The following is a 56,579-nucleotide window of genomic DNA, read 5'->3' on the forward strand; positions in this document are numbered from 1 at the left end:
CGATGGCTGAGGTCTCCGCGTCGGACGCGCCTACCGAAGGCACGAAATATGGGAGCGGCTCAAGCACCGGTGCGCCCGACTACCCACACGGAACGAGAAGGGACCATAATTTTTCGGCAAAATGGGTGAGGAAACACCGGTGAAAAGGACACGTCTCCAGAAGGCGCAGATTATTGGCGCCTTGCGGCAGCACGCTGCGGCCCGTCGATTTCAAAAATCAGACAGCTGGAACTATTCGAGGAAAATGCAGGACACCGGGCGCATCTCAGACGCGTGCCATCCTGAAACGCAGACATCACGGCTACGGAAGTGAGACGCGGGCTAGCAGATGCGCTCAGCCGGTTAAAAGCAGGCTTATTTGCCCAAGCAGACATCGATTGACCCAAGCGCAAACCAGCCGCTTTTCCCGTTATTTCCGCGATGCTCACACGTCATTTCACCTCAATGACGTGACGCGCCAGAACCTCTTGATTGGCAACGTCGAGGAAGCGGAGCTCGTAGCTCCCCGGCGCGTCCGGCAGGGTCATGGCAATCGGCGCGTCGCCTTCAATTCTGACGGCCGTAATCCAAGTGAAGATCGCCTGATTGGCCTTGGCCAACGTGATGCGCTGATCGCCGCTTTCGCGCGCTGTGGTCCAGCTCACGTCAATGGTTGCCCCGGCCGAAGCATTTTCCGGCGCCTCGATGGCGGCGCCGTTTTGCAGGGCGGCGTCCTCTGCGAGAACCTCGATCGCGTGGCGGGCCAAGGTGCGGCGCCCCTCATCCAGGACGTAGCGGATTTCGTATAGACCCGCGTCGTCCGGGGCGCGCAATTCATCTTCGGTGCTCTCCTGCACACGGAAGTATCCCTCGTGCTGGCCTTCTTCCGTACCCATGGGAACAATCGTGACAAAATCGCGGCCCGCCACTGCGCCGGTCCAACTGACCTTGATCGCGTCGCCCGCACGGATCTTGTCCGGCGCAGTAACTGTCACCTCCGGCTCCGTCACCTCAATGGGCTGCGAGGCCAGCGTGCGGCGGCCCTCATCCAGCACATAGCGCACCTCGTAGAGGCCCGTTTCAGCTGGCGCGCGCAACGCGTCCTCGCTCTTGTCACCCACGCGGACATAGTTGCCATGGTCGCCCTCATCCGTGCCCACAGGCACGATGGTGACGAAATCCCGACCCGACACCGTTCCGGTCCAGGAGACATCAAAGACCGACCCGGCAAGCGCCGTATCCGGCGCGGTGACCGTCACCTCCGGCTCGATCACTTCGATGGGCCGCGAGGCCAGCGTGCGGCGGCCCTCGTCCAGCACATAGCGCACCTCGTAGAGGCCCGTTTCGGCCGGTGCCCGCAACGCGTCCTCGCTTTTGTCACCCACGCGGACATAGTTGCCATGGTCGCCCTCATCCGTGCCCACCGGCACGATGGTGACGAAATCCCGACCCGACACCGTTCCGGTCCAGGAGACATCGAAGGCCGACCCGGCAAGCGCCGTGTCCGGCGCGGTGACCGTCACCTCCGGCTCGGTTACCTCGATGGGCTGCGAGGCCAGCGTGCGGCGGCCCTCATCCAGCACATAGCGCACCTCGTAGAGGCCCGTTTCGGCCGGTGCCCGCAACGCGTCCTCGCTTTTGTCACCCACGCGGACATAGTTGCCATGGTCGCCCTCATCCGTGCCCACCGGCACGATGGTGACGAAATCCCGACCCGACACCGTTCCGGTCCAGGAGACATCGAAGGCCGACCCGGCAAGCGCCGTGTCCGGCGCGGTGACCGTCACCTCCGGCTCGGTTACCTCGATGGGCTGCGAGGCCAGCGTGCGGCGGCCCTCATCCAGCACATAGCGCACCTCGTAGAGGCCCGTTTCGGCCGGTGCCCGCAACGCGTCCTCGCTTTTGTCACCCACGCGGACATAGTTGCCATGGTCGCCCTCATCCGTGCCCACCGGCACGATGGTGACGAAATCCCGACCCGACACCGTTCCGGTCCAGGAGACATCGAAGGCCGACCCGGCAAGCGCCGTGTCCGGCGCGGTGACCGTCACCTCCGGCTCGGTTACCTCGATGGGCTGCGAGGCCAGCGTGCGGCGGCCCTCATCCAGCACATAGCGCACCTCGTAGAGGCCCGTTTCGGCCGGTGCCCGCAACGCGTCCTCGCTTTTGTCACCCACGCGGACATAGTTGCCATGGTCGCCCTCATCCGTGCCCACCGGCACGATGGTGACGAAATCCCGACCCGACACCGTTCCGGTCCAGGAGACATCGAAGGCCGACCCGGCAAGCGCCGTGTCCGGCGCGGTAACCGTCACGTCATACTGCTGCTCCGGTTCTGGCTCTGGCTCCGGTTCTGGCTCGGACTGCACGACTGCAGAGCCGACGGCCGTCAGCGCATCGCCCAGCTCGTCCGCGTTGTCCGCCGAAATGTAACGGCCGCCGGTGCGCTCGGCGATGCACGACAGCGCGCTGGCATCTGCATCGCCAAGCCCAAAGCCGACCACATGGGCGGTGAACCCGATCCCACGCGCCTCCAGCGTTTCGGCCAGAGCACAGAGATCACGTTCGCAACTCTCCAGACCATCCGAGATCAGGATCACCGTGGCCGGCGTATCCGTGTAGGACAATGACGTCGCGGCCTCTTCGACCGCGCTGGTCAACGGGGTCTTGCCGGTCGGGGTGATCGCCCCGATCCGCTCAAGAATCCGGCCACGGGTATCCGGACCGGGCGTAACAAGCGTTTCGATGTCGGAACAATCGCCGCGGTTTCGATGTCCATAGGCCATCAAACCCACCTGCCTGCTGTCAGTCCAATCCCCCAGCAGGTTTTCCATGACGCCGCGTGCGATCTCGATCTTGGCTGTGCCGTCGATCTGGCCCCACATGGAGTTCGAGCCATCGAAGACGATCATGACGTTCTCATCAGCAGTCTCATCAGCGGTTGCCGTCCCGGGAACGGCGCAGGCCAAGCCCCCAGCCAACGCCATGGCGATTGTTTGCACGACAGTCTTTTTCATTTCCTCACCCTTCGCTTGTCATACACCGCCCTGAGCGCGGCTTGCCCCCCGTCTCGCGCCTCAGGGCGCTATTCCGTTGCTGAGAGGGCCTGTAACGGCTCCATTGGCCTCGAGCGCCGTGGCGGCACCGGTCATCCAGTCTGAAGGGCCAAGGCGCCCTGCCCTACGCTTTGGCCCTCGGCTTGGCCCAGGAGTATGAAGGCATCCATGATACGATGCCTGCCACCCGGCCCTGGCAACCGAATTCGGCCCCTCGTCAGGAGCGCATCCCACGACCTGCCAGGTATCCAGCCCGTGGCCATCCCTCTGTGCCAGCAATGCTAGCCGAGCCAAGGACGAGGGCGATGCGATCACGGATTTCACAATGATTAAAGCCATCAGCAAGCCTTATGCGTTTGATTTCTCGAGTAGGGTTTGGCGGTGTTTGGCACCCTCCAAGGTTCGGACTCCTCACTCGATGTAGATCCCAGTTTGCCGGCTGAAACTGATCGGCATCTGGACTGTGTCGCGGGCATCCGCCCCAAGTCAAGGCATGGGCGCAATTATTCTTTACGCAACGTCAATGATCCAGCGCAGAATTCACTCGGTGCTCAGGCGGGCCCGGTTTACTCCGGCCGAAGTTCATAGAGGTTGCGTTCGGGCGCGAGGAGGAGCAATCGCGCGGGCTCAGGCTCAATCAGACGACGCTGAGCCTCGAAGGGGGAATGGACTTCTATCTGTTGGCGCCTCTGGCGGCGTCAGACGCGTCATCGTCTGTGCGGGACTGGATGCTCAAAGCGGCGCACAAAGGAAGCATAGCCGGTCTGTCGCAGTCAGTGGCGACCCAGCTCGCCGCACAGATATAGTGTCAGCTTCGTCCCGCATCCTGTGAATTTCGCCGTGGTCGTCGCCTTTTTATCTGCTTTCATAAGGTCACCAGACGCAGTAGGCATCCCAATCTTTGAAGATTTGGGACAAGTCATGGCGCAAAATGCCACCATTTATAAAGTCGAGCTATCAGTCTCTGACATGGATCGTCACTACTATGAGACCCATAAACTGACCCTTGCGAAGCACCCCTCAGAGACGAATGAACGGCTTATGGTGCGCATTGTCGCTTTTGCACTGAATGCCCATGAGCATTTGGAAATGACGAAGGGCCTTTCAACGGATGACGAGCCCGACATATGGCAGAAAAGCCTGAGCGGCGAGCTTGATGTGTGGGTGGCCCTGGGGCTTCCCAGCGAGAAGGTGTTGCGTCAATCCTGTGCAAAAGCCGACAAGGTGATTGTCTATCCTTACGGAGGCAAGGTTGCCGAAATGTGGTGGGACAAGGTCAAAAACAACACCACCCGGTTTGACAATCTTCAGGTGATTAATTTTTCCGAGAAAGACACAGGCGAACTGGCAAAATTGGTAAGCCGTGCGATGAAGCTTCAGGTCAATATTCAGGATGGCGAAGTGATGGTCGGTGTCGGTGACAGCATTGTTTACGTAACCCCGCTAAAATGGAAAAGTGCTGCATAATCAAAGCGCGGGCCTTGGGTCGAAATTGCTCGAAGGCCCAGTTGTCTCCGCAGGTCTGCTTCCACGGCAAGCGCCCGACATTCTCGCCTGTGCAAACCCGCGTCATAGAACGCCATGATCGAGCAAGGCTTCTGCTACGCGGCGATACGCGGCCCGGTTTGCAGCACGGCGGTAGTCGATGCCGGGCCCGCGCGTCTGATCGGTCGCGGCCTCGTCGCGGACGGTTTTATGAACCCGCACCATGATATCCCGCAAGGTATCGTCCACTTCGCTGGCGGAAAGGGGCCGGAATGTTGCGTTCTGCGACATTTCCAACCCAGAGACGGCAACGCCGCCGGCATTGGCGATTTTGCCCGGCGCATAGCGCATGCTGCTGTCACGGACGAGTTTCTGGGCATCACTCGTCAGGGGCATGTTTGCCCCCTCTGCCAGAAAGCCGCATCCAGCGGCCACGATAGCGCGTGCGTCGCCTTCGCCCACCTCATTCTGTGTTGCGCAGGGAAGCGCCACATCGCATTCGATCCCCCATGGCGTGCCGCCCGGATGGTACTTGAGCCCCAGATCCTTCGGCGGCTCGGAAATCGTTTCCTTCATCGCCTTGCGTGCTTCGATCCAGTCCAGAGCGGCATTGGTCATGCCATCCGGCGCCTCCAAAAGGCCGCTCGTGTCAGACAGGCTGACCACCCGCGCGCCCAAGGCGCAAGCCTTTCGCGCCGCGTGCATCGCAACGTTGCCCATTCCGGAAATGACGATACGCTTTCCCTGCACATCCTCGCCTGCCGCGTCCAGCATGGCACACAAGAAATAGATCAACCCATAGCCTGTCGCTTCAACTCGGAGCTGGCTGCCACCGATGCACAGGGATTTGCCAGTGATCACACCTGCGAAATCGAGGTTGTGCTTTTTCCAAGCCGAAAAGAGGTGCCCGATCTCTCGCGTGCCGACGCCGATATCGCCGGCCGGGATGTCCCGCGAGGGTCCGATGTGGTATTGTAGCTCGGCCATGAAAGCGTGACAAAAACGCATGATCTCGCGCTCGGTGTGGTCCTTCGGCTCAAAATCCGAACCGCCCTTGGCCCCGCCAAGATTGAGGCCTGTCAGCGCATTCTTGAAGGTCTGCTCGAAACCCAAGAATTTCAGCACCGAGGGCGTCACCGTCGAAGCGAAGCGAAGGCCACCCTTGTATGGCCCGACAGCATTTGAGTGCTGCACGCGCCATCCACGATTGATTTGTACGTTTCCAGCGTCATCAGGCCAAGTGATCCGAAATTGAATCATGCGATCAGGCTCCGCCAAACGCGCAAGGATCTTGGCTGCCGCATAATCGGCATTCGCTTTCTCGACAGTGATGACGTCCCGCGCAATCTCTTCCACGGCCTGTAAAAACAGATCTTCACCGGGATTCTTTTCCCGGATTTCGGCCATGAATGTTTCGGTCAATACCTCGCTGCGGTCGGTCATGTTTCCCTCTTCAGACTGTATCGCGGTTTGATTTAGGCCTTTGTCCTGAAGAGCCAAGCACTGCGATGTTCCGAGACAGCGGGTCTTGAACCCGGTCGGTTTTGCCTGGCTTGGGGCTCCACATGCGGGAACAAATTGGCGCATGTGGAGTTTCTGCTACTCACAAGCGCGCGAAGGGACACGAGTTGATGCCTCAACCCGATACTGCACCTGTTGTTGCCATTACCGGAGCGGCTGGCGCGATCGGATCCGAACTCGCCAAGCGCCTGCAAGGCGATTTCACCGTGGTGGGGCTGGACCTCGAGGGTGCCGAAGACCCCTTTGAGATTTTCGCCTGTGACATCACCGACAAGACTTCGGTCGAGGATGCCATGGCGCAATTTCGCGAAGTGCATGGCGAAAAGATTGCGGCGTTCGTCCATCTGGCCGCATATTTCGACTTTTCGGGAAAGGAAAACGAACTTTACCAGACAGTAAATGTGGATGGCACGCGGCATATCCTGCAAAGCTTACAAAACTTCAAGGTCGAGCGTTTCATCTATTCGTCGACGATGCTGGTTCACCAGGCCGCGCGCCCCGGCGAGCGAATTGATGAAACGTCGCCTATTGCGCCTGGATGGGCCTATCCGCAGTCCAAGGCGGATGCGGAATCCGCAATATCCCAAGAACGCGGCAATATCCCCACGCTCATCTTGCGGCTGGCCGGCCTCTACGACGAGGACACGGCGGTGCCGACACTGTCGCATCAAATCGCGCGGATCCATTCCAGCGGCATGAAGAGCCATCTTCACGCGGGCGATCCCGATGCCGGGCAAGCGTTCATTCATCTTGATGACATGATGCGGCTGTTTCGCGCTGCCATCGACCGGCGCGCCGACTTGGAACAGAACGAGGTCATCCTTGCCGGCGAAGAAGAAGCAGTCAGCTATAAACGGCTTCAGGACGCCATCGGCGAAGAGATCCATGGCCGCGAGGAATGGGCGACACTGACGCTGCCGAAACCTGTTGCGCGGTTGGGGGCCAAGGCCGAGGTCATGGCCGAGCCGGTCGTGCCCGATGATCTGGACAAGGGCGAAAAACCTTTTCTGAGACCCTTCATGATTGACCAGTCGTCGGACCACTTTGCGCTGGACATCGGGCGCGCCCGACATCTGCTGGACTGGGAGCCGGAGCACTTCATCCTCGATAGCCTGCCCGAGATGATTGATCGATTGAAGGCTGATCCGGTCGCTTGGTATCAGCGCAATGGCGTGACGGCCCCGCGGGAACTGGAGGCCTCGCACGAGGTCACAGGCGATCCTCAGGCGCTGCGCGAGCGCCATCTCTCCCGCACCCACTCCGAGCATCTGGAGAACCGCTGGGTCTACCTGCTTTGCGCCGCCCTTGGCAGCTGGCTTTTGGTATCCCCTCCGATTTTCGGCTACAGTTCGGGGTGGCTGATCGGCCTCAGCGTCCTCTGCGGCGTCTTGATCATGGCGCTTGGCGTGTTGGCAGTGGGCTTTCAGGCACAGCTTGCCAGATGGCTGCTTGCCGGGGTCGGCGTGATCGTCATGGCGTCACCGGTCCTGCTTTGGGCCTCGACGATGGGAAGCTACATCAACAATTTTCTCGTGGGCTCTCTGGTCACCGGCCTCGCCTTGGGATTGAAGCCGACACCGGGTGTGTCCGAAGCCGCCGCCGAAACCGGCCCTGACAAACCGCCCGGCTGGACCTTCAACCCCTCCGCATGGCTGCAACGCGTGCCTGTCATCCTGCTGGCCTTTGTCGGTCTCTACGTGTCGCTTTACCTGTGCGCCTACCAACTGGGACTGATCGACAGTGTGTGGGAGCCATTCTTCGAAGGCAGCGCCAGTGATCCGAAGAACGGCACCGAGGAGATCATAACATCCGCCGTGTCCGAAGCCTGGCCCGTGCCGGATGCCGGGCTTGGCGCGATCACCTACATGCTCGAGATTATCGTCGGGCTCATCGGGTCGGTTCGCCGCTGGCGCACCATGCCATGGCTGGTCCTGCTGTTCGGCATCATGATTGTCCCGCTGGGCGCGGTTTCGATCACATTCATCATCATTCAGCCCCTTGTCATTGGAACATGGTCGACACTGGCCTTGATCGCGGCGGTCGCAATGCTGATCCAGATCCCCTATTCGCTGGACGAGTTGGTGGCGAGCATCGAGTATCTCTGGCGCCGCTGGAAAAAAGGCGATCCGATCCTGTGGGTCTTCTTCCGTGGTGGCACGGATGAGGGCGATGAGGAAAAGACGCCCGATGAATTCCGACGCCCGATCGCTGAAATCCTCATGGACATCTGGCAGGGAGGCGTCAGCCTGCCTTGGAACTTGGCGCTTTGCCTGCTGATTGGAGTATGGTTGATGTTCACCCGCCTGACACTGGGCACAGAAGGTGCGCTGGCCAATGCAGACCATTTGATCGGGGCGCTCGCGGTGACGGTTACGGTGATCGCCACCGCCGACATAGGCCGGATCGTTCGGTTTCTCAACGTGCCGTTGGGACTGGCCGCCTGCCTGACGCCGCTCATTCTGGGTGGAAACGTCATGCAGATTCTGCTGGGTATCGTAAGCGGGCTGGCATTGATAGCGCTCTGCATTCCACGCGGTCAGCTACGGCAGAGCTACGGCAAATCAGAGCGCATCGTAATCTGAGATCGGGCAATTGCCCCCAAACCTGCACCAAAGAAGAAAGGAAGACGGTGATACCTTGCCGAGCGCACATATCGGCCCCTCAAGATAAACCTCAGATCGACAGGGCATGGCGTCGACTTTCTGGGTCGCCAAGGTTGCGAAAGTCCGCTCAGCCCCACTTCAAAGCTGGACGCGCACAGCGCCCCGCAAACGATGGCAGGGTTTCTGAACATGCGGCGATATGATGACGCCCAAACCATCGTCCGCCAGATCGTGGACCGCACGCAAGGCGAGATCCGGCTGGCACTTCCATTGGGACTGGGCAAACCCGTCAGCCTGCTCAACGCACTCGTGCAGGCGGCCTGCGATGACAGAAACATATCGCTCAAGATCTTTACCGCCCTGACGCTGGAGCGTCCCACCCCGGCCTCGGAGGTCGAGCGACGGTTTATGGAGCCTGCAATGGACCGGCTCTTTGGCGCCTACCCCGAAATTCTCTACGCTCGGTTGATACGCGACGGGGACCTGCCCGCGAACATCGAGGTCTCAGAATTTTTCATGCTGGCCGGGCGCTGGCTGGGCGTGGAGGCGGCACAGCAAGCCTATATCTCGGCCAATTACACCCACGCGCGCGATGTTCTGATGCGCCTGAAGCCCAACGTTCTGATGCAACTGGTGGCCGAGGAAGAGGGGCACTTCAGCCTATCGTCCAACACTGATATTTCAGCCGATCTCTTCCGTTTTCGCGCGCGTGGCGACGCCAATTTTATCGCCGTGTTCGAAACCAATCCTCGAATGCCCTTCATGGAGGGGCCGGGGGCCACACTAAGCGCGGAGGAGGTCGAGATGGTTCTCGACCCGCCCGAGCCATTCGAGCTGTTCTCGAGTCCGCGCCCGCCCCTGAAACTGACAGACCATGCCATCGGCCTGCACGTCGCGCGCCTCATCGTCGATGGTGGAACGCTGCAGATCGGGATCGGTGCCGCAGGCGATAGCGTGGCCCATGCGCTTTTGCTGCGGCATCGCGGCGAGGCGGCCACCATCCAGGCCGACTGCCCGTTTCACATCGCCCATGATGCTGGAGGGAGCTTTAATACCGGGCTCTATGCCGTCACCGAAATGCTGGTCGGTGGGTTGATGGAATTGTTCGATGCGGGCGTCGTCCGGCGCGAGGTGGACGGCATAGCCATACACGCAGGCTTCTTTGTCGAGACACGAGACATCTACGCCAAACTGCGCAGCTTACCTGCCGAGCAGCGCACCAGGATTGCAATGATGCCAGTCAGTTTCACCAATGCGCTCTACGGTGACGAAGAGGGCAAGCGCGCGGCGCGCAAGGATGCACGTTTCGTGAACAGCGCCATGAAGGTGTCGGCGTTGGGCGACGTGATGTCTGACTGTCTGGGGGATGGTCAGGTCGTCAGCGGGGTTGGCGGCCAGTTCAATTTCGTCGAGCAGGCATTTGCCCTTGAGGGAGGGCGGTCGATCATTACCCTCCCCGCGACCCGCATGAGTCGCGGCAAGCTCGAGAGCAACATCCTGTGGGATCTGCCCGCAGTGACCGTTCCGCGCCATATGCGTGATATCGTGGTGACAGAATACGGCATCGCCGATCTACGCGGCCTCTCTGACGCGCAGGTCATCATCGCACTGCTGAATATAGCCGACAGCAGATTTCAGGATGAACTGATGGAGAAGGCCAAGGCAGCAGGCAAATTGCCGAAGAGCCATGCGATAGCCAAAGCCTACAGCCAGAACCTGCCGGAATTGGTCGCGCAGTGGCTGAAGCCGCATCGTGCGAAGCTGCCTGATTTTCCGTTCGGCACTGATTTTGACGAAATCGAACAGATCCTTTTGCCCGCCTTGAGCGAGATCAATAACCAATCAGCCACGCTATCCGGCAAGGCAAGGCTGCTGGCCGCGTCACTGACAAAGCCGCCACATCCTCGCGAAGACGAGGCCCTGACACGTATGGGCTATGATCGAAGTCGCGGACTAACGGCGCGTATCTTGCGCGGGGGCCTCAGGCGCGTTGCTCTTGAAAGATAGCGCAGGGCTTGGCGCCGTTGGTCTTTGCCCTTTCGATCAGAGCCGCAAGACCAAAGCGCCAAGTGAATAGAGGTCACGGCGTTGGGCTATGACTTCGATTCAGTCATCCAGAACGAACGTCACGACGAGATTGACCTTGAAGTCAGTAATCTGGCCGTTTTCGATCATTACGTTCTGGTCTTTCACCCACGCGCTTGTCATTCCGCGAAGCGTTTTTGACGCACGCTCGATACCGCGCTTGGTCGCATCATCGAAGCTGTCCGGTGAGGTGGCAGAAATTTCTGTAACACGTGCAATTGACATGTTGCTCTCCTTTCTGGTTGTTTCCCATGGAGAACAAAAGACCGACTTAAATGTTCCGTTCTGCGCAAAAAATGAAGTCAGCAGACCTGACAAAGCGCGGGCGTTGATTATCACTGAGAACTGGCTTGGCAACGACAGCATCGGCAGGTGACCACAATGCCCTTGATGGAAACACAAGCCCCTCGCTGGTCCGGTATCTCAGCATATCGTGCCTGCCTGGCGTGTCTTGATTTCAAACCAAGATGTCGGCAGTTTCGCGGCTGATACCTTTGCGGATGAAGATGATACGGCTGGCCTGGCTAGATGCCAGAGCCGAGAGGAAGGAGTTAAGCCATGCATGCGGTGTTTTTCGAGGTGCGCCCTCACCCCGGCCATCTCAAACACTATTTCGAGCATGTCGACCGGTTACGCCCCGTGCTCGCGCACCATACCGGCCTTGCGTTTCTGGACCGCTATGCCTCGCTTGAAGATGCCGATCTGCTGCTATCGCACCAGCTGTGGGACAGTGAGGAGGCGATCGTCGGCTGGCGCGCCGACGCCACACACCGCAGGTCGCAAGCGGCGGGGCGGAAAGTTCACTTCGCCGATTATCGCATCCGCGTAGGTGAAAGAGTCATCCATTGGCAGTCAGGCACCCGCGAAACACTCGCCCGTTCAGAGACGGGCTCGGACGGGATACATGTCGTGGCGCTATACGGCACGGAGCGACTGGACGCTCCGGGTTTTTCGTCTTTCGAAAGCGTGAATCAACACGGCAAATTCATTGCACTCGCCACATTCGATGGGCTTTCAGCAGCCAAAACGGCGCTGAAAGCTCAGGCGGGGATGTCAGGACTGGACGAAGCGGCGGCTTACAGTATCCGCCGCGATTACGGTCAGTTCGAACGTGCGCAGGCGCCAGGACAAACGAATTCAGAATAAACCAGCCATGTGGACGTCATTCATCCAGAGCGGAGGATGCCAGCGCCCGGCGTGACCGACACGTCGACCCGAGGTTCGCCGCCAGGACTGGTGTTCTGGTTCGCGGGTCGAGGTGTCTAGAGGCCGAGGGCTGAGGTCAGAGCGTCAGTAAATCGCGATCGAGCGTTCGAGACCTTCGAGGGCCCAGCCGCGATACATGCCCTCGCAGTTGAAGGGCGCGGCGACGCGCCCAGCCGCATCGACCGCAACCAATCCGCCAGAGCCGTTCAGGGTTGCAAGCTCTTCCCGGACGACATGGTCGGCGGCCTCGGTCAGCGTCTCGCCGGCAAGGCGCATCCGGGCGTCGATCTCGTGCGCGACGCAAAGGCGGATGAAGGCTTCGCCGTCCCCGGTGGCCGAGACGGCGCAGGTGCGATCGTCGGCGAAGGTTCCGGCCCCGATCAGGGGGCTGTCGCCAACTCTGCCAGGGCGTTTGGCGGTCATGCCTCCGGTCGACGTCGCTGCGGCCAGCCCGCCCGCACGGTCTCGCGCCACAGCGCCCACCGTGCCGTGGCGGCGCGCCGGGTCGTCGTCCAGCGTGCCGGCCGCCTCCATACGCAATGTCTCCTGCAAGGCATCATAACGCTCTTGGGTAAAGAAGTAGTCGGCAGGCATTTCCTCGATCCCGGCCTCGCGGCCCACACCAAGCGCGCCTTCGCCGATCATCAGCACATGTTCGGTCCGCTCCATGACACAGCGGGCCAGCTTGACCGGATTGCGGGGGCCCAAGACCCCGGCCACGCAGCCCGCGCGCCGGTCGCGTCCGTTCATGATCGCGGCATCCATCTCGTGACTGCCGTCATGCGTAAAGACGGCACCGCGACCCGCGTTGAACAGCGGCTCATCTTCCAGAACGCATACGGCCGCGGTGACCGCATCCATGGCGGTTCCATCCGCTGCCAGAACGGCCTCTCCGGCGCTCAAGGCTCGGTCGAGCGCCGCGCGCAGCTCGGCTTCACGCGCAGGGGTCATGCGGTCGGACGGGATGACACCGGCGCCGCCGTGGATTGCCAGAGTATAGCCGATGGAAGCCTCCTGCGGTTTTTATCCCGGCCAGTCCCCGAGAAACCAAGGTAAACGGGTGCCAGAATGTCATATCTAGTGGCAGGACAACACCATTACGTCAATATGCTGATGGGGGTATCGGCTTTACATCGCTTGGTGATAGACTTGGGCGCAATTGGGCAGGACAACAAATCAGGATTGTGGGTTGAAGATGAACATTCAAGTGAACGTGGCATCGCGCGGCCCTCTGATCGCGATCGGCGGCGCAGAGGACAAGTCGCGGGAGGCGGCCATCCTGAAGCGGGTCGTGGCCTTTTCGGGCAAGAAGGCACCCGTGGTCGGCGTCATTACCACGGCGAGTGCAATTCCTCAGGAAGTGTTCGACGGCTACGAGGAGGTGTTCTCCAACCTCGGCGCCGCAGAGGTGCTGGACGTCCGGATACGTAGCCGGAGCGATGCTGCGAACCCGGACCTGATCGCCATGATCGAGCGGGCCGACGTCATCTTCATCTCGGGCGGTGACCAGATGCGGCTGACCAATATCCTTGGTGCATCGCCATTTCTGAAAGCGTTGCGTGCGCGGCACGCCGAGGGCGCCGTCGTCGCGGGCACAAGCGCGGGCGCGGCGTGCCAATCGTCCACCATGGTCTACGGCGGCGCCGCCACCGACAGCCTGCGCAAGGGGGCCGTCAAGATGGCGGCAGGATTCGGCTTTATCGACGGTGTGATCATCGACACCCATTTCCTCGAACGCGGCCGTTTTTCCCGGCTGCTGGAAGTGGGTGCCACGAACCCTGAGTTCCTCGGCGTCGGAATCGGCGAAGATGCGGCGGTTTTATTCGATGGGAACAAAATCCTTGCTTTTGGCCCCGGTCACGTCATCCTTGTAGATAGTTCGAATATAACTCATTCGAACGTTTTTGAGCTTAATGATGGCGAGGCCGTCACGGTCCACGACGTCAAGATGCACGCGCTTGTCGAAGGCTATGGATACAGCCTGAGTGACCGGCGCGTCCTCGGGCCGGATGAGCTCGGGGCGAACAGTCTGGAGCCAAAGATTGCGTATACTTGAACACCGCGCCCTGCGCGGCCCCAACTACTACAGTCGGTATCAGGCCATCTACATGCGGCTCGATATCGAAGGTCTCGAAGAGCGGCCCAGCGACGAGGTGCCGGAACTTGCAGAGAAGCTGCAGGCGCTTCTCCCCGATATCTACGAGCATCGCTGCTCGGTCGGAGAGCCGGGGGGATTCCTCCAAAGGGTGCGCAGAGGGACATATGCCGGCCACATGGTCGAGCATGTGGCCATCGAATTGCAGAACCAGGTTGGATTCTCGGTCGGCTACGGCAAGACCGTCGACAGCTATGACAAGGGTATCTACAACGTGGTCTATCGCTACCGCGACGAGGCCACAGGCATCGCGGCGGGCGTGGCCGCGGTGGAGATCGTGCAGAAGCTCTATGATGGCGAGCATGTCGAGCTTCAGCCGCATATCGACCACCTGAAGAAGGTGCGCGACGTCAACGCGCTTGGCCCCTCCACCGGCGCGATCGTGGACGCGGCCAGAGCGCGCAACATCCCCTTCTACAATCTGACAGAGGGCACCAGCTACACGCAGCTTGGCCACGGCGTGAAGCAGCGCCGCTTTCAGGCGACGGTCACCGACGCATCGGGCATCATCGGCCACTCCATCGCTGACGACAAGGATTGGACGAAGCAGATCCTGGGCGAGGCCGGCGTCGCGGTGCCGAAAGGCCAGATCTGCTACACCTTCGAAGATGCGCAGAATGCCGCCGAATGGATCGGCTGGCCGGTCGTGACCAAGCCGCTCTCGGGCAATCATGGTCGCGGCGTGACCACCGACATCGCTACCATGGAAGATCTGCGCTCGGGCTATGACGCGGCGGTGGCCCGGTTGCGCGAGGGCACGGACGGCGTCATCGTCGAAAGCTACATCAAGGGCGACGATCACCGGATGCTCGTGATCGGCGGCAAGCTGGTCGCCGCTGCCCGCCGCCGTCCGGCCCACGTCATCGGTGACGGCAAGAGCACAATTCAGGCTCTTATTGACCAAGAGAACGCCGATCCGCGCCGCGGCGTCGGCCACGAGAACCTGCTGACCCAGATCCATGTCGACGAACAGACCCACCGGATGCTCGACCAAGCCGGGCTGACGCTGGAGACGGTCCTGCCCGATGGCGAGATCGCCTTCCTGAAGTCGACGGCGAACATATCGACCGGCGGCACGGCCGCAGATCTGACGGACGAGGTCCACCCCGAGGTCAAATTCGCCATGGAACGGATCGGGCGGCTTGTCGGCCTCGACGTGATCGGCATCGACCTGCTGGCCGAAACTCTTTCGAGGCCGCTGGAGGCGCAGTCCGCAGGCGTGGTCGAAGTGAATGCCGGGCCCGGTTTCCGTATGCACATGGCCCCCACCCACGGCACGCCGCGCCCGGTGGGCGAACACGTGGTCGACATGCTGTTCCCCGATCCCACCGATGATGGGCGCATCCCGATCACCGCGATCACCGGCACCAACGGCAAGACCACCACGACGCGGCTCATCACGCACATCTTGCGGCAGGCGGGCCATTCTGTCGGCATGGGATGCACCGGCACGGTCGAGATCGACAATCACGTGATCCTGCGGGGCGACTATTCCGGTCCCGCCGCCGCTCATGCCGTTCTGCGCGAGCCTACGGTCGAGCACGCCGTGCTGGAAACGGCACGCGGCGGCATCATGCGGCGTGGCTTGGGCTTCGACGAATGTGACGTCGGCGTGCTGCTGAACATCGCCTCCGATCACCTGGGCGAGCGCGACATTCATACGCTGGACGAACTGGCGCGCTGCAAGACGGTCATCGTCGACGCGGTAAAGCGCGAAGGCGGCTATTGCGTGCTGAACGCCGACGACCCTCTGGTCATGGACCAAGGCACCTACTGGTCCCGTGGCGAGATCATCTATTTCACGATGGACCCCGAGAACCCGGCCCTGCAACAGCATCTGAGCCAGCTTGGCATGGTGTTGACCGTGAGACACGGCAAGATCGTCATGCTGCGCGGCAAGGTCACGGTCGAAATCTGCGAAGTCAACGACGTGCCTATCGCCTTCGAGGGGCATGCACGCTTCAACGTGCAGAACGCCATGGCCGCCGCTGCCGCCGCCATCGCCCACGGGATCGAGATCGACGATGTGCGTGCGGGGCTGACAACATTTCACCCCACACCCGCGCAGATGCCCGGCCGCACCAACTATTTCGAAGCCGACGGAATCAAGTGCCTGATCGACTACGGTCACAACGTGCCAGCGCTCGAAGCGCTGGAGCCTTTGGTGAACGGCCTTGCCACTCAGCGCCGGATCGCCGTCGCAACCGCCCCTGGCAATCGGCGCGACGAGGATCTGGCCGCGCTCGGTGCGCAACTGGCCAGGATGTGCGATATTCTCTATGTATTCGAGACGGATGCCCGCGGCCGCGAGACAGGCGAGACAGCAAAGCTGATCCATGACGGTGCAGTTGATGCCGGCACGTCGTGCAGCGTTCACACCGTCATGGAAGAGAACGCAGCCGTGGCGCAGGCCATCGACACGGCGAAGAAGGGCGACTTCCTGCTTCTTCTGGTCGACGACATCGAGGGCGCGACCGAACGGCTCAAGGGCCGCAGCTTTCCACATCAGGCAGAGATCGCCCGCCACTAACCAAGGAAATCCGCGTGCCCTCCCCTCGCCGGGGCGTTCACGCGAAAAGGGGAGAGACATGACCAGAAACGTCTTCGTTGTCGGGCTGAACGACTACAATGCCGAGCGTCTGAAGCGTCTGCGCGGGGTGGAGGATGTGGCCTTTCACCAGTTGCTGACGCCCGCTCAGGTCTATGAGACACAGGAATTCGACATTCCCGCGATGCTGGCCGAGGCCGAGGCGACGCTCGACTCCTTCGATGGCACCATTGATGCCATCGTCGGCTACATGGACTTTCCGGTTTCCACCATGCTGCCGCTGCTGAGCGCAAAATACGGCACGCCCAACGCGTCGCTGGAAAGCCTGCTGAAATGCGAACACAAGTTCTGGTCGCGCAAGGTGATGGCCGAGGTGATCCCCGAGCACGTCCCTGCCTTTACCGCGTTCGACCCGTTCGATGACGAGGCCCTGTCCAAGATTGGCGAGTCGAGCCTTCGGTTTCCCTTCTTCGTCAAGCCGATCAAATCGTCGGGCTCCCGCCTTGGATTTCGCATCGACAGTCCCGAGGATTTCGACTTCGCGATCGGGAAGCTGAGGGCCGATATCGGGCAGATCGCAGAACCGTTCAACGCCGTGCTCGACAAGGCCGACCTGCCTGACGAGATCCGAGCCGTGGAGGGGCATTACTGCATGGCCGAGCGGATCATCGGCGGTCGGCAATGCACGGTCGAGGGATATGTCCACAGCGGCGAAGTGACCTGCTATGGCACGGTCGACTCGATCCGGTACCCTCAGGTGCTGAGTTTCTTCTATTACCATTATCCCTCGAACCTGCCCCAGCGCGTGCAAGAGCAGATGTGGGAGATTTCGCGCAAGGTGATGAAACACATCGGCTACGACAACGCCGGCTTCAACATCGAGTATTTCTGGGACGAGGTGGACAACCAGATCTGGCTTCTGGAGATCAACACCCGGATCGCACAGTCCCATTGCGACCTGTTCGAAATGGTAGACGGCGTGAGCCACCAGCAGGTGGCGGTCGATCTGGGCCTTGGCCACAAGCCGGACATGCCTCGCGGCGAAGGCCCTCAGAAAGTCGCAGCCGAATTTTTCTATCGTGTCTTCTTTGGCGATGCGACGGCGGTGCGTGTGCCCTCTCGCGCCGAGATCGAAGTGGCCGCAGAGCAGGTCGAGGGAACGCGCATCGTCTCGAACCTGACGAAGGGCATGAAGCTGTCGGAATTACCCGAGCAGGATGCCTACAGCTACGCCGTGGCTTCGCTCTGGATGGGCGCCAGCACGACGTCGAAGCTGCTTTGGAATTACGAGCAGGTCATGAAGCGGCTGAATTACGAGTTCACCGACATCGTCGACTGAGAGCGCCAGCGGCAGGGCGCCGATCAGACTCAGGCGATGGCGGCCCCCTCGGGAAAAACTCTCGCGCCCCAAGGCCTCGGGGGCGGTTCTGGCTGAGGTGGCCGCAAGCGAGGCTTGGGTGAAGTTCGAGTCAGGGATGGTTGCTAAAACAGGCCCATTCCGGAGATTTCCGTGCCGCTCTGGGAACAATTGACGTGGTTCGGACATTGGAATGGGTAACTACGCCTGCGCCGATCACGGTGCCCAAAGTTCATGGGGAAGATCAAATGGCAGAGAACGAGAACGCAAGTGGCGGATTTGGCAAGGCAACTTGGATCGCGATCGTGGTCGCCTTGGTGGGGTGGATTGGGGCCATCTCTTATTATACGCAACAAGATCGCACGGATGATGAGTTGACCCAGGCCCTCGGTCAGCTCGAGCAGACTCAACAAGAGTTGAATCAACAGCGCGAAGCAGAAGGTACCGTTGACGACCTTAATGCCCAGATCGAAGCGCTGACCCCCGAACTGCAAGACTTGGCCTCCCAACGCGACGCCGCCGAAGGCGATGCAGAAACGCTGCTGCAACGTGTCGAAGAGCTGCGCGGCGAAGAGTCCGAGTTACAATCGCAGATCGAATCCGCCGAGGCAGACAAAGCCTCGCTGGAACAAGAGCTTTCCCCGCTTCGCGAGGAACTTGCGACTTTCGAACAGCGCCGCAGCGAGTTGGAACAAGCCATCTCCGAGCAAAACGACGAACTGGCGCAAGTCAGCGAACGTCTGGAAGAGGCTCGCAGCCAGGAGGCAGAGGTTCAGGAAACCCTCTCGCAGCTGACCGAGGAAACCGCCCGCCTGACTGAAGAAGCCTCCACCAACGAAACAAGGGTCGAAGAGGCCCGCGCCGAGTTGGCCGACATTGACGCGACGCTCGAGCAATCCCGAAGGGAACGCGACGAGTTGCAGGAGGAAATCGCGACCATGGAGTCCGATGCGGCGGCAGCAGATGATCGACTGGAAGGTCTGCAAAAGGACGTCACAGCGACCGAAGAGCAGCGCGCCAGATTGCAAGGCATGTTGGCCACCCTGACCGATACGATCGCGCAACGGGCGCAGAAGCTTGCCGATCTGGAGAACCGGATCGACGGGACAATTGCCGCCGATACGTCCGAATCTGCCGAAGACACGTCGTCATCTACCGAAGACACCTCGTCATCTACCGAGGACGCCTCGTCACAAGATCCGTCACAAAACGGCGAAACGGCGACTGGAGCGAGCTCCCCATCCGAAACCGAAGAAACGCCCCCCGCCGCCAATGATGCTGATGGCTCCGAAACCGAAGCGGCAGAAACCGAGGGCACGGGCGACGAAAACCAGGACGAGTCAGATGGCGCTTCGACGGACGATAGCGAAAACGATAACGAGGAAACCGACGACGCAAGCAATTCGGATGAAGAGGGGGAATCCGACACGGAGCAGAACTAGGGCATTTTAAATCCCGCAGCACCGCAGGTCTTCTTGCACGGCAATTTGCTGCATATTTGGTTCGGAATCGTTGCTTCGGTTCTTGCGATTGGGGGATAAAGCTCGACAATCAAAGCTTCGGCGCGAGTAGATTTACGACTCTAACACTTTATGTGTATCGAAACATAGCGTCCTGAAGCAGTAGGGCGCCCACAAGTCATTGGCTTAAATTACTTTGCGGGCTTCTGGTGGACAATAATGGCGGTGCTGTCAGACCAATGTGAACCAGTCTCTGAATTGACAGTGAAGGTTTCATCGACGTCCAGCGCCGCAGTAGGCTCATCATATTTGGTGTGGTCCATCATGTACCACAGGGTAGTGTGCACCACGACCCACAACAACCAGCGAAATCAACAGGCTATAAATGGTGGCGGAGACGATGACCGCCACGCGGAGGTTGCAGGTAAATGCAGGTTGCCGCGTAAAGACTTATAAAGATTGATACTTCCTGCGTTACGTTGGACTTTCGTGTTGCAGGCATATGCATTTCAGTGCATTTGATAGGTCACACTTTGGTGGCAAGGATGGTGGCATTGATGCCCAAGCAAGCTAAAGAACTGAAGGCTCTACAGGTGAAGAACCTCTCTGCGCCAGGTCGCCATGCCGTTGGTGGCGTCAATGGGCTCTGCCTCAATATCACAGAGACTGGTGCTAGGTCGTGGATACTGCGTGCAACAGTCGGCCTCAAGCGGCGCCACATAGGCCTCGGCAATTTTCCCGAGGTAACTCTTGCCCAAGCGCGCGACCTTGCCCTAGAGATGCGTCGGAAGATCAGCGCCGGGGTTGACCCGGTCCTCGAGCGCCGCGAGCAACGCGCAGCACTTATCGTTGCAACCAAGCAGCACACAACCTTCGAGCAGGCTTTCAAGCGCTTCTTTGAGGAGAAAATTGAGGGCGAGCTTCGGAACGCCAAGCACCGTAAGCAGTGGCAGTCCACCCTCAAGACATACGCCTATCCAGTCCTAGGCGAGAAGGCCGTTGCCGATATTTCCGTTGAGGACATGCTTTCAGTCCTGCGGCCGATCTGGACCACCAAGAACGAAACTGCGTCGAGGGTGCGTCAGCGCATCGAGGCCGTGCTTGACTGGTCAAGAGCGATGGGGCTTCGGGATGGCGAGAACCCAGCCCGGTGGAAGGGCAATCTGCAGCAGCTCCTTCCCTCACCAAACAAGGTGCAGAAGGAAAATCGGTATCCAGCTGTTGCACTCGACGAGTTCGCCACCTGGTTCAACCTGTTGCGCACCCGAGATGGCATTGCGGCGCGTGCGCTTGAGTTTCTCACTATGACCGCTGCACGTTCAGGTGAGGTGCGCAATGCGCGATGGGACGAGATCGATTTTCGAAACAAGATATGGACGGTTCCAGCTGAGCACATGAAGGCAGGCCGTGAGCACCGTGTGCCTCTTTCAGCCCCCTCCATAGACATCCTGAAAGCCATACCTCGCATGGTAAACTGCTCCGTGGTCTTTCCATCACCGAAGAACGCGGTGATGTCCGACATGACCATCTCAGCCGTCATGCGCCGCATTCAAGATGCCGAGTTGAGCAAGGGAAACCCAGGCTTCCTTGACACAAGATCACGCCGCCCAGCAGTGCCGCATGGATTGCGGTCAAGCTTTCGCGATTGGGCTGCTGAGCGCACGAGCTATCCTCGGGAGCTGGCCGAGATGGCACTCGCACACACGGTTGGCAGTGACGTTGAGCGAGCATACCGCCGCTCTGATATGATTGAGAAGCGACGGAAGATTATGGAGGACTGGGCGAGGTTTTGTCTGGGCGGCGATTGACCCATGCCGCCAGAAGAGCGGCCCGCAAATTATTGAGCTGATTGAGATCGTGCTGGCACCTGCCATGACTGCAATCTTATGCTTGAGGCTCGGCATCGTGATACCGGCACGCTAAAATGGAATGCTCTTGGCACTAAAACAATGAACTGGAGAAAACTCATGAGCTGGAAAACTGCCTATCGCTCATTCTACTACGAGACTGCCGATGCTCCTGAGGATATCGTTCTGGATCCCGGGCGCACCGCACTCCTGATGATCGATGTCCAAAAAACCTACCTTGAGGACAAGGACACCCCCGAAGAAACCGCCCGCTGGCAGCCCTTTTACGAGCGAATGAATGAGACAGTTATCCCCAACTGTGCCAAACTGATTGACGCATGCCGTGCCAAAGGAATCGAAGTAATCCATGCGCGCATAGCATGCCACAAGGAGGATGGGCGCGACCGCTCGCTCAGCCAGAAAAAGCCCGGCTTCAACTATTTGTTGCTGCCAAAAAACCGAGACGATGCACAGATCGTCGACGCCCTTGCTCCGTTGGACGACGAAATCACCGTTGAAAAAACCACCGACAGCGCGCTAACGGGCACCAATTTGCGGCTGATCCTGCGCAATATGGAAGTCACAGATGTAATCGTCGCGGGAATTTTCACTGATCAATGCGTATCCTCGACAGTGCGCAGCCTCGCCGATGAGAGCTTTGGAGTTGTGGTCGTGGACGATTGCTGCGCTGCCGCCACGATGGAGCTGCACGAATCCGAGCTACGCATTATCAACATGATTTACTGCCATGTCGCGAACCGTTGCGAAGTAGAAGGCTTCATTCAAGGCTCTTTGTGATCGTAGTTTTTCTAGACACGATACGCTGCGAGCTGCCCTCGCAACACCTGCGCTACTGGTCGCAGGCATTCAGCGAACAGTTGGACCGGCTCCTGGTTTACATCGAATGCTGTCGCGACCGCCGTGCCGGCACCGCGCGAGACAGAGTGTCAATGCCAACTGCGACGCTTCACCTCAAATCAGCCACGGCCAAACTGGGCGCCAGGAACTGTGCCCATGCGATTGCATTGGCGCTGCACTACTGGCTGATTGAGCTCAGATGTGGAGCTAGCGCCAAGGCTATCCCTGGCGGACTAGGTGGCATCGATGCGATCCAGCCAAGCCTGACCCAACTCTGCGGTGACGCGAGCGAAATCGGGCGCCATCGCTTGTGGCTCCGGTGCCTCGATATGGCTTCCGATCCAAGCTAGAAGCGCCATGCGACGCAGCATAACGAAGGTATCAATTTCGGCCTTTTCGGAAGCCGTCAACTGCCGCACCTTTTCATAGCCACGCACCCAAGCATCCTTGAGCGCAGGCACGCGCGGGTCATCTTCCATAAAGCTGATGCCCGTAGCGAAATCGTATAGAAACCAACCGTAGCCGCAGTCGTCGAAATCAATCAGCCGCGTGCCATGGGGCCCAACCAATAGATTGGCCAGCCGCATGTCGGCATGGATCAGCCCGTAGCGATCCTCGCTTGCGCCAAAAGACTCTAGCCGCGTTCGCACATGGCCCTCGACGCGCCCAAGCACGCGCCCAACTTCGGGAGTAACATTCGGCGCATCTCGCCAGTCGCCCCAATTGGTCTGTCTCCCGAAAATCGTTTCAACATTCCAGATAAGCCGCTCAAAATTTGGCGGGCGCTGCCAAACCTTTGAATGTTCATGTGTGCGTGCGGCGATCTCACCCAGCTCTTCGAAGGGAGCTTCTAGGTCGCCTGCCTCGTCAGGTTGCGTGCCCTCGACGAATTCGAAAAGCACCATGTAGCGCGGGTTCTCCAGCCCCTCAATACGTCCTTCCTGAATAACCTCCCCGTCCTTGCCGGTATAGCTGTCGGGCGTGACGACGGCGCGCGCCTCTTTTAGCGCGGCGATCCAGGCAAGCTCGCATTCAATGGCGCGGCGGGAGTGATACTGCTCCCGGTGGATGCGAAGGATCGCTTTGTATCCGCCCTCTGCCTCAACAAGGTAGGTGGCGTTTTCGGACACATTTATCAGCTCTGCCGACGCATTGGGCGGCATGTCCCAAAGAGCCAGCGACCGTTGTGCCAGCTTTTCCAAGTGTTTAAGCAGTTCGGCCAGCGGCATGTCTGTATGCGCCATGGTCTATCCTTTTCAGCAGGCGGCGCCGCTGCGTGACGCGGCGCCGGATGTCGTCAAATTTCGTCCATCGCCTCCAAGGACTCTGGCAAAATCTGTCCACCATCAACGATCACCTGCTGGCCAGTGATGTAGCCTGCCTCGTCCGAGGCAAAGAAGAGCGCAGCGTTGCCGATATCCTCGACCGCCCCGAGGCGCTTCAGCGGGATCGAGGCCGCCATCGTGTCGAGATAGTCCTGTCCCAATCCCTGCAGCCCCTCGGTATAGATGTTACCGGGGATCACAGCGTTGATCGTGGTGTTGTAGCGCGACAGCTCCATCGCCGCAGTTTTCAGAAAACCAAGCTGGCCCGCCTTGGACGCGCCGTAGTGCGACCAACCCGGAAAACCCGTGACTGCACCGGTGATTGACGACGTCAGCACGACGCGACCCTTGCCAGCCTTTTCAAAATGCGGGATCGACGCCTTGACCGCCAGAAAGGACGAACGCAGGTTCGTTCCAATCACGCTGTCCCATTCTTCGACATCCATGTCGACGATCTTGGTTTGCGGAAAATAGCCCGCATTGGCGCACATGATGTCGAGCCCGCCCTGCGCGTTGGCAGCGCTATCTACGGCCTTCTTCATCTGCTCCCAGTCGCCCACATCGGCGATCTCATAACGCACATGGTCGCCCATTTCGCTGCACGCCTTCTTGAGCGCAGCCTCGTCTCTAGCGATCAACGTGACCTTAGCACCTTGTGCGGCAAAAACCTTCGCGATGCCGCGGCCAATCCCCTTGGATCCGCCGGTGACAATGACACTCTTGTGCTTGATGGATGTCAGCATGTTCTTTTCCTCCCTTTTTACTTTCAGTTTTGGGGGCGCAGCGCCCGGTAAAGCGCGAAGCCGACCAGCGCGACCAGCACCAGCAGGAACGAGCCTAGGACGGACAGGATGCCCAGCGTCGGCACCAGCGGCGAGTAGCCTGAAACCATTTTCGCGTAGAGCCACTCGGGCAGCGTCGAGTCAGCCCCCGTGGTGAAGAGCGACAGCGGGAAATTCCCCCAGCTCAACAAAAACGCAAATAGCCCCGCTGAGATGACGCCCGGCATCAGCAACGGCAGCGTGATTTCGCGCAGGATCACGGGCGTTGACGCTCCCATATCGCGGGCGGCCTCTTCTAGCGCAGGATCAAAGCTGTAGGCGCGGATGGCGACGATGAGAGTGGCGATGGGGGCGATCCAGACCAGATGCGCAACGATCGCGGTTTTCCACGTAGGGATAATGCCAAGCGCGTTGAACCACATCAGTAGGGCAAGGCCGAGCACCGTCTGTGGAAAAAATATGGGCAGAAGCACCAGCTTCTGAAAGAGTGACCGATACCGCCAACGATACCGCGCGAAGGCCAGCGCGCCGAAAAACCCAATCACCATCGAAAGGATCGTAACGATCACCGCGACCTTGAGCGAGGTCATCGCCAGCATATGCACTTCCTTGCTGGCCAGCGCGTCGCCAAACCAGCCGGTCGAATAGCGCCGGATCGGAAAGCTAAGATAGCGCGCTTGGGACACCGATGCGAAGGCGACCGAAACTAGCGGCAAGTAAAGGAATGCGATGACGGCGAGGCCATAGATCATCAGCGCGATGCGCGTGGTGCGGGAGGTTTCCATGTCAGCCCCTCCCCATTATCTTATCGAGGTCAATCTTGGCGACGCCATAGATCGCCAGCGTGCCGATAAACAGGATCAGCACCATCGACAGTGCCGACCCGAGCGACCAGTTTTGTCCGTAGGTGAACGCCGTCTGGATATCATCGGCAATCACGATCACCGCGCGCCCACCCAGGATCTTGGCCTCGGCCATAGCGCCGGCAGCCAGAACAAAGGTCAGGAGATAACCCACCATGATGCCTGGCGCGGCCAAGGGTAGGTCGATCTGCGTCAACACCTGCCAGCGCGTCGCACCCAGATCGCGCGCCGCCTGACGTGCATCCTCGGGCACCATCGAGATGCCCTGTGCGAGCGGAAAGAGCATGAAGGGCAGGTAAACATAGACGATGCCGAAGACGATGATCCCCGCATTGTAGAGCGGGCTATCAAACCCGACGCCGGTCCAGTGCCGCAGGTATCCTTCGAAAAGGCCGCCCTTCATCAATGTCAGAACCCAGCCGAAGAGGCGGATGTTTTCCGACACAAAGAGGCTCATGACGACGGCGATAGTGACAACCAGCGCAAAGCGTTTGAAAACCTTGGCCATGCCATAGGCCAGCGGCCAGCAGATCACGAAGAGGATCGTCGTCGCCGCGAACGCCATGAGCAGCGTCCAGAGCAGAGAGCGCCAGTAGCCTTGGGTTACAATAGTCTTGTAGGCCGCGAAATTGGGCATGTTGAAGATGCTGAAGACTTTCTCCGGCATGATCGAGAAAAGCGCGACCAGCCCGAGGGGCGCAATGAAGGCCAGCGTCAGCACCGCCAGCATCGGCAGGGCCGCCAGCGCGCCCAGCTTTCTGTCGAGCCGTTTCATAGAGACTGCCCCTCGATCACATGGGCATTCGCCGCACCCCAACCGAGGCGCACGGTGTCACCCTTGCCGCCGTCATAGCGATCCTCGCGCAACTTCTCGACTGTCAGGATCTGCCCCTCGGCGGATTTGATCTCGTAATGGATGCGCGAGCCGAGAGCGTAGATGCCTTGCACCTTACCCTCGACAGTGAAATCGGCGCTCCCATCCGGGCCAAGGAATTGCACGTATTCGGGTCGGATCATCAAGGTTGCGTTGCGTGCGGCGGCGATGCGCTCGGCCATGCCTTTGGTCGCGGCATTCTGCGCGACAGTCAGTCCTTCGCCTTCAATCCGGTCGTTGAATGCAGACACGTCAAAGAGGTTCACCTCGCCCATGAACTCTGCGACAAATCGCGACACAGGCTGGCTGTAGATCTCGTCCGCGGTGGAGATCTGTTCGAAGCGACCTTCCTTCATGATGGCGATGCGGTCGGACATCACCATCGCCTCCTCCAGCGAGTGGGTGATGTAAACGAAGGTCTTGCCGGTGCGAGCGTGAAGATCTTTCAATTCCTTCTCGAGGCTTTTGCGTAGGCGATAATCCAGCGCCGACAGCGGCTCGTCGAAGAAGAGAATTTCAGGATCGAATGCTAGCGCGCGAGCCAGCGCGACGCGCTGCTTTTCGCCGCCGGAGCATTCGCTGACGCGCTTGTCGTAATAGCTGGCGGGTAGGTGCAACAGCTCCAAAAGTTCGATTGCCCTGGTCTTGCGCGCAGCGGGGTCCACCTTGCGCAGCTTCAGCGGGAATTCGATGTTTTGACCGACTGACATATGCGGGAAGAGGGCAAGAGACTGGAACACCATGCAGGTCGGGCGCAGGTTGGCGGGGGTCTGGTCAATCCGCTCACCATGCAGGCGAATTTCACCAGCCGTCAGTTCGTCCATCCCCACCAGCAGGCGGATGATAGTGGACTTTCCACTGCCCGACGGACCAACGATCGTGAAGAACTCGCCCTCCTGGATCTCGAGGTCGATGCCGTGCAGGGCCGTGAAACTTCCGAATACCTTGCGAACGCCGTCGAGGCGCAGGATCGTGTTGGCGGGCATCAAACTCTCCGAGGGCTTGTATAAGGTGGTGCGGCAGGGCGACGCGCGCCCTGCCCCGTGCCGCGAGGCCGGTGCCGATCAGGAGCGGCGCGCCTGAGTATAGATCTCGTTCAGATCGTCGTATGACGCGACGACCTGATAATCGAGCGAGCGCGACATCTCTTCCTCGAGGCTGTCCATCTGGATTGCGTCCAGCTCTTCCTCGGTGAAGCGCGACATAACCTCTTCGTCGCCCATCTGCGCGACAGGATTGTATGTGCCTTCGGTGAAAGCGACGGCATGGGCTATTTCGGGGGTTTGCACGAATTCGAGGAAGTCCTGCGCAAGCCCCGAAGGATCGGGATTGTTGACCACCGACGTCAACTCGACCCAGACAACACCGCCTTTTCCGTCAACAGGCCCGGAATTGGGCGTGATCGCCCGCACCTGCGTCTGCCCGTCATAGCGCGCGGGCGATGCAGTATAGGTGCCGCCAGTAAAATACGCGTCAATCTCGCCATTTATAAGCGCGGTGTTCATTGCCACCAGATCATCAGTTAACATGCGCGCATTGCCGAATATCTGCTGCGCTATGCCCTTGAACTTCTCGGCATCGTCGCCCTCGATCGGCTGGAACGGGTCCAAACCGGCGGTCAGGCACATATGTATGACGTTCCAGTTGTCGTAGGTCAGAACGCCGTAACGGTCCTTCATCTTCTCGTCTAGGAACAGATTCCAACCCTCGTCTTCGGCCGTCTCGCGGCTGATCTTGTCTGTATTGACCACGAAGGAAAACGGACCGTAGCGCTGCGGCATGCCGATCAGCTCGCCGCTCTCAGCGAACGCTAGCGGATAGGGTTCGGCGAAGGCCGGCAGCATCTTGTCGAAATAGGGCATGAAGCGGTCCTTATCCATCGGCTTGATAAGGCCTTCCGGAAAGAGCTGCTCTCGCGCCCACGGCTGGTTCACGTTGATCAAATCCCACACGCGGACCTCGCCGGCCCGCAGCTTGTTTATCATGTCAGGATCCGATGTGCCGCTTTCGGCGCGCACCGTCGCATCCGGGTGCATGTCGCGATAGGGTCCCAGCACCTGGTCTGAGTTGTAGCCTTCCCAGCACAGTATGTTCAGCTCATTGTCGCGTGCGGCATAAGCCGCGCTTGCGCCCATCAGGCCACTGGCCCCTAGAAGCGCGCCGGCACCGCCGGCAAACTGGCGTCGTGAAAGTTTCATGATCAATGCTCCCTATTGTTGGATTTGGGTTCTACCGGCTCGAGGGTGCGCTCTGACGGCGCTTGAACCCCGGTCCGGGCCTTGGTCGTTCTATGACTTACGCCCCTTGATGCTCTCCAGTTTCGCGGTGATCGTATCACGGGCGGTCTTCATGTCGGCCACGCTTCCGGACATGAATATCCGGCCCGTTGCGCCCATCATCTGCACATCATTGATCACGGCATTCGGGGCGGCCTTTTCTGCCTCGTTTGCCGCGACGCAGGCAAACAGCGCTGGCGCCATCTCGTAGATCAGCAGCGCCACACCCGGCACCAAGATAGACCCATCGCGCGAGCGGTTGAGGATGATCGCGTGTTGGTCCGACAAATCCTCGATGATGTCATGATAGAGGATCGTGGGCGCCAGTTGATCCTCGGGTTTGGCACCAATGCCTTTAAGGATCGCACGGCCCGCCACCTCGACATCCTTCATGTCGTCAGCATGCAGCTCCAGAAGGCCAAACTGCCGCTCGGTAAAGAGTATGCCCGGCTCCATATCCGGCGCTTCCTTAAGCGCCAGATCTGTGATGCGGTGTATGCTGAGCGCCGGAGCCACCTCGATGATGAGCGAATTCTGCCCGGTAAAGGGAGGATAGCCGCGCGCCCGCGTCGGCGACGAAAGGTATGCCGCAAACTGCGGTTGCAGATCCTCGATTGGCAGGTAGACGCGTAGTTCGGTCATCAAGATGCTCCGTCGCTCAGGGCGTTCACTTGGCAGCGTCGAAATGCTTGCCCAGGTCCGCATGCGGACGCGGGATGACATGCACAGCTGTCACTTCTCCCACTTGGGAAGCCGCTTCGGCGCCGGCCTCGGTCGCTGCTTTGACCGCGCCCACGTCGCCGCGCACGACGACCGAGACAAGGCCGCCGCCGACCTCGTTGCGAGCCACGATTTCCACGTTGGCTGCCTTGACCATCGCGTCGGCGGCGGACAAGGCAGGCACGTAGCCCTTGGTTTCGATCATTCCGATAGCGAGATTAGCCATGAGTTCTCTCCTTTAGCTTTTCCGGGACTTGCCGGTTTTCTGGGATGTTTCTTCGTCGATGGAGCCGATGATCAGCGCATCGATGGGGACCGTGTCCCCTGTGAAATAGGCAGCCGCGACCGAGCCTTGAGTGATCAGCACCGCTTCGCCAGGCGCGCAGCCCAGCGGATCGAACGCGATCAGGCGCGCGCCACTTTCCGTCTCGACCTCGAGGTATCCCCCCGTGGGCATCGTCGTGATCCGGCGCGAGGCCCAGATTTTTCCGCTGACGGTCGCGCGTATCATGATGCAAACCTTTCGATCCTAATGCCTCGACGCCGCGCTTCGTCATTGGCAAGCGGCGTGAGACAGCAATGTTTGGGCACGCGCAGCACGCGGGCACCTTGTTCCAGCGCCTCGATGTCACGCTCGGTCACCAGCTTCTTCGACAACTCAGTCGCCTTGGCACGGGTCGGATTGACGGGGCCGGTTACGATGCGCGGCGCAGAGGTGTTGGCCGGTGTAGGCATGGCCCCCAAGAACTCGAACCGCTGGGCACCACTGGTCACGGCAGCAGCAAAGGCCGGATCGTTTTGCGACCGCGTCACCAGATCGCGCGCAAAACGGTCCAGATCCGTGCTGCTTTGCATCTGCACCCGCTCCGGAGCTCGGTGGGGCGTCTCGGCCCTTAAGGCTGCAATTTCTTCGCGCAGAATGGCACGTATCTCGTCACGTATCGTGGACACTATTCGGCCCCCGCAGCACGCAGGGCACCCTCTGCGGCATTGCGCGCATTGCGCACATCTGCCTCAGTCCCTGCAAGGTAGAGCCGTCCGTTCGCACCGATCGGGCGCATGTCGATCACCTTGATATCAGCTTCTTTCTCGGCCTCATTGCAGGCCAGAACCGCATAGGCCGCAGATTGGCACTCAAGCAGATAGATGCTCTCGCCGCCCAGCACCATCGAGCCCATTTTATTGCGATTCATCAGAAAGGCATGCTGGTTCTCAACGTTGGTCACAATCTTGGACGCCAGGATTTTGGGCTTTGCCACATCGGCCACCGTTTGACCCAATTGTTCCATCACCGCCGCCGCGCCTGCCTGCACTTCGGCAGTCGAGCGCGAATGGAATTGCAGTGTGCCAAATTGACGTTCGACAACCAGAAGCCCGGCGCGCACGTCAGCGGATTTCAGAACTGCATCAGTCAACGCCTCCACATCAAGACCCGGCGCGATCTCGACGATTTGAGCGGCCATGCGCGCGCGCGGCAATGATCCGCGCATCCAGGTGCTGAGGTAGGCCAGCGTCTGCGGCTGCAACTGGTCAATGAAAATGGAGGCACGTAAGTCGGTCATTTTGCGCCTCCGGTAAGCCCTCTAAGCTCTTCGAGGATGAGCTGGCGCAGCATGTCGTGGTCCGTTTGCGGCAGGGCCGACGGGGCGCTGTGCTGCGCATGGGATTGCTTGGGCGCTGCAGCGCTTGGCTTGGTGTTCAGCACCGACAGGTCGAACTGGTCGAAAGGCACCGAGGAGTCGCTGTTATAGGCAATCCGCGTCCAATGAACGAGATGCTGAGGTCCGACATTCTCGCCCACCGACGAGCGGCCCGCAAACCCGGTGCCGACCATAAAGGTCGGTGGCAAATGTGTGGCAAAGCCAGACGCCCCTTGCGAGCAGGGCGCGTTGACGACGACACGGTAGACCGGCAAGTGCTGAGAGAAATGCAGCAGGCGGTCAGGCGCCTCGCCGTGGAAGGCCGCCGAATGCCCGCCGCCACGCCGTGCGATCTGCGCCGCAATCGTCATGGCCTGCTGGAAATCCACCGCCGACGCAAAGGTCAGGACCGGGCAAAGCTTCTCGCGGAAAAGTGCGTCATCCTGCCCCGGCGCAGTGATAACGGGCACCAGCACGCGCACCGATGGGCTGACGCGGATACCGGCCTGATCGGCGATCCAGACAGCGGACTTGCCAATAGCAGCGATGTTGAAGCCCTTGTCGGTAAAGAGATACTCGCGCAGCTTGTCGGTGTCCGTCTCATTGCAAATATGCGCGCCTGCGCTGCGCAGCGCGCGCTCCATGTTGCCGCGGTTGCTGTCCAGCGTCAGGACGACGCTTTCATTGGTGCAAAGAACGGAGTTGTCGAAACTCTTGCTGTCTACCAGCCGCTTGGCCGCCGCGTCCACCTTGGCTGACGGGTCGACATAGGCCACCGCGTTACCCGGCCCCACACCCAGTGCCGGGTTGCCGGACGAATAGGCAGCGCGCACCATCGGTCCGCCACCCGTGGCCATGATAACCGCGACTTTGTCGGACGCCATGACCTCTTGCACCAACGGCACCGAGGGATGTTCGACGCATTGAATGAGACCCGAAGGCGCACCCGCCGCCTCGGCGGCCTCGGCCAGTGTTTTCGCCGCATCGACACTGCATTCGCGCGCAGCGGGATGCGGGCTGAAGACAATGGCATTGCGGCTGAGAATGGCCATCAGCGTCTTGTAATAGAGCGTCGCTACAGGGTTGGTCGCCGGGGTAAGCGCAAAGATGACCCCGGCCGGTTTAGGCAGCTCGACCATCTTCTCGTCCGGCAGCACGCGAGGGCTGCAGAGATCAAGGTCGCGGTAGTGATCCAGGAGCGCGATGCTGCTTAGCTCATTCTTGATCTTCTTGTGCTCCACCACGCCAAATCCGGTCTCGCGCACCGCCCAATCAGCGTAGTGCCCGGCATTGGCATGAGCCGCGCGGGCCACAGCCTCGGCCACCTTCAACACCGTCTCGTGGCTGGCGCGGCCAAACTGGCGCACGGCCCAATGGGCGCGGCTGACCTTCATATGCGCGGTGGCGATATGCGGATCAGGAATGTCGAGGCGCGAAGTGTTCGGATCGGCGCTCATGCGGCTGTCCTCATCGTTTTCAGCAATTGACGGGCGCGAGGCATAGCTGCATCAAAACGGTCCATGATCTCTTGACAGACATCGACCCCCAGCATGACTCCCGGCTTGAACTGCAGCACCCGCTTGTCGAGCGAGGAAAAGATTGCCCAGACGCCGTTCTCATAGAGGGCACGCGACACGGCGACGGCCCCCTCCGGATGGTCAAACTCAAGCCCAAGAACAACGCCACGCTGCCTCACGCCGACGAAGATGTCGCTATGACGCTCCATCATTTCGGCCATGGCTGCGGCGAAGAATTCGGAAACGAAATGCACGTTCGAGATGATTTCGGGCCGTTGCAGCATCTCGATGACCTTGTGTCCAACGAGACAGCCCAGCTCGGCGCCGCCGGCTGTAGAAATGTGCGCTGCGCCATCCTCGGTCAGCCAGCCACCACACTCCTTAGTCACAAGACAGGCGGATATGGGGTAGATACCACCGCCCAAACCCTTGCCACAAACCATGATGTCGGGCTGGATGCCGTAGCCCTGCCAACCCCACATGACCCCAGTGCGCATCAGTCCGGTCTGCACCTCATCCGCGATCAGCAGCGTTCCATATTTACGGCAGATGCGATGGCATTCGCGAAGGTAGTCGTCATCTGGCATCGGAAAGCCGTAAGTGGCCGGGATCGTCTCGATGATGAAGGCGGCAACATCGCCTTTCTTCAAAACCTCCTCCAGTGCATCGGGGTCGTTGAAGGGCACGTTCAGAAATTCATCCGGCCGGTCGGCGAGGAAGATCTTTGAAAAGCGCTCATCGCCGGTAGCAACCGAGAGACCGGAGTGCCCGTGATACCCTTTGATGATGGAAACGATCTTTTTGCGTTTGGTGGTGTAGCGAGCAGTTTTTATCGCAATTTCAACCGCTTCTGCTCCGCCTGCCCCGAAAATAGCATACTGCATGTGAGGAGCTGTCTTGATCAGCTGCTCTGCGAAAGCTGCCCGCGCGACCGACGGGAACCAGTGGTTACCCATGTCGAAATAGTCGAGCCCTGATTTCAGCGTCGCCACCAGTTCAGAGTTGCGATGGCCGAAATTGTAGGTGCCACCATTCAGGTGCAGGTCAATCAGTCGTTTCCCCGACATATCGTAAAGGAAGTATTCCTCGCGCCGGTCGATAACCATCGGTGTTCCGGCATCGCTCCAGAACTGCACTTTGCCAGGATTCCAGTATTCGGCGGCCTTTTTCAGAAGGTCGTCTTTGGAGTCGAAGCTGAAAAATCCGTAGTTGAACACGTGCGATTCCCCCTCGTTCAGCCTCCACCTTAGCAATTGGTTTGGTTCTGGCAATTATTTTTGTGGCAAGTCGGTCATTTTTGATGAGTGACACCGCAAAGCACCCGATTATAAAGGGGCCGAAAGGAGCAAAAATGGCACTCTCCAAAAAGGATCGGCGACAGGAGAAGATCTTGGCGGCGCTAGACCGCAACCCGTCGATGCGGGTCAGCGAACTAGCCGAGACGCTCGACGTCTCATCTGAGACGATCCGCCGAGACCTGACACATCTGGACGATGCTGGTCGTATCAACCGCACTTATGGAGGGGCGGTCCGCGGGCAGGTCTCTGAGCCGCATCTGGCTGAGCGGCTGGGTCAGCATGTCGAGGCGAGGCAGGCTATCGCCCGCACGGCAATGAACCTGATTGGCGAGGCCGAAACGATCTTCATCGGGGGCGGAGCCACCACACTGCACTTCGCGCGAGCGTTGCGTAGCACCACGCGACGGCTAACAGTCCTTACCCCCGCCCACCGCGTCGCCGCCGAGCTGTCAGAAAATCCCAATATTCAGATCATGTGTCTGCCCGGCGTTTACGATGGAAAGGAGGGTTTGGTGACCGGCCCAGAAACACTTGCGGCTATCCGACGGTTCTATACACCGGTTGCCTTCATGGGCGCCTCTGGTGTCGATGCTGGCGGCGTCAGCGAAGCAATGTTGGGCCCCTCCGAAGTTTATCGCGCGATGATCGAGTGCTCGCAGGTGGCGTATGTCTTAGCCGACCAATCCAAGTTTGACCGACGATCGCTGCGATACATCACGGGCTGGACTGAGGGCATCCACCTGGTTACCGACGCTGCCCCCGCGGCGGAATTGCTTGAGCGGCTAAAAGCAGGGAATGCGGGGCTGCATTTGAGCTACGTCAGCCAAGCACCCGCCTCATTCTGAGCTATGGAAGAATATTGGCCATGCGACCGACAGAAATACGCGTTGCTGGCGCAACAAAAGGATTAGTTGATCAGCATTAATCTGGACCAGATCAGTCAAAGATTGACAGATCGAGAATGACGCTGGCAGTAAAGTTTGGCACGTTAACTGCCTGACTAATCCTCAGGTCTGCTGCTAGGCTGCAAATCAGATATGCTTGCTGGAAATCATATTGCCTCGTTTCCATCAAATGTTCGACCATGTTCAAAAGGGCATTTTCAACAGCTCTCTGCAAATCGGAGTGGACTGGTTCACCATCATTGTTGAAGGATTGACCTGTCGTGGCATGAAAATGTCGCGGCCTTTGCTGAGGCGGTGATCGGCTGAAGCTATATTGCGCGTCTTTGATGTTTTGTTCGCGAGCCAGTGCCTTGTGCACGTGGAACCTGCACAATAGCGTCGCTCCCATTTCCAAACCGGTTACGCACTCACCTTCGCCTTGCACAAAATGCGCGTCCCCGGTCGAAAAGAGCCCCCCATCGACAAACACGGGTAGGTAGAGAGATGCGCCTGCTGTCAGCTGTCTGATATCGAGATTTCCACCATTGGAACGGGGTGGGATCGTTCTCAAGCCATGTCGGGCAACAGTCTCAGTTTTTGGCACGCAAGACTGCGCGCTGCAAGGCTGCGACTCCGGCAGATTGAGGCGCAATTCGTATTCGCGGCTTCTTTCCAGCATGTCCATACTGGGCGCCACTCCCATCACCCCCATGAAGGGTGCGCCCCCAAACCTGACACCACGCAGCTGCTCGGAAGTGGCATAGCCGCCCTTGATGTCAAAATGGGCCAGAAACGGGCCTGGGCTGTGGTTCTTAAGGACCCCCAAAGTGTGATATTGTATTCCGAAACCATAGCTTTGGGGCAAGACATCGACGATCTCGACCTCCAGTAAGTCGCCCGGCGCTGCCCCTTCTACATGCACAGGTCCGGTGAGGGGGTGCATGCGTCCAGAATCCAGTTCCAAAAGCTTTTCGACACTACAATCGGAGGTGATCTGCCCATCGGCAGCGTCCCGCGTCTCCAGCTTCACTAATTCGCCAGGTGAGACCTTCAAAATAGCCGGAATTTCCGGGTGCCATCGATTGTGACCTGTGGCAGGTTCCTCCATCAGGTTAACCCGGATAATTCATGAAGCTCCGGACTTGTGCTCAGGGGGGCAGTTTCCTGGGGTTTGGGTTTGTCTCGCGCACCCGACGTCGGCGTCCGGGTGGCAGGCCGTCCGGTGACTTGGGTCTCGGGTGATGTGAGTTGATGTTTCGGGGTTGTCGGGGCGCTTGCGTCAGGCTGCTTTCGGTGGGGCGAGGGCGTCGAAGAGGAAGCGTAGCAGTCCCTTTCGCGGGCACGATGCCGGCAGTGTGACGATGATCCGGGTCTTCTTCTCGATTAGGGCCAACCTCGACGCGGGCGATGACGCGGCGTGGTTTCGCCCACGACCGGGCCGCGTAGGAGAAAGTCTTGAACCGGCGCACCTTTCGACCCGGCGTGCGGGCGTAGCGCGCCGCTGTTGACGCCTCCAGCGCCGAGATGTTCTGCGCCAGACGGCCGTTCTTTGACAGGCCGAAGATATAACGCAGTCCGAGCTCATCACATAGGTCCAGAACCTGCGGTGTGCAGTAGTGGCTGTCAGCCCGCAGCAGGATTTCTGTCTTGGGCCAATGCTTGCGGATCTCCCGGATCAACCGGCGGATATGGGCCGCGCTCTCGGCCCCCTTGGGGCGGCGGGCCGGGCGCAGCAGTGTCCCGACGAGCCGGCCTTCGCCGTCGAAGACGACGATCGGCTGGAAGCCGAACTCGTCGTAGAACGCATTGAACAGGCGAAGCTGCTGGTGGCCATGCACCGCGTCAAAGGTATCGTCGATATCGAGCACGATCCGCCCTGGAGCGCGCGCAAAGGACTGGCAGTAGAACCGGATCATCTCGCGGCCCATGCGGATCAGCGCGCGGGCGTCGGGCAGATTCTCCATGCGCGAGATCGTCGGCTGCGAACACAAGGCCGGCCCTGTTTCCGGGCCGCGCTCCAGTGCAATCCTGAAGCTGGGATCATTCCGCAGGGCTGTCGCGTCATTGCCGTCTTCATACCCCGCGGCGATCATCATGATCCGGAAACGGATGATGTCGCACAGGCTATGCTGAACTTTCGCCGGATCACGCGGATCGCGCAGGCATCCAGCGAACTGCTGCGCCAGACCCGCCTTGCGCTCGATCTCGCGCAGCAGGGTCAGCCCTGCGTCGGAGCTCATGTCGGCGCCATCAAACCCAAGCAGGATCGACTTGCCATTGAGGGGTGACAGGCGGGGCGTGAAGCACGTAGATTGGGCCATGGCGGAGGTCGTCCTCCTGAAAGCTGCATGTTTGGCGTCGACAACCAAAACATACGGCGTTTCAGACGGTTACGCTACCTCCGCCGCCTTCTCATGAATTATCCGGGTTAGCATGTACCATGCTACGATCAAAACAGATCCCGGCACCGCGCAGGGCGGCACCGAGATCGTTTGTGTCAGCGTGGTTCGTTCATCAACCCACGCACGACGGCGTAGCAGGCCGCCAGTAGGACGAAAGTGAACGGCAGGCCCGTTGATACAGACATCGCTTGCAACGCTGCCAGACCACCGCCCAACAGAAGCGCAATGGCAACCGCGCCTTCAAAGCTGGCCCAGAAGATCCGCTGGATCACGGGCGCATTGGTCTTGCCGCCTGCTGCAATTGTGTCGATCACCAGCGAGCCCGAGTCTGACGATGTGACAAAAAACACCACTACCAGCACGATCCCGATAAAGGAGGTGATTGCGGTCAGTGGCAGTTGCGTAAGCATCTGAAACAGCTTCAGCTCGAGCGCGGCGTCCTGCACTGCTGTGTAGCCATCATTGACCACTTGCCCGATGGCGGTGCCGCCCAACGCCGTCATCCACAGAACCGACAAAAGGGTTGGCACGATCAGCACGGCAATCAGGAACTCACGCACGGTTCGGCCACGACTGACGCGGGCGATGAACATGCCGACGAACGGTGACCAGCTGATCCACCACGCCCAGTAGAAAGCTGTCCATCCCGAGGTGAAGTTTGCATCTTCCCGGCCAAAGGGCATCGACAATGCAGGCAGATTTTTAGCGTATGCCAGCAGGTTGTCAAAGAACCCAGTGATTATCGCCAACGTCGGCCCGGCAACGATTATAAAAATCAGCAAAAGTGCTGCAAGACCCATGTTGACCTCGGACAGAACCTTGACGCCGCCATCAAGGCCACGAAGGATCGATCCGATTGCGATCAGCGTGATCAGGATGATTAGCAGGATCAGCATCGAACTTCCGGTACCCAGACCGAACAGGAAATTTAGACCCGCTGCTGCCTGCTGTGCGCCGATGCCCAAAGAGGTTGCCAAGCCAAAGACCGTGGCGAACACGGCAAGGATGTCAACGATATGACCAGGCCAGCCCCAAATGCGCTCGCCAAAAATCGGGTAGAAGGCCGATCGCAAAGTGAGCGGCAAGCCTTTGTTATAGCTGAACAGCGCCAGTGCCAGTGCCACCACCGCATAGATCGCCCAAGGGTGAAGACCCCAGTGAAAGATCGTCGCGGCCATGCCCAGACGTGTGGACTCAAGCACGTTGCCTTCCGCCCCACCCAAGGGTGCCCAATCTGTGCGCAAGCCGTCTTCACCGAAAACAACGCCGCCAAAAGAGGACGAATAATGCGACATCGGTTCGGACACGCCAAAGAACATCAAGCCGATGCCCATACCAGCGGCGAACAACATCGAAAACCAGCCGATATAGCCGTAATCGGCCGTGGCATCCGGCCCGCCCAGGCGCACTTTGCCCAAAGGCGACAGGATCAGACCGAAACAGACGAGTACAAAAATGTTGCCCGACAGAAGGAAAAACCAGTCCAGATTGCCTGTCAGCCAGTCGCGTAGTCCCACGAAAAGCGGTTCGGCGTCATTCTGAAACGCAAGCGCCAGGAATGTGAACAGCATGATCCCGACTGCAGAGATCGAAAAAACGATCTTGTGGATATCCAAATCCAACGACACTGCACCGCTGAAGTTGTCCTGACCAATGTCAAAATCGGTCTCGATGATTTCCGTATCACCCTCGGGTTCCGGAATGGCTTCGACCTCGGGCTCTTCAACCGTAGGCTCTTGTTTGTCTTCGATCATCTGGTGTCTTTCTTGTTTTTGGCGCTGATCATGTTTCTTGGCTCAGCGTACGACGAATACCGAGATCTCTGCATGCTCCGCAACATGTCCGCCATGCGACGCGAGTATCCAGTCCAGCATTCGGGGCGGATGGCTGGCCATCACCACCAGATCGGCACCGCAATCGCTCGCCGCCTTCAGGATTAGCTTGTTGATTTCGGCAGCCGGATCAGTGCTGACGACCGGCAGCGCCTCGGTCGTGATGCTGTGCGTGGTGGCCTGTTCTGCGGAAAAGGCCGCAAGTTTAGCCTCGTATTCCTTGGGGTTGTGGGCGACGTCACCAGGCGTCTCCTCGGTCACGCCCATATAGACGACACTCGCGCCATGCTGTCGGGCTTCTGTCGCGGCCACGGTCAATGCCTTTTGCAATCGGTCGAGATGGCCGAGATCGACGGGGACCAGAATTTTCTTGAACACAACTATTTCTCCTGTCTGATGCTGGTCGTTTTTATCAGCGGTGCCGCTTGCTGGACCGCAAGAACTGGTCGGGGTGGACTTCGAAAATCGATACCTTGCTCAAACTTCCTGAAAAAACGATGCCGCAGACTGAGTATGCGACGCAAACATACCTGTCACATACCTTTATTCGCCACGTAGAACCAAAATATTACTGATATACTCCGATTCCTGAGAACGGCGTTCCGCTGGGCACGCTGCTCGACGAGGTCCGCCTGCAACCGCAGGCGCGCTACATCGTCTTCCATCCGCAGACTATCCTCGCCTACGGCATGAACGACACCGAACTGCCGACTGGTCATGGTGCGCCGCTTCGTCTCCGCGTCGAGCGACAGCTCGGCTACAAACACGCCGAATTCATCATGCAAATCGAGGCGGTGGCCTCTCTCGACGGCATTGCGGCCGGACGCGGCGGCTTCTGGGAGGATGTCGGCTTCTACGATTGGTACGCCGGAATCTGATGGGATTCACAGGCCTGCGGCGATTTTTTCGGAAGGTCAGCGTTGTACGGGCGCGCTAAGGATTCAAGGCGAATGGCAACTCAGTCCGCGCTGCTGACCTGGGGCCCCTCAAGTATGCTGCACGGCGCCGCGAACGACCGCTTCGGTGAAGCCGCGCTGCCGCAAGGGTCTGGGCACGAATGGCGGCGCAGGGCCGTCCGCGAAGACGGCCCGCTTCTGTAAATTTCAATGGCCTCCGCAATCGCAAGAGCATCCTCAAGCTCGACATCGAGGTATCTGACGGTGCTGTCCATCTTCGTGTGACCCAACAGCAGCTGGACTGCACGCAGGTTGCCCGTCTTCTTATTGATTTGCGTCACCTTGGTCCGACGCATCGAATGCGTGCCATATGCGCTCGCCTCCAGACCAATCGACGTCACCCAGTCACGGACAATCCGCGCATACTGGCGGGTCGAGATGTGAAGACGTTCGTGAAACCGGCTGGGCCAGAGGTATTCGGACCCGACCATCAGCGGGTCTTGCATCCACCTTTTGAGTGAGGCCCGGGTGCCTTCCGAAATTTCGAAGCGGACAGGTTTCTGTGTCTTGCTTTGCAGAACCGATGCGTGTTCCTTGATCTGGCCAGAGGCCATAACATCCATGACCTTCAATTTGATCAGATCGCAACCGCGCAGCTTGCTGTCGATGGCCAGATTGAACAGCGCGAGATCGCGATGGTTCTCGGCCAGCTCCAGTCGAACTCTGATCGCCCAGACGTGTTTGGGCTTCAGCGGTTGCTTCTGACCGACGATCCGGCCCTTGTTCCAAGCGGGGCGAAGCGCGCGAATGGCCGGTAAGTTTGGTGTTTTCATGACTGATCCTCCGATCCGCCACTCCCTCCCACAGCGACAACCCGACGTTGACAACGCACTAAATCACGGGAATGCCGCATCGCCTCCGAGGTCGGCAGTGAACCCAAATCAACCACGGCGTCCCGGATCGGCATTGCGCACGCAGCGAGACGCTCTTTCTCATGCGGCCCGAAGGAGACATTCACCGCTTCAGTTCTCGCCGCGATGCAGCTTCACCGAACCGGCCTTTCGCTGCGGCTGTTCGGTCGGGACGATGCGAACTCACCGTCTGCGGGACAAAGCGCCAATTCGCGGCAATCTCAGGCATACCGTCTTGGAGAAAAAGCTTGCCTCAACAGGTCGTGTGCTTGGAGAGGCTCTCAGAGGCTCTCAGCGACATTCCAAGGCGACTTGTCTCTTGCCAGGCGTCGACTCGATGTCGCCGAAAGAGAAGACTGGAGTTGAAATCACGCCTGCAGCGGTCATGCCGTTTGCCAATACCGGATCGGCCGCCCAAGCCTGCGCCCGCTCCATCGTGTCCCATTCGAAACAGACGGTGACCACATTTTGATCAAAGGGATTGTGTAGAATGTAGAACGCCATCTCACCTACCGCACGCCGGGTTGGCAGGGCGTGGTCGAAAACCGCCTGCCATCGATCAAAATCTTCGACCTCGTGGGTCACGACCATCCAAGCCTCCTGGGTCAAGGCGGCTGGCGCTGAAAACACAGCCAGAGCGGTATAGGCGCTGATCGCCACGTGGTGACATTGTATTTTGAACATGAACTTGCTCCTTCTCCGTATCACTGGATCACAGTCATGCGAGCGCCGGATCGCCACCGAACAGGTTCCAGAATTCGGACCGGACATTGCGGCTTGGAACGTCGGTTTTCGGGGGGTCGAGCGCGCTCTACACCCGTTTGGGCACGCCGAACCTGCGCGTGACGACTCCGGTCAGCCTGTCGCGGCGGCGACCTGTGGCGCGGGCGTCTCCGGTTCGCCGCCGAAATGCGCCCAGAACTCGTCGCGGGCATGGGAGCGCGGAAACGGCGTATTCGGAACCGGCACGTCAAGAAAGCGGCAGAGCGGCTCCCAGCCGTCGGCGACGTTGAAGACAAGGAGCCGGTCGGCGGGAATGATCTCGCGGACGCGGGCGTTGTTCGCGCGGTAGCTGGCGATGGCGCTGTCGCGGTCGGTGAAGTCCGCAAAGGTTTTCTCGATCAAACCGGCCTTCGTCACTTCGAAGATTTCCAGCAGATGTGGCGGCAGCGCGATCGTGTCCATCAGCGCGAAATACTTGCCGATGGTGCCATTGAAGCTGGCCCACCAGTCGTCTTCCGGGCGTTCAGTGTGGATCACCTTCGCATCGGGAAAGGCGATGGAGGCTTCCTGCCAGACCGACGCGCCGGGCCAGTCGACCTGCGACCCGTAGCCGTCATAGACCTCGGCCCAGTCTACCTCCTGACCGGCGAAGATCGACTTCCAGTGGGCGAGTTGTTCGGGATGGGCCATCACTTCCGTCATGTGATGGGTCGGGCCAAAGCCGAGCGTTCCGAGGGCCTGTTTCATCGTCATCGTGCCGGTGCGGCCAAAGCCGGAGCCAATTACCTTGAGGGTCATCTCATTAATCCCTGTGATTGAATGATTGATGTTACGCTCCGGAGTGAGATCATTGTCTCACGAAAAGCGCTTTTTGGGAAACGAAACGGATTCAGGGCCCATGAACGAAATTCAACTCCATCGGATTGACCTGAACCTGCTTGTCACATTCGAGGCACTGATGGAGGAGAGCACGCTGGCCGCAGCGGCCGACCGGCTGGCGATTACGCCCTCGGCTGTGAGCCATGCGCTCGGGCGCCTCAGGGCACAGCTGAATGATCCACTTCTGGTGCGGGTCGGTGGGCGCATGCAGCCAAGTCCATACGCGCTCGAATTGATCGAGGACGTCCGCCCTGTTCTGCGCGGCCTGCGACGGATGCTCGCGCCGCGCTATCCGTTCGATCCAGCGACCAGTGACCGGGTGTTTCGGATCATGATGCCGTCGACTCCGTCGCTGGTTGCGGCGATCCTGGCCCGGGCCTGGCGGGAGGCACCGTATGTGACGCTCGAATGGGTGAACGTCAGCACACAGGTCTACGATGCGGTGGCGGACGGTCTGATCGATGTCGCGCATGTGGGTGGGGCTCTGCGGCTGCCCGAGGGCCTTGATGAGTGCGAGATGGAACCGTTCACCTGGTATAGCTTCGCCCGCGCGGATCATCCGGCGGTGATTGATTGGGGGGCAGAGGCCTGGGCGCGATGGCCGCATTTGCAGGTCAAGATTGCCACCAACACCCTGAGTCCCGTCGATGCGCGCAAGGACGATCCGGCGACCGCGCGGCGCGTCGGCGCGAAGATCGGCGAGTTTTCGGCTGTCGGGGCCGTCCTTGCCGGGACCGACCTGCTGACGACGCTGCCCGCCGTATTGATGGCGGGTCAGATGGAGTTGCACAAGCTGGTTGCGCTGCGCCCGGCGGTGACACCAGAGCGCTTTTCGGTGCGCTTCGTATGGCCGTCACGGCTGAGCCGTGACCCCGGAAATCTGTGGCTTAGAACCCTGCTGATGGATACATACGAGACAGTCCAGGCCGAGGCCAATGCGCAGGTCGAAGCGCAGGTGGTGGAACTCCCGGCGCCACCGGCCTGATCGCGAGCGGGCAGGTCCGATATTCAATATCTACCGCCCGCGAACCATGCCTCACAATTTGAGATATCAAACCAGAAGCAAAGCTCTTTGAACCGCCTCGTCCCAACCGAGGTAAAGCATATCCCGATCACGAATTTCTGGGCGTGCCATCACCTTGGGCTGGGCCGAGATTTGCGCCTCTGCCTCCGAGTTCTTCAGCCAATCATTGAGCCCTCGGTAGTCATTTGATTTTCGATCCACCAACCGATCCCCGAACTCTGCAATCAACTCAGCCAATTCAGCTTCGCTCAGCGGGCCGGCCCGGACGTCGCGGAAATTGACGTCCTTGCCGTGCGACTCCAACGCCTTTCGGGCCTTCTGAAAAACAGCGCAGGTGTTCAATCCATAAATCATCATGTTGTAATTCCCTCTGCCGATATTCTTGCAAGTGCATGCATCCACGCCGCCAGCGCAACTAATTCGATAGACGACCGGTTCTGACTTTGCGGTAGTGCCCTCTTGAAATGTCCACTCTTGGTAAATCTTGCCGCATTGCTGCGGCTGGTTCAGGAACTCGGTCGCCACCCGCAGGCACGGTTCGCTGCATCGGCGTTGAGCCGCTCCGTCCGCATTGTGTGAGTTCGAACGGCCCCCTATTTTGCGCTCGCAGCGAATGGCTGGTCTGGTGAAGCCGCGCCGCAGCGACGGTGACTGCAATGGATGTCTCTTATGGGCCGTTAGCACCAAGCGGGAAGAAACTGAACGAGCGTTCTGAATTGGGAGTTGGCGCACCGCTTATCGCCGCGCACCAACAAATGCTGTTTTTGTGGTCCCGCCTATCCCTCCGAAGTCTCGAGCACGCGAAGGCGGCTGTCCCATTCGCCACGATCGACATAGCAGCCGTGCAGGTGCCGGAAGCCGGTTGCCGGATCGAAAGCCTCGCGACCATGCAGAACGCGGCGGTTGTCGAACACGACCATCTCGCCGGCCCGCAGTTTCAGCGCGATGCCGTAGGCCGGGTCGCGCGTCATCTCCATGAAACGACGATAGGCGCGGTAGAAGGAGGTCATGACCGCGGGGTCCAGATCGAGAATATCCGCAAGATGCGCATTGAAGCAGATTTCGGAAACCTCGCCACGCGTGTCGAGGGTAATGACCGTCTTGCGTGAGCGAATGTCAGTGACATGGTCATGGAAACGAAAGGGAACCGTTACCGTCGAAAGTATCTCGAACGCCTCGGGATCGCGCGCGCGCAGGTCCTCAGCCACGGCAACACCGTCGCAAAACGTGGACCCACCCCCTTCGGCCTGGTTGGCGAGACAATGCAGGAACTGGTACCCGGGTGGTAACTCCTGGTTGGTCAGGTCGGTGTGCAGCGGAAGCGCATCCGAAGTGTAGGCGAGGTTGTTCGGCTCGGGCTTGGAGACCACCTCGAAGGTCAGGCCGAAATTGGTCTCTCGCAGGTGACCGACGCGTCGTGCGACCTTGATCCCGGCCTCGGTGGTGTCGGCCAGCCCGGTCACGATCGACAGCCCGTAGCGCTTGGTCTGACGCAGCCAGTCCGTCACAGCCTCGTCCGAGGTCATGAGGCCTTCCGCGTCGTGACGCGGCACACCCGCGCTGCCAAGGTCGGCTCGCCACGCGGCGGGAGTGATGTCCGCGGGATCATGGCGTGGCTGGCCCGGCCGGTAGACCTTTATCCAGTTTAGGTCGAACCGGCTCGGCTCGTCCTGATCGTTCCAGGTTATGAGGAGGTCGTCGGACGTTACCTCGGCTTTGCATGGTTTGAGGTCGAGTGGCACGACCGTGAGATCGAAGGTGCGCTCGCCGGTTGTCGGGTGGAAGCCCGAAGGGTCAGTATCGCGCAGCCAGATGTAGGGGAAGTCGCCGACGGTTCCATCTGACCATCGGATTTCGAGGCCCTCGGCCCCGGTGGTGAGGGTGGGTTGCATGTGTGTCTCCGGTAAAGCTGTTGTGGTCAGGCGTGACGGATCAGCCGCCCTGCGGGGGCGGCCACCACGCGTGGGCCTTCGCATGAGGATGGCCCGGACATCTTCCCAGGACGGTGCACATGTCTTCCTGTTACCTTGCTTCTAAGATGAGCAAAACACGACTGCACCGGTCGGCGCAAGCAGATCGTGAGATGTGAATTCCTGTCTACGACACCATGCTGCGACGTCCGCGGAATGACCGCTTTGGAGAACGCCGCCGCGCAACATCCGCGAGGGTAGAGTGGCGGCTCTGGTCCGATCTCGACCGGCTCGCCTTCCCTCGCGAAGGGCGGAAAGTGTGCATTCGCTGCGTCGGGCACGAATGGCTGCAATGCGCAAAATGCGGATTTGCGCGTCCTGATCGATGGACGCAGGTAATGCAATGTGGTCGCATCAAAGCGCTCAAGTATTTGTCAGCCGATGCTGGATTACGCCTACTTTAGACTGGTCGGTTCCCAAGCTGATCACCAAATTACCTAATCCGGAATCGGAGTGGTCACATTTCAGGCTTCGATTATTACTCCGGTGTTGCCTCGGTCAGCACGGGCCGCCCCTCTTCACGCCATTCAGGAAGTCCGCCGTCAAGCCGCTTTGCGTTCAGCCCATGCTTGCGCAGGGCAGCGACCGCCTGATGGGCATAGATGCAATAAGGGCCGCGGCAATAGGCGACGATCTCGGTGCCGGGGTCGAGCGCGGGCAGGATATGCTCGAGGTCAGCCAGCGTGATGTTGCGCGCGCCGGGGATATGGGCGCTGGCGTATTCATCTGCGGGGCGCACGTCCAGAACCGTGACGGACCCTTCGGCCAGTCGTGCCGCCAGCTCATCGCGGCTCACCGGTTCGGGCGCGTCTTGCCCATCTGACAGACCGAGCAGGATGCGGTCGACCTGTGCCAAGTTCCGCTCGGCCACAATGCGCAGCAGGTCCATCAGCTGAAGCGTCTTGGCATCTGTCAGCCTGTAGATCACCGCCTTGCCGTCGCGGCGGCTGGTGACCAGCGCTGCGCGGCGCAGCTGTTGGAGATGCTGTGAGCAATTGGCGACGGTCAGGCCGGTCTTGTCGGCCAGCGCCTCCACCCCGCGTTCTCCTTGCGCCAGTTGTTCCAGCAGCGAAAGCCGCGCTGGCGCCGACAGGGCGCGGGCGACAAGCGCATATTCCTCAAGCAGGGCTGTCTTCGGGCTGGTTGACACTGGGAACTCCAAGATCTAATCATTCAAGTGTTTCATTGAATGTTAGCTATTTTGCCGCTTTCCGCAACCCCAAGGGTCATGACCATGTCCGAAACCATCCTGTCCGCCGAGCCCGCGATCCGCCTCAGTATCTTCCTTGGCGTTCTGGCGGCGATGGCACTCTGGGAGGTGGCGGCCCCACGGCGGCGGCGTGACATTCCGCGGGTGGTCCGCTGGACGAACAACCTGGGCCTCGTCGTGCTCGACACCGTGATCCTGCGGTTGACCTTTCCAATTATCGCGGTCGGTCTTGCCGTGATGGCCGAGGACAGCGGCTGGGGTCTGTTCAACAACATCGATGCGCCCGTGTGGGCAGCCATCGTCGTCTCGATGCTTCTGCTCGATCTGGCGATCTATCTTCAGCACGTGATGTTCCATGCGATCCCCGGCCTGTGGCGGCTGCACCGGATGCACCATGCGGATCTTGATTTCGACGCGACGACGGGCCTGCGCTTTCACCCTGTCGAGATCCTGATCTCGATGGGCATCAAGCTGGCGGTTGTTGCCGCGCTTGGCCCACCCGCCATTGCCGTGCTGCTGTTCGAGGTGATCCTGAACGCCACGGCCCTGTTCAACCACGCCAATATCGACCTGCCGCGCCCGGTGGACCGCGTGCTGCGCTTGTTCGTCGTCACCCCCGACATGCACCGCGTCCATCATTCGGTTGATCCGCGCGAGACCAATTCGAACTACGGCTTCAACCTGCCGTGGTGGGACAGGCTGCTGGGCACCTATATCGCCCAGCCCGCAGAGGGGCATGAGGGCATGGACATCGGCATCGAACAATTCCGCACACGTCGTGACCTCTGGCTTGATCGGATGCTGATCCAGCCCGTCCGTGGCCCGGCAAGTGGTCATGCGCTCGATCCACGGAGCACGAAAAAGGAGCCCGCCGAATGACCTCCAGCGACTTCACGCGCGGCAAGGGGCACGTTTTGATGTGCGGCACCTGCATGGACGCGCGCGGTTTGGCCGAGAGCGACATGATGGAGGGGCCAACGCGGTCCACCATGGACGAACTCGCCCAAGCGACGCTGGCTGCCGACAAGGTGCTGACATTCTGATCGCAAAGATGCTCACGCTCGCCGCCCTCGCGGCCGACCCGGAACGGTTCCACCTGATCGACGTGCGCGATGCCGAAGCCTACGCCGTCGCCCACGCTACGGGCGCCATGCATATCCCGCTGGCCGAACTCGAAGGCCTGGCGGGTGAACTCCCTACCCGCAAAATACCCCTGCGCTACCTGACTTGCGGCAGAGATCGCAGTTGCAGTCGTGTATGAAATCAGGCTTCGCTTCGATCGTGACGCTCGCCGCGCCGCACAGACAGGTTCCGGTCATCGTCTTTTCCCATTTTGCTTCGCGGCCCATTCGCACGACACCCACCCGCGCCAAGGTTGCTCAAGTTGCTCTGTGGGACCCGGCGAAAGTTCTTCTTCAAGCCGGACCAAGTGCGCATTGCGAATCAACGGTTTGACGCTGTCAGATGATTCAAACCCTCATCACGAATATTGTACGTGAAGATGTGTTGCCGAATAAGCACAGTTCTTGATCGGAGTTGAGGACAAAAACTGAGGTTTGCGGAGTAAAACGAAAAAGGTTTTGCCGACGTTTCCGATTTATCCGTTGAGGGGTTCTGAAAAAAGATTATTTATCAAAGATATAGGCGATTTCGTAAGTTCGCTTGGATCGTTTTCCCGCCGACGATAACGATCTCGACAAAAATATTTTGGCCAAAATCAGCAGTTGTTAGGACGGTTTTGACCGGTAGTTTCTGGTTCTTAAGCGAGGGCTGAACGCCGGAAGGCGCGCAAATTAATGCAAACGTTCTTCGCGAAACAGGCAAGTGGCCAACCTTAACATCAACTGCGTCGGACCCCGACTGGAGATGGGAAGGCTGCAGCCACAAAGGAGACGAAACCATGGTCAAGAGCAGGCCGTTGCACAGCAACTGATCCGCAGGTCTTGGGACCTGAACCAAGGAGCCCCCTGAACAAGGAGGTTTCCACACACAAAGTAAAAATCAATATCGAAGCCTGCGGGCAGCGTCGGAGCAAAATCCGGCGAGCGGTATCCCTATGTGAAAAGGAAAGAAAATGTCGAAGTTTTCGAAGGCCATCGTCTTGCCCGCGCCCTGGCGGGGCGACCGCAAAATCCAGAGTGTCTCGAAGTGGCACTGCACAGGACATGCGGTTCGTGGTGACGGGGCAGGGGCTTGCATGCAAGGCGAGAGCAAGCTGGAAATGGATCATCAGGCAATCCAGTTTGCCACGCCGGACGTGGCGGACGTTATCGAACAAGTTCGCTTCTATTACGGATGGGACAATGAAAAAGAGCACACATTCGATATGCTGCTCACCAAGACTTCCGGAGTGCGGGTGGCTTGCACGGTCAAGCCGACAGCGCGTCTGGCCTCTGGAAAATTCGTTGAGCATATGCAGGTGGTCGCCTGGTGGGTGCAAAAGAAAAAATTTGCCTCTGCGGTTCGGCTTTTGACCGAAGCGGATATCGACCCCATTACGCTGCACAATGCCAACTTGAATGCGGCAGTGCGTGACAAGGACCCAGATGCTGAGGCCGCAGTGCGTGCGGTCGCGTGCAAGCTCCACGGGGCCATCAGCATCAAAACTCTCACGGATGAGGTGGGTCTGAAGGATTGCGGATATCGAGCCATCCTTCGAATGCTCTCGAAGCGAGAACTTCAGGCTGTTCACCATGAACAGACAACCCCTCAAACTCTCATCACTTGGAAAGGTCCTCAGTCATGACCACCATCTTCGGAGCCACAAACTTTGCCACGACTACTTCGGCCAAATGCGGTTTTCGGATCGAGCAGACGGATCGCATTACAATCGAGGGCACACCTTTTGATATGGTTGGCCAATCAGGTGATATGATCTTGTTGCAGCCTTCGATCGGGAACGGGCTGACCGAGCAATTTACCAGGGGAACACTCTCACGCCTCAGTGCAGCAGGAGCGATTAAACATGAGGTGGGATACTACCTGCCGGATGACCTCAAAATTGCCCCCGGGGCAAAAAACGTTGCGTTTCATGCCTCTGATTTGAACGCCTCTCAGAGAAAGCGATTCCACAACCGCTTTGTTCAGATCAGGGCGATCGAAGACATGGTCAATGAGGGAAGTATCCTCCCGCGCACGGGCGATATTAGGGCCAATGCCAGTGAGGTCGAAAAGCGCGCAGCTTCCTATTTGAAAAAGGAAGTCACAGAACGCGATTTGCTGGATTACGCTCTGGAAAACAAGCAATTGCCGGATCGCATTGCGAATACGGTGCGCAAGAGCCAAGGCGGTAGTAGTACAGCGGGTGTCAAGCTCTACACGGCGGACTACCTCCGCAAGCTGTACAGCAACTACCAGAAGGTCGGGCTTTCGGCCTTGACTGACGATCTTGCCAAAGCCGGCAACCGGACCGGTTGCTTCAAGCCAAAAGAGCAAGCGCTTCTGATGGATACAATTCGCAAAAGCTACCTCACGCTGGAGCGCAAAACGCTGAAGGCGACCGTTGTCGACGTGAAGCGTGCGTTCCGGACGGAAAATGAAGGACGCGCGGAAAACGATCAACTCCGTGTGCCTGGTCGGGACGCCGTCCGGGGCGCGATCAAAAAGTTGGGCGCCTTGCGTGTGATGATTGCCCGGTTTGGTCGAGAGTATGCAATCAAGAAGTTGCGGCCGGTAGGGAAGGGCTTGGAAGTCCTGCGGCCCGGTCAGCGCGTTGAGATGGATGAATGGTGCATCGACTTGCAGACAATCATCCACTCAGCCAATCTCGAAGAGTTCTTTGGTGCCGATTTTCTGGAAACGATCGGTTTGAACGGCGGGACTGATAGATGGTGGCTTGTTCTGGCGATCGATTGCCGGACCAAAGTCGTCCTGGGTATGAAGCTTACGCGCAATCCTTGTGGCAGCGCCGCACAGGAATGTCTGCGCATGGTCGTGAGCGATAAAGGCCAATGGGCCGACGCGGTTGGTGACCTGGCACCGTGGTCGCAGGCAGTAAGACCCGAAGTGCTGGCAACAGACAATGGCCCCGCGTTCAAGTCGCAGGCGTTCACTGACAGTTGTCTTGATTTGGGCATCACGGCACTGCGGACCCATGCGGGTGTTCCCGGGATGCGTGGGACTGGTGAACGGATTTTTGGTACTTTTGCCACTGATTTGATGCCGCGCCTGAAGGGACGCACTTTTTCCAATTCGCTGGAACGCGGGGACTACAAATCCGAGGACCGCGCTTGCCTCGATGCAGACGACTTGGCTTTCATCTTGGTGCGCTGGGTAGTGTGTATCTACCACAACTCTGAGCACGGCGGGCTTGGTGGTCGCACCCCGTTGGAGCAGTGGAATGTCGATATGGAAGACGGCAATTACCCCGTGAGCGGCTTGCCGGATACGGCCTCTAAGCGTCTGGCTTTCGGGCAACGCTTTGAGCGCAAAGTCTCTCAGGAGGGCATCGTCATGATGGGGATCCGGTACCACAGCCCCGAATTGGGGATGTATTTCATGGGCCCGGCACCAAAACTGGTCGATGTCCGCTGGGATGGTGACGACCTTGGCGCTATCAGTGTCTTCATCGATGGTGCTTGGCAAGAAGTCCCGGCTGTTCACGATCGCTTCGCGGGGATGCACTTTCATGTCTGGATGAAGACGCGTCGGGCGCTGCGCGCCAAGTCGGCATCTCGCCAAGCTTGGAACGAAGAGACAGTGTTCAAGGCGATTGATCAAATCGAGGCGCTCGTTGAGAATCGTTCTGATGCCTTCGGGCTTATCGATACCACCATCAGTGACCAGCAGTTCAAGGCAATCGAGCAGGATTTCTTTTCGACATTCCGGATCGATGGCAAGCCACAGTTGCAGGCCGACGGCAAAGATCTGGGCAGTGTGATTTCGCCGCGCGCACCAGACCCTGACACCGCGCCAAGTGGTTCTCGGAAACGCGCCAAATCTGTGTCTGTTAAGCCCTCACCTGATGTCGAGCATCGTGAGCAGGCAAATAGTGCCCCCGCCACGCCACAAGATACCCGCACGCAAGCGCCAAAGTTTGGAATGCCCCGAAAGCGCGAATTTTGAGGTGATTTTGTCGTCAAGATTGTGTTGAAGAAGTAGCCGGGCGTCTTTTGCTTCGATCAATTCGAGGCACTGGAGCCCGGCGATGCGGTCATAGTATCCTGCGCTATGACTTGGTTTCCAGCAGGACGAAGCATCACACCGCTGATGACTTCCAGTGCCGACGGGTGGCGGTGAATACTGCAGTTCCTTCGATCTGCCCCAAGCCACCACGTCGCTGACCCTATGCTGGTAATGCAACCTGCCACACCGAGCCGTCGCAAGGCACAAATTGCTGAGATGACAGGCCGCGATGCTTTGGAAAATTCTGCCCGTGATCGAACGATTCGAATCTGGTCCTCACTTTTGCCATCTACCGCACATGCCTTGCTTCACCATGATTGAGGCAAGGTCACGACTGTTCGGAAGCCGACAGGAGCCGATCCAGCTATCATAGATCTTCCGGCCAGTTAGGGTGCAGGATAACGTATGACCTGAAACGAGGGCCCGCATACGTCTACGTTCCACCCGGTTGGGCACTACCGTAGAAGGAATTAGAGCCTGAACAATTTAATAATCTGCATCCGCCATCAACATGAGTAGAGGTCTCTGGATATCTCTATGGCGCAATGCCAGCCTATGTTTTGCGACTTCCAGCTTTGAAAAGGGCGACTTCCAGCTGAAGTATGGCGCGTTTGCGTTGGTCATAAAGTCGCCGGATAGACGATCTTGGACCGCCCATGATCGCGGCACTATGGTGGCTCCGAGCTGGAAACCAAGCTTTCACCTCCCGCTGAGCCAGCGTCCAGGCCAAGTCTGCTGCGGTGAATCGCTGATAGGTCAAAAGTAGCACACGACGTCTCGTAGTAAGTTCGGGATGCATCTTTTAGTCCTTTCCAAAAACATCTCCCATGGCCTGGCACATCGCCCTGATGGTGGAAAACAAGCCTTGAAAGCAGCCGTTTGCCACCACTTGATTGAGCAGACAGGTTTTAAGAGGGGGCAGGACGCTCGTGAGCGTGCGACCTACGTCCTCCCGTGAAGCTGATGGTGCCTGTGACCTGCCCCTTTTCTCAGGGCCATTATTATACCAAATGCCAGCCGCTATGGTTCCAGTATTGACCTAAGTTTTTGAGACAGTTCATTGTTCTGCGCCAGAATTGCTTGAACCGAAATCTTGCGCGTGAGCTCTGGTTTGAACCGACCTGGGATCGCTTCCATAGCTGACGTTTCGAGCAGAACATACCGTCTGCCGGTTGGATGGCGAACGAGATACCACTCGTCGCGCTCACGCCCATTGTGGCGAATGATCTCGTGGATTCTGGTCAGTTGTGTCATCCCCAAAGGCCCCCTTGGCGTCTGACTGTGAAGTCACCGCATTGCCACGACTATGACGCAGATCAATTTCCCGCTGAAAATTGTTCCGACCTCACCACTCGTGAGCAGATACAGCTGACACCTACCCTTCAACCTTGGCTTTACAGCCCTATTGTAACGACTTTTTCATCTGGCTGAGAGCTGTTCGACGACCAGTGAAATTCCGTCAGGGGCAGGGTTACACATGGGTCAGTTATCAGTGACAAATCTGACTGCTGCTGGGTCAGTTCTGAGTGACACCCCCGAGTTGGGCGCCACATCGCCAAGGTCCGCACAATTCGCAATGTCAAAGGGGCGCACGCCAGTGGCCCCGTTTTGAGCACGCATCATTGTCGACATTTCACGCAATTGGCGCGGTCCATGGCGCGGGCCGGGGCGATTGGTGGTGCCACTGTCCCAAGGCACGCCTATCAGGCCAATATCAACATCCTTGATTTTGGGAACTTCAAGCGCGACATGCGGCAAACGCATGAAGGTGGCAACGCCTGCAAAACGAGGAAGATCGAAGCCGGAAACCGGCCGGAAATAGTCGTCGCTCATTGTCACTCTTCATTATTACACCAAACTATCTCTTCATTCGTTTCCATCGCAAGAGCAGACACTCGCTGCAATATGGATAGTTGGAAGTAGGGGCTCACTGCCGACCTCGGAGGCGGTGCAGCATTCCCGTGGTATGATGCCTTGTCAACGTCGGGTTCACGAGTAGGCCGAGATGCTGCGGTGCGGCCCGACGAACCTGCCGTTCGCTGCACGCGCATGATCTTGGGCCCGGTGAAATTGCATACAGCGGACGAACCAGGCTCTCGGCAGGTGGCTCTTCGGTGGGCGGCTCGATCCCAACCTACTCGGCGCGCTGGGAGAGGTAATCCCCATCCGTGACATGCTCCATCCAGTCTGCAGTCTTGCCATCGACGGAAGTCTGCACTGCCAGGTGAGTCATTGCGCAGTCGGGTGACGCACCGTGCCAATGCCGCTCCCCCGGCGCAAACCAGACCGTATCGCCCGGACGCAGCACCTGCACCGGCTTCCCTTCGGACCCGGCCAGCCCCGTGCCTGACACAACATGCAGCGTTTGACCGGCGGGATGGGTGTGCCAAGCCGTCCGCGCGCCGGGCTCAAAAGTCACCGACAGGATCTTGACCGGAGAGGGATCGTCACCCGCAACAACCGGATCAAACCGGACCGCGCCGGTGAAATACTCACTGCTTGGGAATTGCGAAGGCCGGTCTCCGGCGCGGTGGATCTTCATGGCGGGCTCCTTTGTGTGTTGCTCAAAGGGACGTTAGCAGAGTTCCGGCCAAAGCCCACAGGTCAGAGGAACCCGATAGTTTTTTGGACCAGTTGAGCGGCAGAACTGCGGGACTTTGCGGGCGTTCACTGCATCATAGATGACCGTCCGGTCCAATCGATCGGCACCCCCGTTACTATCGGCGATACGGGCACTCATGGTGCGTTACATTGCGGAGGAACGAGCGGCTTGATACGCTTGCCATGGTCTTCTCCATGCGGAGATGGCGTGAGCGAGACAACACGGAGAAAGCGGGCTGAAATGCTGGGAGAGGCTTCAAGGCGTGTCGATGAGTTCTGCGCGGCAAATGACATGCATGCGCCGATCTTGATGGCCCCGATGGCCGGTGCCTGCCCTCCTGCTCTGGCCGCCGCCGTCGCCCAAGCTGGTGGTATGGGCGGATGCGGCGCGCTGCTGATGGACCCGGTTGCGATCGCCCTCTGGGCAGCGGAATTCCGGGCCGCGAGCGATGGCCCGTTCCAGATGAACCTGTGGGTGCCTGACCCTGCGCCGAGACGCGACGCCGAACATGAGCGGGCAGTCGCCGGCTTCTTGGAGGGTTGGGGGCCGCGTCCCACCGAGCTCTCTGCCGATCTTCCCGTGTCCTTCGCTGATCAGTGCGAGGCGCTGATAGAGGCCCGACCGGCGGCGATGTCCTCGATCATGGGCCTCTTCCCGCCCGATGTCGTCGACCGGATGAAGGCGAGGGGCATCCGCTGGTTCGCGACTGCCACCACGGTCGCAGAGGCGCTTCAGGCCGAAGCGGCGGGAGCCGACGCCATCATAGCTCAGGGCAGCGAGGCCGGTGGGCACCGTGGCGCCTTTGATGCTGACAGGGCGAACGCGCAGATGTGTGGGTTGATGGCGCTCGTGCCTGCGGTCCGCGACGCAGTCAGCGTGCCGGTGATTGCGACCGGCGGTATAGCGGACGCGCGCGGCGTCGTGGCCGCGCTCGCGCTCGGCGCATCGGCCGTACAGATCGGGACAGCCTTCTTGCGCGGGCCCGAAGCCGCGATCGTGCCAGCCTGGGCCGATGCCATCGGCCGGGCACAGCCTGAGGATACGACGACGACGACCGCGTTCTCCGGTCGGCTTGGGCGGTCCTTGCGGACCGACTACATCGCCGCGACCGAAGGCGCCGACGCAATCGCCCCGCTTCCCTATCCGCTGCAGCGCTCGGCGACGGGACCGATGCGCGCGCTCGGCGCAACGGAAAACGACTTGGCGCGTATCCAGGCATGGGCCGGGCAAAGCGCGCGGCTGGCACGCAACGCGCCTGCCGGCGAGATCGTGCGCTCCATCTGGGCTGAAGCGCGAGCGGCGCTGGCCCAGTAAAGTGCGTCCCGAGAAAAGCAGGATGAGTGGAAGAAAGACGTTTCTCCACAACAGTCGTTCAAGCACCGTGCAGGATCGGTCGAGCAGGGCTCTCACCCGGCATTTGCCGGCACGACCAACACACGGTCAGCCGACTGCTGAGCGCGTGAGAAAAGGAAGGAGTTGTCGAAAGCCGGCGCAAGAGGATCATGGTCCGTGATCCGCACCGCCTTGTCAGGCTTGGCCAATCCTGAACAGAGTTGCTGTTCTGGCTTAGTTGTTGACACGCATTAAAGCCGAAGCTCTGAACCTGCATCAACCGCGTCTCGTAGTTCTCGAAGGAAAGCATCTTTGTCGAGGTCGTATTCACGGCAGGCGTCGGTCAGCGTACAAAAGCGACCGAACGGACATCCGACGCACAGCATCCTATGACGCATAAAGATCTGAATCGTCTGTGGCCACCGCGTCATGAGCACGGTCAGTGGCAAATCGGGATCGTTGAGGCCGAGGTGACTCATGGTTATCCTCTTTTTGCCCACTCTAAAACGATTGCCGCTCATCACGTTGCGCTGGCGCAAACACTTTCGTCAGATCTCGCCTTAGAGCCACGAGCGTGCAGATCGCCAAAAGTGGCCACTGACTGGCGGGATTATTGGTTGAGCCATACGAGTTTTGCAGGGATTTGTTTGTCTTCCTCCTCATTCCTCTCACCATGCGATCGCACAATCACGTCAGCAGCAGCCCGCAATCATGGCGACAGAACCCTACTGTCTCGCTTTGATGGGAAATGCCGTTTTCTTGAGAACTTCGCCCTCCTCGTTCACGATAAATCGGCACAGACAGTCGCCGAAATAAAAGGTCAGCCGCCAACGGCTTGCATCCTCGTCAATTCCAGATTCGCAGAGACAGGTTATGAGCCGGTCGCGCACATGCGCCTTATTTCATCTTGCGTCACGCTGAATGCATCTGCCAGCAGTCCAGCATCGAGGATGAAATTGCCGCTCGTACGTTGGATGGTTTTCATGTCACATGCCTCCAATAATTTCAAGCTGTTGATACGGTGGCTTTTGGTTGGAGGCGGTTAACTCACCTTCGTTTTTGGCGTATATTGGGCACAGTTTTTCGCTGATCTTGGGGTCAGGTTGCGCTTTCGCTATCGCAACCCGCACCATCTTGTCGGCCAGTTCACAACCTTCTTCATGCGTCGCTGTGTTCAGAGTGGTCAGTCATTTTGTCATTGGGTTCTTCTTTCGTGCCCGGTGGGGCGCTCTGGAGGAGAACTCGGTGAGAATTCCCTTCCAGATCCTCGAATTGGTCGTTTCGCAGCGCCCAGACGAAGACCCCAAGGCCGATCAGGCCCATTCCGAGCGATAA

At 59.3% G+C, this 56,579-nt stretch carries 51 protein-coding genes and 4 pseudogenes; 21 read left to right on the forward strand and 34 right to left on the reverse strand.

Translation table 11 applies throughout. The annotated features are described in order from the left end of the window. Nucleotides 1-431: 431 nt before the first annotated feature. A complete protein-coding gene (locus V8352_RS16170) occupies nucleotides 432-2,996 on the reverse strand; it encodes a VWA domain-containing protein (RefSeq protein WP_336425340.1) in 2,565 nt (854 codons plus the stop codon). Nucleotides 2,997-3,956: 960 nt separating this feature from the next. Here V8352_RS16170 and V8352_RS16175 point away from each other — a divergent pair. Continuing rightward, a complete protein-coding gene (locus V8352_RS16175) occupies nucleotides 3,957-4,502 on the forward strand; it encodes a YaeQ family protein (RefSeq protein ID WP_336425382.1) in 546 nt (181 codons plus the stop codon). 102 nt (nucleotides 4,503-4,604) lie between these two features. On the opposite strand, the gene gdhA is transcribed toward V8352_RS16175, so the two are convergent. Then, entirely contained in the window at nucleotides 4,605-5,963 is a 1,359-nt protein-coding gene (gdhA, locus tag V8352_RS16180) for an NADP-specific glutamate dehydrogenase (protein WP_336425341.1), read from the reverse strand. Between the two features lie 188 nt (nucleotides 5,964-6,151). Here gdhA and V8352_RS16185 point away from each other — a divergent pair, with 188 nt between their 5' ends. Further along, nucleotides 6,152-8,623: an NAD-dependent epimerase/dehydratase family protein gene (locus V8352_RS16185; RefSeq protein WP_336425342.1), complete on the forward strand. Its 2,472-nt coding sequence runs from the start codon at nucleotides 6,152-6,154 to the stop codon at nucleotides 8,621-8,623. Nucleotides 8,624-8,815: 192 nt separating this feature from the next. After that, entirely contained in the window at nucleotides 8,816-10,651 is a 1,836-nt protein-coding gene (locus V8352_RS16190) for an acetyl-CoA hydrolase/transferase C-terminal domain-containing protein (protein WP_336425343.1), read from the forward strand. A gap of 99 nt (nucleotides 10,652-10,750) precedes the next feature. Here V8352_RS16190 and V8352_RS16195 read toward each other — a convergent pair whose 3' ends face one another. Continuing rightward, nucleotides 10,751-10,954 carry a dodecin family protein gene (locus tag V8352_RS16195; RefSeq protein ID WP_336425344.1) on the reverse strand — a complete coding sequence of 68 codons (204 nt, stop codon included), beginning with the start codon at nucleotides 10,952-10,954 and terminating at the stop codon, nucleotides 10,751-10,753. Between the two features lie 333 nt (nucleotides 10,955-11,287). Between V8352_RS16195 and V8352_RS16200 the strand changes: the two genes are divergently transcribed. Further along, nucleotides 11,288-11,875 (forward strand): antibiotic biosynthesis monooxygenase family protein, encoded by a 588-nt coding sequence (locus V8352_RS16200; protein WP_336425345.1) that lies wholly within the window; start codon nucleotides 11,288-11,290, stop codon nucleotides 11,873-11,875. A gap of 144 nt (nucleotides 11,876-12,019) precedes the next feature. On the opposite strand, the gene V8352_RS16205 is transcribed toward V8352_RS16200, so the two are convergent. Then, nucleotides 12,020-12,940: an isoaspartyl peptidase/L-asparaginase family protein gene (locus tag V8352_RS16205; protein WP_336425383.1), complete on the reverse strand. Its 921-nt coding sequence runs from the start codon at nucleotides 12,938-12,940 to the stop codon at nucleotides 12,020-12,022. A gap of 190 nt (nucleotides 12,941-13,130) precedes the next feature. Here V8352_RS16205 and V8352_RS16210 point away from each other — a divergent pair, with 190 nt between their 5' ends. The 6 genes from V8352_RS16210 (at nucleotide 13,131) to V8352_RS16235 (ending at nucleotide 22,100) form a co-directional block, all read left to right on the forward strand. After that, entirely contained in the window at nucleotides 13,131-13,991 is an 861-nt protein-coding gene (locus V8352_RS16210) for a cyanophycinase (RefSeq protein WP_336425346.1), read from the forward strand. Then, nucleotides 13,978-16,620: a cyanophycin synthetase gene (gene cphA / locus V8352_RS16215; protein WP_336425347.1), complete on the forward strand. Its 2,643-nt coding sequence runs from the start codon at nucleotides 13,978-13,980 to the stop codon at nucleotides 16,618-16,620. Before V8352_RS16210 ends, cphA begins: the two co-directional genes overlap by 14 nt. A 58-nt stretch (nucleotides 16,621-16,678) precedes the next feature. Further along, nucleotides 16,679-17,977 (forward strand): ATP-grasp domain-containing protein, encoded by a 1,299-nt coding sequence (locus V8352_RS16220; protein WP_336425348.1) that lies wholly within the window; start codon nucleotides 16,679-16,681, stop codon nucleotides 17,975-17,977. Between the two features lie 266 nt (nucleotides 17,978-18,243). After that, on the forward strand, nucleotides 18,244-19,437 hold the full coding sequence (locus V8352_RS16225; RefSeq protein ID WP_336425349.1) for a hypothetical protein: 1,194 nt from the start codon (nucleotides 18,244-18,246) through the stop codon (nucleotides 19,435-19,437). A 575-nt stretch (nucleotides 19,438-20,012) separates the two neighbouring features. Beyond that, the gene (locus V8352_RS16230) at nucleotides 20,013-21,263 is read left to right on the forward strand and encodes a tyrosine-type recombinase/integrase (RefSeq protein WP_336425350.1); all 1,251 of its coding nucleotides are present in this window, start codon (nucleotides 20,013-20,015) and stop codon (nucleotides 21,261-21,263) included. Nucleotides 21,264-21,422: 159 nt separating this feature from the next. After that, nucleotides 21,423-22,100: a cysteine hydrolase family protein gene (locus tag V8352_RS16235; protein ID WP_336425351.1), complete on the forward strand. Its 678-nt coding sequence runs from the start codon at nucleotides 21,423-21,425 to the stop codon at nucleotides 22,098-22,100. 293 nt (nucleotides 22,101-22,393) lie between these two features. Here V8352_RS16235 and V8352_RS16240 read toward each other — a convergent pair whose 3' ends face one another. The 13 genes from V8352_RS16240 to V8352_RS16300 all read right to left on the reverse strand — a co-directional run bounded on the left by V8352_RS16240 (nucleotide 22,394) and on the right by V8352_RS16300 (nucleotide 33,374). Next, the gene (locus V8352_RS16240; RefSeq protein ID WP_336425352.1) at nucleotides 22,394-23,404 is read right to left on the reverse strand and encodes a phosphotransferase enzyme family protein; all 1,011 of its coding nucleotides are present in this window, start codon (nucleotides 23,402-23,404) and stop codon (nucleotides 22,394-22,396) included. Between the two features lie 53 nt (nucleotides 23,405-23,457). Next, nucleotides 23,458-24,228, reverse strand: a complete 771-nt coding sequence (gene fabG, locus V8352_RS16245; RefSeq protein ID WP_336425353.1) for a 3-oxoacyl-ACP reductase FabG — start codon at nucleotides 24,226-24,228, stop codon at nucleotides 23,458-23,460. A 23-nt stretch (nucleotides 24,229-24,251) separates the two neighbouring features. Then, a complete protein-coding gene (locus V8352_RS16250; protein WP_336425354.1) occupies nucleotides 24,252-25,052 on the reverse strand; it encodes an ABC transporter permease in 801 nt (266 codons plus the stop codon). Nucleotide 25,053: 1 nt separating this feature from the next. Beyond that, a complete protein-coding gene (locus tag V8352_RS16255) occupies nucleotides 25,054-25,905 on the reverse strand; it encodes an ABC transporter permease (protein WP_336425355.1) in 852 nt (283 codons plus the stop codon). Further along, entirely contained in the window at nucleotides 25,902-26,990 is a 1,089-nt protein-coding gene (locus V8352_RS16260; protein WP_336425356.1) for an ABC transporter ATP-binding protein, read from the reverse strand. The genes V8352_RS16255 and V8352_RS16260 overlap by 4 nt, the downstream gene beginning before the upstream one ends. Nucleotides 26,991-27,068: 78 nt before the next feature. Continuing rightward, complete coding sequence (locus V8352_RS16265) at nucleotides 27,069-28,202, reverse strand: ABC transporter substrate-binding protein (RefSeq protein WP_336425357.1); 1,134 nt, start codon at nucleotides 28,200-28,202, stop codon at nucleotides 27,069-27,071. Between the two features lie 90 nt (nucleotides 28,203-28,292). Then, nucleotides 28,293-28,922, reverse strand: a complete 630-nt coding sequence (locus V8352_RS16270) for a hypothetical protein (protein ID WP_336425358.1) — start codon at nucleotides 28,920-28,922, stop codon at nucleotides 28,293-28,295. Nucleotides 28,923-28,947: 25 nt separating this feature from the next. Further along, complete coding sequence (locus tag V8352_RS16275; protein ID WP_336425359.1) at nucleotides 28,948-29,226, reverse strand: BMC domain-containing protein; 279 nt, start codon at nucleotides 29,224-29,226, stop codon at nucleotides 28,948-28,950. A gap of 12 nt (nucleotides 29,227-29,238) precedes the next feature. After that, a complete protein-coding gene (locus V8352_RS16280) occupies nucleotides 29,239-29,511 on the reverse strand; it encodes a EutN/CcmL family microcompartment protein (protein WP_336425360.1) in 273 nt (90 codons plus the stop codon). Beyond that, complete coding sequence (locus tag V8352_RS16285; protein WP_336425361.1) at nucleotides 29,508-29,855, reverse strand: hypothetical protein; 348 nt, start codon at nucleotides 29,853-29,855, stop codon at nucleotides 29,508-29,510. Before V8352_RS16285 ends, V8352_RS16280 begins: the two co-directional genes overlap by 4 nt. Nucleotides 29,856-29,950: 95 nt before the next feature. Further along, nucleotides 29,951-30,562, reverse strand: a complete 612-nt coding sequence (locus V8352_RS16290; protein ID WP_336425362.1) for a hypothetical protein — start codon at nucleotides 30,560-30,562, stop codon at nucleotides 29,951-29,953. Then, nucleotides 30,559-32,097, reverse strand: a complete 1,539-nt coding sequence (locus V8352_RS16295; RefSeq protein ID WP_336425363.1) for an aldehyde dehydrogenase family protein — start codon at nucleotides 32,095-32,097, stop codon at nucleotides 30,559-30,561. The genes V8352_RS16290 and V8352_RS16295 overlap by 4 nt, the downstream gene beginning before the upstream one ends. Then, entirely contained in the window at nucleotides 32,094-33,374 is a 1,281-nt protein-coding gene (locus V8352_RS16300; protein WP_336425364.1) for a class-III pyridoxal-phosphate-dependent aminotransferase, read from the reverse strand. Before V8352_RS16300 ends, V8352_RS16295 begins: the two co-directional genes overlap by 4 nt. 134 nt (nucleotides 33,375-33,508) lie before the next feature. Here V8352_RS16300 and V8352_RS16305 point away from each other — a divergent pair, with 134 nt between their 5' ends. Next, nucleotides 33,509-34,300 carry a DeoR/GlpR family DNA-binding transcription regulator gene (locus V8352_RS16305; RefSeq protein ID WP_336425365.1) on the forward strand — a complete coding sequence of 264 codons (792 nt, stop codon included), beginning with the start codon at nucleotides 33,509-33,511 and terminating at the stop codon, nucleotides 34,298-34,300. A 91-nt stretch (nucleotides 34,301-34,391) separates the two neighbouring features. Here V8352_RS16305 and V8352_RS16310 read toward each other — a convergent pair whose 3' ends face one another. From V8352_RS16310 to V8352_RS16325, 4 genes and pseudogenes are all read right to left on the reverse strand, one after another. Further along, nucleotides 34,392-35,447: an acetamidase/formamidase family protein gene (locus tag V8352_RS16310; protein ID WP_336425366.1), complete on the reverse strand. Its 1,056-nt coding sequence runs from the start codon at nucleotides 35,445-35,447 to the stop codon at nucleotides 34,392-34,394. A gap of 171 nt (nucleotides 35,448-35,618) precedes the next feature. Beyond that, nucleotides 35,619-36,660 (reverse strand): annotated as a pseudogene (locus V8352_RS16315) (IS1380 family transposase). Nucleotides 36,661-36,836: 176 nt separating this feature from the next. Continuing rightward, complete coding sequence (locus tag V8352_RS16320) at nucleotides 36,837-38,495, reverse strand: BCCT family transporter (protein WP_336425367.1); 1,659 nt, start codon at nucleotides 38,493-38,495, stop codon at nucleotides 36,837-36,839. Nucleotides 38,496-38,537: 42 nt separating this feature from the next. Continuing rightward, nucleotides 38,538-38,951, reverse strand: coding sequence for a universal stress protein (locus V8352_RS16325; protein WP_336425368.1), 414 nt, complete (start codon nucleotides 38,949-38,951; stop codon nucleotides 38,538-38,540). Between the two features lie 296 nt (nucleotides 38,952-39,247). On the opposite strand from V8352_RS16325, the gene V8352_RS16330 reads away from it, so the two are divergent. Continuing rightward, entirely contained in the window at nucleotides 39,248-39,451 is a 204-nt protein-coding gene (locus V8352_RS16330; RefSeq protein ID WP_336425384.1) for a molybdopterin-dependent oxidoreductase, read from the forward strand. A gap of 221 nt (nucleotides 39,452-39,672) precedes the next feature. On the opposite strand, the pseudogene V8352_RS16335 reads toward V8352_RS16330, so the two are convergent. The 3 genes and pseudogenes from V8352_RS16335 to V8352_RS16345 form a co-directional block, all read right to left on the reverse strand. Beyond that, nucleotides 39,673-40,302: pseudogene (locus tag V8352_RS16335) on the reverse strand (tyrosine-type recombinase/integrase); the annotation flags it as partial. 369 nt (nucleotides 40,303-40,671) lie between these two features. Continuing rightward, nucleotides 40,672-41,064 carry a hypothetical protein gene (locus tag V8352_RS16340; RefSeq protein WP_336425369.1) on the reverse strand — a complete coding sequence of 131 codons (393 nt, stop codon included), beginning with the start codon at nucleotides 41,062-41,064 and terminating at the stop codon, nucleotides 40,672-40,674. Nucleotides 41,065-41,235: 171 nt separating this feature from the next. Beyond that, nucleotides 41,236-41,901 carry a sulfotransferase family protein gene (locus V8352_RS16345; protein WP_336425370.1) on the reverse strand — a complete coding sequence of 222 codons (666 nt, stop codon included), beginning with the start codon at nucleotides 41,899-41,901 and terminating at the stop codon, nucleotides 41,236-41,238. A 100-nt stretch (nucleotides 41,902-42,001) separates the two neighbouring features. Here V8352_RS16345 and V8352_RS16350 point away from each other — a divergent pair, with 100 nt between their 5' ends. After that, the gene (locus V8352_RS16350) at nucleotides 42,002-42,967 is read left to right on the forward strand and encodes a LysR family transcriptional regulator (RefSeq protein WP_336425371.1); all 966 of its coding nucleotides are present in this window, start codon (nucleotides 42,002-42,004) and stop codon (nucleotides 42,965-42,967) included. Nucleotides 42,968-43,033: 66 nt separating this feature from the next. On the opposite strand, the gene V8352_RS16355 is transcribed toward V8352_RS16350, so the two are convergent. The 3 genes from V8352_RS16355 to V8352_RS16365 form a co-directional block, all read right to left on the reverse strand. Further along, on the reverse strand, nucleotides 43,034-43,363 hold the full coding sequence (locus tag V8352_RS16355; RefSeq protein ID WP_336425385.1) for an arsenate reductase family protein: 330 nt from the start codon (nucleotides 43,361-43,363) through the stop codon (nucleotides 43,034-43,036). A 419-nt stretch (nucleotides 43,364-43,782) separates the two neighbouring features. Then, on the reverse strand, nucleotides 43,783-44,898 hold the full coding sequence (locus V8352_RS16360) for a TauD/TfdA family dioxygenase (RefSeq protein ID WP_336425372.1): 1,116 nt from the start codon (nucleotides 44,896-44,898) through the stop codon (nucleotides 43,783-43,785). A gap of 556 nt (nucleotides 44,899-45,454) precedes the next feature. Beyond that, nucleotides 45,455-46,126, reverse strand: a complete 672-nt coding sequence (locus tag V8352_RS16365) for an ArsR/SmtB family transcription factor (RefSeq protein WP_336425373.1) — start codon at nucleotides 46,124-46,126, stop codon at nucleotides 45,455-45,457. Nucleotides 46,127-46,210: 84 nt separating this feature from the next. Between V8352_RS16365 and V8352_RS16370 the strand changes: the two genes are divergently transcribed. Genes V8352_RS16370 through V8352_RS16380 form a run of 3 tightly spaced genes read left to right on the forward strand, consistent with a single transcriptional unit; the run spans nucleotide 46,211 to nucleotide 47,447 of the window. Continuing rightward, nucleotides 46,211-47,065, forward strand: coding sequence for a sterol desaturase family protein (locus V8352_RS16370; RefSeq protein ID WP_336425374.1), 855 nt, complete (start codon nucleotides 46,211-46,213; stop codon nucleotides 47,063-47,065). Beyond that, nucleotides 47,062-47,229 carry a DsrE family protein gene (locus V8352_RS16375; protein WP_336425375.1) on the forward strand — a complete coding sequence of 56 codons (168 nt, stop codon included), beginning with the start codon at nucleotides 47,062-47,064 and terminating at the stop codon, nucleotides 47,227-47,229. The genes V8352_RS16370 and V8352_RS16375 overlap by 4 nt, the downstream gene beginning before the upstream one ends. Nucleotides 47,230-47,237: 8 nt before the next feature. Continuing rightward, entirely contained in the window at nucleotides 47,238-47,447 is a 210-nt protein-coding gene (locus tag V8352_RS16380; RefSeq protein WP_336425376.1) for a rhodanese-like domain-containing protein, read from the forward strand. On the opposite strand, the gene V8352_RS22000 is transcribed toward V8352_RS16380, so the two are convergent. Next, nucleotides 47,383-47,535: a GFA family protein gene (locus V8352_RS22000; RefSeq protein ID WP_442971054.1), complete on the reverse strand. Its 153-nt coding sequence runs from the start codon at nucleotides 47,533-47,535 to the stop codon at nucleotides 47,383-47,385. The two genes, V8352_RS16380 and V8352_RS22000, sit on opposite strands and share 65 nt — an antisense overlap. A 725-nt stretch (nucleotides 47,536-48,260) precedes the next feature. Between V8352_RS22000 and V8352_RS16385 the strand changes: the two genes are divergently transcribed. Together V8352_RS16385 and V8352_RS16390 are read left to right on the forward strand one after the other, a co-directional pair. Beyond that, nucleotides 48,261-48,932 carry a hypothetical protein gene (locus V8352_RS16385; RefSeq protein ID WP_336425377.1) on the forward strand — a complete coding sequence of 224 codons (672 nt, stop codon included), beginning with the start codon at nucleotides 48,261-48,263 and terminating at the stop codon, nucleotides 48,930-48,932. Beyond that, complete coding sequence (locus tag V8352_RS16390; protein WP_336425378.1) at nucleotides 48,929-51,250, forward strand: Mu transposase C-terminal domain-containing protein; 2,322 nt, start codon at nucleotides 48,929-48,931, stop codon at nucleotides 51,248-51,250. Before V8352_RS16385 ends, V8352_RS16390 begins: the two co-directional genes overlap by 4 nt. A gap of 1,080 nt (nucleotides 51,251-52,330) precedes the next feature. On the opposite strand, the gene V8352_RS16395 is transcribed toward V8352_RS16390, so the two are convergent. The 3 genes and pseudogenes from V8352_RS16395 to V8352_RS16405 form a co-directional block, all read right to left on the reverse strand. Next, nucleotides 52,331-52,564, reverse strand: coding sequence for a hypothetical protein (locus tag V8352_RS16395; protein WP_336425379.1), 234 nt, complete (start codon nucleotides 52,562-52,564; stop codon nucleotides 52,331-52,333). Between the two features lie 285 nt (nucleotides 52,565-52,849). Then, a pseudogene (locus tag V8352_RS16400) lies at nucleotides 52,850-53,143 on the reverse strand (arginase family protein); the annotation flags it as partial. A gap of 301 nt (nucleotides 53,144-53,444) precedes the next feature. Beyond that, the gene (locus V8352_RS16405; protein WP_336425380.1) at nucleotides 53,445-53,852 is read right to left on the reverse strand and encodes a (R)-mandelonitrile lyase; all 408 of its coding nucleotides are present in this window, start codon (nucleotides 53,850-53,852) and stop codon (nucleotides 53,445-53,447) included. Between the two features lie 267 nt (nucleotides 53,853-54,119). Between V8352_RS16405 and V8352_RS16410 the strand changes: the two genes are divergently transcribed. Further along, a complete protein-coding gene (locus V8352_RS16410; RefSeq protein WP_336425381.1) occupies nucleotides 54,120-55,226 on the forward strand; it encodes an NAD(P)H-dependent flavin oxidoreductase in 1,107 nt (368 codons plus the stop codon). 119 nt (nucleotides 55,227-55,345) lie between these two features. Next, nucleotides 55,346-55,459, forward strand: a pseudogene (locus V8352_RS16415) (helix-turn-helix domain-containing protein); the annotation flags it as partial. A gap of 36 nt (nucleotides 55,460-55,495) precedes the next feature. On the opposite strand, the gene V8352_RS16420 reads toward V8352_RS16415, so the two are convergent. Next, on the reverse strand, nucleotides 55,496-55,723 hold the full coding sequence (locus V8352_RS16420) for a DUF1858 domain-containing protein (RefSeq protein ID WP_336425386.1): 228 nt from the start codon (nucleotides 55,721-55,723) through the stop codon (nucleotides 55,496-55,498). Between V8352_RS16420 and V8352_RS16425 the strand changes: the two genes are divergently transcribed. Beyond that, a complete protein-coding gene (locus tag V8352_RS16425; protein WP_336425388.1) occupies nucleotides 55,634-56,290 on the forward strand; it encodes a hypothetical protein in 657 nt (218 codons plus the stop codon). The two genes, V8352_RS16420 and V8352_RS16425, sit on opposite strands and share 90 nt — an antisense overlap. Here the strand turns inward: V8352_RS16425 and V8352_RS22005 are convergent. Then, nucleotides 56,231-56,377, reverse strand: a complete 147-nt coding sequence (locus tag V8352_RS22005; protein ID WP_442971055.1) for a hypothetical protein — start codon at nucleotides 56,375-56,377, stop codon at nucleotides 56,231-56,233. The genes V8352_RS16425 and V8352_RS22005 overlap by 60 nt on opposite strands. Nucleotides 56,378-56,402: 25 nt before the next feature. Beyond that, the gene (gene ccoS, locus V8352_RS16430) at nucleotides 56,403-56,567 is read right to left on the reverse strand and encodes a cbb3-type cytochrome oxidase assembly protein CcoS (protein WP_336425387.1); all 165 of its coding nucleotides are present in this window, start codon (nucleotides 56,565-56,567) and stop codon (nucleotides 56,403-56,405) included. Nucleotides 56,568-56,579 lie beyond the last annotated feature (12 nt).

It is taken from the genome of Roseovarius sp. D0-M9 (genome assembly GCF_037083805.1).
GTDB lineage: Bacteria > Pseudomonadota > Alphaproteobacteria > Rhodobacterales > Rhodobacteraceae > Roseovarius.

Excerpts from the sequence above, each read along its gene's own strand:
- V8352_RS16390 (WP_336425378.1), top strand. The coding sequence starts at position 48,929 with ATGACCACCATCTTCGGAGCCACAAACTTTGCCACGACTACTTCGGCC.
- V8352_RS16385 (WP_336425377.1), top strand. The coding sequence starts at position 48,261 with ATGTCGAAGTTTTCGAAGGCCATCGTCTTGCCCGCGCCCTGGCGGGGC.
- V8352_RS16285 (WP_336425361.1), bottom strand. The coding sequence starts at position 29,855 with ATGCAAAGCAGCACGGATCTGGACCGTTTTGCGCGCGATCTGGTGACG.
- V8352_RS16420 (WP_336425386.1), bottom strand. The coding sequence starts at position 55,723 with ATGAGTCACCTCGGCCTCAACGATCCCGATTTGCCACTGACCGTGCTC.
- V8352_RS16290 (WP_336425362.1), bottom strand. The coding sequence starts at position 30,562 with ATGACCGACTTACGTGCCTCCATTTTCATTGACCAGTTGCAGCCGCAG.
- V8352_RS16320 (WP_336425367.1), bottom strand. The coding sequence starts at position 38,495 with ATGATCGAAGACAAACAAGAGCCTACGGTTGAAGAGCCCGAGGTCGAA.
- V8352_RS16190 (WP_336425343.1), top strand. The coding sequence starts at position 8,816 with ATGGCAGGGTTTCTGAACATGCGGCGATATGATGACGCCCAAACCATC.
- V8352_RS16240 (WP_336425352.1), bottom strand. The coding sequence starts at position 23,404 with ATGGCGCATACAGACATGCCGCTGGCCGAACTGCTTAAACACTTGGAA.
- V8352_RS16405 (WP_336425380.1), bottom strand. The coding sequence starts at position 53,852 with ATGAAGATCCACCGCGCCGGAGACCGGCCTTCGCAATTCCCAAGCAGT.
- V8352_RS16175 (WP_336425382.1), top strand. The coding sequence starts at position 3,957 with ATGGCGCAAAATGCCACCATTTATAAAGTCGAGCTATCAGTCTCTGAC.
- V8352_RS16170 (WP_336425340.1), bottom strand. The coding sequence starts at position 2,996 with ATGAAAAAGACTGTCGTGCAAACAATCGCCATGGCGTTGGCTGGGGGC.
- V8352_RS16310 (WP_336425366.1), bottom strand. The coding sequence starts at position 35,447 with ATGGAGGAACCTGCCACAGGTCACAATCGATGGCACCCGGAAATTCCG.
- V8352_RS16305 (WP_336425365.1), top strand. The coding sequence starts at position 33,509 with ATGGCACTCTCCAAAAAGGATCGGCGACAGGAGAAGATCTTGGCGGCG.
- V8352_RS16250 (WP_336425354.1), bottom strand. The coding sequence starts at position 25,052 with ATGGAAACCTCCCGCACCACGCGCATCGCGCTGATGATCTATGGCCTC.
- V8352_RS16265 (WP_336425357.1), bottom strand. The coding sequence starts at position 28,202 with ATGAAACTTTCACGACGCCAGTTTGCCGGCGGTGCCGGCGCGCTTCTA.
- V8352_RS16295 (WP_336425363.1), bottom strand. The coding sequence starts at position 32,097 with ATGAGCGCCGATCCGAACACTTCGCGCCTCGACATTCCTGATCCGCAT.
- V8352_RS16375 (WP_336425375.1), top strand. The coding sequence starts at position 47,062 with ATGACCTCCAGCGACTTCACGCGCGGCAAGGGGCACGTTTTGATGTGC.
- V8352_RS16210 (WP_336425346.1), top strand. The coding sequence starts at position 13,131 with ATGAACATTCAAGTGAACGTGGCATCGCGCGGCCCTCTGATCGCGATC.
- V8352_RS16425 (WP_336425388.1), top strand. The coding sequence starts at position 55,634 with ATGACGCATAAAGATCTGAATCGTCTGTGGCCACCGCGTCATGAGCAC.
- V8352_RS22000 (WP_442971054.1), bottom strand. The coding sequence starts at position 47,535 with ATGGGCCGCGAAGCAAAATGGGAAAAGACGATGACCGGAACCTGTCTG.
- V8352_RS16275 (WP_336425359.1), bottom strand. The coding sequence starts at position 29,226 with ATGGCTAATCTCGCTATCGGAATGATCGAAACCAAGGGCTACGTGCCT.
- V8352_RS16280 (WP_336425360.1), bottom strand. The coding sequence starts at position 29,511 with ATGATACGCGCGACCGTCAGCGGAAAAATCTGGGCCTCGCGCCGGATC.
- gdhA (WP_336425341.1), bottom strand. The coding sequence starts at position 5,963 with ATGACCGACCGCAGCGAGGTATTGACCGAAACATTCATGGCCGAAATC.
- V8352_RS16260 (WP_336425356.1), bottom strand. The coding sequence starts at position 26,990 with ATGCCCGCCAACACGATCCTGCGCCTCGACGGCGTTCGCAAGGTATTC.
- V8352_RS16395 (WP_336425379.1), bottom strand. The coding sequence starts at position 52,564 with ATGACACAACTGACCAGAATCCACGAGATCATTCGCCACAATGGGCGT.
- V8352_RS22005 (WP_442971055.1), bottom strand. The coding sequence starts at position 56,377 with ATGGTGCGGGTTGCGATAGCGAAAGCGCAACCTGACCCCAAGATCAGC.
- V8352_RS16270 (WP_336425358.1), bottom strand. The coding sequence starts at position 28,922 with ATGACCGAACTACGCGTCTACCTGCCAATCGAGGATCTGCAACCGCAG.
- V8352_RS16185 (WP_336425342.1), top strand. The coding sequence starts at position 6,152 with ATGCCTCAACCCGATACTGCACCTGTTGTTGCCATTACCGGAGCGGCT.
- V8352_RS16370 (WP_336425374.1), top strand. The coding sequence starts at position 46,211 with ATGTCCGAAACCATCCTGTCCGCCGAGCCCGCGATCCGCCTCAGTATC.
- V8352_RS16340 (WP_336425369.1), bottom strand. The coding sequence starts at position 41,064 with ATGTTCAAAATACAATGTCACCACGTGGCGATCAGCGCCTATACCGCT.
- V8352_RS16355 (WP_336425385.1), bottom strand. The coding sequence starts at position 43,363 with ATGATGATTTATGGATTGAACACCTGCGCTGTTTTTCAGAAGGCCCGA.
- V8352_RS16350 (WP_336425371.1), top strand. The coding sequence starts at position 42,002 with ATGAACGAAATTCAACTCCATCGGATTGACCTGAACCTGCTTGTCACA.
- V8352_RS16200 (WP_336425345.1), top strand. The coding sequence starts at position 11,288 with ATGCATGCGGTGTTTTTCGAGGTGCGCCCTCACCCCGGCCATCTCAAA.
- V8352_RS16225 (WP_336425349.1), top strand. The coding sequence starts at position 18,244 with ATGGCAGAGAACGAGAACGCAAGTGGCGGATTTGGCAAGGCAACTTGG.
- V8352_RS16380 (WP_336425376.1), top strand. The coding sequence starts at position 47,238 with ATGCTCACGCTCGCCGCCCTCGCGGCCGACCCGGAACGGTTCCACCTG.
- V8352_RS16345 (WP_336425370.1), bottom strand. The coding sequence starts at position 41,901 with ATGACCCTCAAGGTAATTGGCTCCGGCTTTGGCCGCACCGGCACGATG.
- V8352_RS16220 (WP_336425348.1), top strand. The coding sequence starts at position 16,679 with ATGACCAGAAACGTCTTCGTTGTCGGGCTGAACGACTACAATGCCGAG.
- fabG (WP_336425353.1), bottom strand. The coding sequence starts at position 24,228 with ATGCTGACATCCATCAAGCACAAGAGTGTCATTGTCACCGGCGGATCC.
- V8352_RS16255 (WP_336425355.1), bottom strand. The coding sequence starts at position 25,905 with ATGAAACGGCTCGACAGAAAGCTGGGCGCGCTGGCGGCCCTGCCGATG.
- V8352_RS16360 (WP_336425372.1), bottom strand. The coding sequence starts at position 44,898 with ATGCAACCCACCCTCACCACCGGGGCCGAGGGCCTCGAAATCCGATGG.
- V8352_RS16230 (WP_336425350.1), top strand. The coding sequence starts at position 20,013 with ATGCCCAAGCAAGCTAAAGAACTGAAGGCTCTACAGGTGAAGAACCTC.
- V8352_RS16195 (WP_336425344.1), bottom strand. The coding sequence starts at position 10,954 with ATGTCAATTGCACGTGTTACAGAAATTTCTGCCACCTCACCGGACAGC.
- V8352_RS16235 (WP_336425351.1), top strand. The coding sequence starts at position 21,423 with ATGAGCTGGAAAACTGCCTATCGCTCATTCTACTACGAGACTGCCGAT.
- ccoS (WP_336425387.1), bottom strand. The coding sequence starts at position 56,567 with ATGGGCCTGATCGGCCTTGGGGTCTTCGTCTGGGCGCTGCGAAACGAC.